Source organism: Bradyrhizobium sp. F1.13.3 (assembly GCF_040548265.1).
Taxonomy (GTDB): domain Bacteria; phylum Pseudomonadota; class Alphaproteobacteria; order Rhizobiales; family Xanthobacteraceae; genus Bradyrhizobium.
On the sequence record NZ_JBEPRI010000001.1, the window covers coordinates 625,569 to 681,206 of the forward strand.

Here is a 55,638-nt window from a genome sequence, read left to right on the forward strand (position 1 = left end):
TCGGGCGGGGAACCGGAACAATGATCCGGCCCCGCGGTTGAAGGCGCACAACAATCACTGGAGACATAAGCACATGAAAACCCGTCTTGCGATTTCGTTGGCTGCCGCGTCGCTGCTGGCGTCGAGTGCGGCCTTTGCTCAGTCGACGACCGAAGAAGGCGCCAGGAACGGCGCACGCGCGGGCGGCGACATTGGCGGCCCGGTCGGAGCGATGGTCGGTGGTACCGTCGGCGCCGCTGTCGGCGCCGGTCTGGAAATTCCGAATGCCATTCTGGGCGGTATCCCGCGTAGTGAATCCGTAGTCGTTGAGGATCGCGTCGTGGTCGGCGAGCCACTGCCGCCGACCGTGGTGCTGCGGCCCGTGCCGAACTACACCGAATACCGCTATGCGGTCGTAAACGACCGCCGCGTGATCGTGGAGCCGCGCACGCGCCGCGTCGTCAAGATCATCGACTGATCGATCGAGCGTGAGCTTTGAAGAGACGGGCCCTGCGGAGCATCACTCCGCGGGGCCTTGGCTCGTCAGGGCCGGATTCGCGCGAAACCGCGTCATGCCCCAATCGGCGATGGCCGCGAGCGCGAAGCCGATGCAGGTGGTGCCGGCATCGACCAGAAAGTCCTCCAGCCGCGCATGCCGTCCCGGTGCCCAGAATTGCATCAGTTCGAGCAGGCCGATCAGCACCACCGCGATGGCCGTGGTCGACAGGCGGCGGCGCGGATAGGCGAGGCCGAAGGCTAGTCCCACCAGGACGAAGGCAAGGGCATGTTCGCCGTCCTGGCCAAGGTCGGAATGGGGCCGCAGGCCGGGCGGGCCGAGGGTTGCAAAGGCGACGGCGGCGGCAAGCAGCCAGGCAGAGGAGCGAACCAAAATGGACATTCGCACCGCTTAGCATGGATTGCAGCAGCTTGCCGAGGCGCCGGGATCAGATCGCCGTGTAGTTAATGACGAAACGTTAAAGCGGCTCGCGCACGCCAAGGCCGTGCATGAAGCGTTCCCGGATCTGTACGGGATCGCGTCGGGTGGCGCCGACGCCGGGCTTGTCATCGATACGGACGGCGATCAGGCTGGGCTCCGACGCCGACATGGCTTCCTCGACCAGGCGCTCGAAATCCTCCTCGTCCGCGGCCCAGGCGCTGTTGGCCAGCCCGGAGCCGGTCGCGATGGCGACGATGTCAGCCACGTTCGCGGCCGGTGTCGGCTGCGCGCCGGTGATCTGGTAGATGCCGTTGTCCATCACGATCATGGTGAGGTTCTTCGGCTTCAACGCCGCGATCGTCGAGAGCGCGCCGAGCTGCATCAGCAGCGAGCCGTCGCCTTCGAGCGCAAAGACGCGCCGCTCCGGCTGCGCCAGCGCCACGCCCAGCGCGATCGGGAAGGCGAGCCCCATGCTGCCGAGCATGTAGAAATTCTGCGGACGGTGGCCGGCGGCCCAGAGGTCGAAATTGGTGTTGCCGATGCCGCCGATCACGGCTTCCTGGTGCTCGAGTTTCGCGATCAGGCGCGAGGTGACGTCGAAGCGGTTCATCACTTTGGTGTTGCGCGCGTCTGTATTCATTCGGGCCGGCCTCACTTGTTGAACACCTTGCCGCCGGTGAGCAGCGGGTTGAGGATCAGTGCCACCGGCGACTGCGTCGTCACGGCCTGCTTGATCGAACGGTCGGCAATGAATTCGAGCTCGTCGAGCCGGGTGATGGTGTGATGCTCCAGTGCCAACGAATCCAGCACCGGACGCATGGTGCGGCAGACCAGTGACTGGCCGTAGTTGAACTCGCCGAGGGTGCCGCGCTCGGACACGAACATGATGAGCGGAATCTGGTAGGGCACCGCGAGCGAGGCCAGCACGTTGGCGAGCGTCGCAAAGCCCGAGGTCTGCATCAACACCGCGCCTCGTCGTCCGCCCATCCAGGCGCCCGAGACGATGCCGACGGCCTCCTCCTCGCGGGCGGTGGCAAAGGTGGTGAAGAACGGATCGGCGTGCAGGTTCTTGATCAGCGGCGTCAGCACGCGGTCAGGCACGTAAGGGACGAGGCTGATCTCGTTCCGCTTCAGGGTTTGCAGGACGATGCCGTGCCAGCTCGTGTCACTGGAGGTCTGCGCCGCCTCGGACGAGGTTTGTTGCTTCGCAATCGGCATTGCGTTCTCCCTTCGGCCGCGCATGCTTCTTGGTCTTTGCCATGGCCTTAGGCTCGTGTCGGCCGTCGCGGCGGTCTGCCGAACTTGACGCAGGCAGCGGGATTGTCAACATGTCCGGGCTGCACCGTGATCTGCGCCAGACGGCCTGCCGCGGCCGCTTGCGCCGTGTCATAAGCGGCAATAACAAGAGAACGGAGGAACGCATGAAAGGAGCGCGCGCCGCGCTGGCCCTGCGGATCTCCAGGAGAGAGCCGGAAAGGTCCTTATGTCCGTCAACAGCAAGCGCGTCTTCTACGTCAAATATCTGGCCAATCCAATCTATATCGACATTCTGAAGGCGCGGCCCGACGTCCGGCTCGATCGCATCGAGAACGAGAGTCCTAGGGAATATTTCGCGCCGATCATCGAAGCGGCTCATGTCTACCAGATCGGCGCCGCCCGCGACGAATTGGCCCCGCACTTCCATGTCGGTGCTGCCTTCCTGAAGCGCGCGCCGAACCTGCTGCTCGTCTCCAGCAACGGCGCGGGATTCGATCCTGTCGACGTCGAGGCCTGCACCGATGCCGGCGTGCTGGTCGTCAACCAGTCCGGCGGTAACGCCCACTCGGTCGCCGAGCATGCGCTGGCGATGATGCTGACGCTGTCCAAGCGTATCATCCAGTCCGACCGCAAGCTGCGCAGGGAGGCCAACGTCAACCGCAACGAACTCGTCGGCAACGAGATCGAGCACAAGACCGTCGGCATCATCGGCCTCGGCAATGTCGGTCGCCGCATCGCCGCACTGTGCAAGGGCCTGTTCGGCATGAAGGTACTGGCCTACGATCCGTACCTGACGGCCGAGGTGATGGCCGAACGGGGTGGCGAGAAGGTCGAGCTCGACGAGCTCTTGCGCCGCGCCGACTTCGTCTCGATCTCCTGTCCGCTCGACAAGGGCAGCCGCAACATGATCAGCGTGCGCGAGTTTGGGTTGATGCAGCCGCATGCGTACTTTATCACCACGGCGCGCGGCTTCATCCACGATGAGGATGCGCTGCTCCGGGCCCTGCGCGACAAGCACATTGCGGGCGCCGGTCTCGACGTCTGGTCCAAGGAGCCGCCGCCGCCGGAGCATCCGCTGCTCCAACTCGACAACGTGCTGGCGAGCCCGCATACCGCGGGCGTCACGATCGAGGCGCGGCAGAACATGGGCCGCATCGCGGCCGAGCAGGTGCTGGATACGCTCGACGGCAAGCGCCCGCCGCGCATCATCAATCCGGAGGTCTGGCCACGCTATGCCGAGCGATTCAAGCATGCGTTTGGTGTGACGCCGGCGTAGTCGGCAGTCGCTTTGTCCTTCCGGGGTGCTACGCTCCTGCTGTCCATTTCCCGGTTAGCGCTACGCGCCACGGAATGATCGACGGGCGGGAACCGCGCCGCCTTTGATCCGCGTCAAAATCTCCCTCCCGCAATCCGGCTAAATGGGATTAGAGTGAGCGCCGCCGGGGCAGGCAGGAGGTCCCATGTCAACTTATGTGGTCAGGTTCATGAAGGACGTGCTCGGCCAGTACGGCCGGCAGATCGAGGTGTGCCAGGGCACGCTTGAGATCGACGCCTCCGACGAGGACGAAGCCAGAGAGCGGGCGAAGGCGAGGTTTTGCGAGGATCAGGCGCTGCACCACTGGTCGTTGCATGCCGACCGCATCCAGGTCAGACCGGCTGACTTTCCGTCGTGAGGCCTGGCGGCCGGGCCCCGTGAGGTGACGCTGGCGCCGAGCCGACCGCTGCACCGTCTCAGTCCAACAACTTGTCCAGTGTGATCGGGAAGCGGCGGATGCGTTTGCCGGTGGCGTGATAGACGGCGTTTGCGATCGCCGCCGGGACGCCGACGATGCCGATCTCGCCCAGTCCCTTGATGCCGAGCTTGTTGATACGATTGTCCGGCTCGTCGACGAAGATCACGTCGATATCGTGAACATCCGCATTCACCGGGATGTGGTACTCGGCGATGTTCGCGTTCATGATCCGGCCGAAGCGATGATCCATCACCGTCTCCTCGTGCAGGGCCATCCCGATCCCCCAGACCACGCTGCCCATGATTTGGCTGCGGCCGGTCTTGGTGTTGAGAATCCGCCCGGCCGCGACGGCGCTGACCACGCGCGTGACGCGAATGACGCCCAGCTCTTCGTCGACTTTGACCTCGGCAAAGACGGCTGAATGGGTATTGCGCGCGTGCTTCTTGTCCTCGTCGAACTGGTTGAGCTTTTCCTTCTCGATGCGTTCGACGCCGCCATGGCGCATCGCGTCGGCGATCGAGACCGCGCGTCTGGTGTCGCTGGCCCCGGCAATGCTGCCGTCGATCAGGACCGTATCGGCCAACTCGGCGCCGGCGAGCGGCGAGCCAGGGATTTTTCCGGCCAGACCTAACAGCTCCTTGCGCACCTCCTCGGCGGCTGCGAGCACCGCATGTGCGCTCGAGGCAGCCATCCAGGAGCCGCCCTCGACGGGCGCCTGGGGCAGACTGGAATCTGCGAGCCTGACGCTGATGTTCTCGATCGGCAGGCCGAGTGCGTCGGCTGCGACCTGAGCCACAATGGTGTAGGTGCCGGTGCCGATGTCGGATGCGGCGCATGACACCTCGGCATGTCCGTTCGACGTCAGCACGATACGGACGGCGACCGGCATCTGCAGTGCTTCCCACACGCCCGTCGCCATGCCCCAGCCGACCAGATCCTTGCCGTCGCGCATCGAGCGAGGCGCAGGATTGCGTCTGCTCCAGCCGAAGGCGTCCGCGCCGCGCGCGTAGCATTCGCGCAACTGCTTGCTGGTGTAGGGCAGGTTTTCGCTCTGGTCCCGGTCCGAGTAGCACTTCAACCGCAGTTCGACCGGGTCGAGCTTGAGCGCGACGGCGAGCTCGTCCATGGCGCATTCGAGCGCGCAGACGCCCGACGCCGCGCCCGGTGCGCGCATGTCGCACGGCGTGGAGACGTCAAGGTGGACGAGCTTATGGGAGAAGCGGCTGTTCGGGCTCTTGTAGAGCTGTTCGGCCCAGCCGGTATCGTTGCGTGCAAAATCCTCATAGCGCGAGGTGACGGCAATGGCCTCGTGCGTGATCGCGTCGAGCGTACCATCGGATTTTGCGCCCAGCCCGACGCGCTCGATGGTCATCGGCCGATAGCCGAGCCCGTACATCTGCTGCCGCGTCAGCACGACGCGCACGGACCGCTTCAGCGCGAGCGCGCCGAGCGTTGCCAACACCACCTGATATTGCGGCCGCAAGCCGGAGCCGAAGGCGCCGCCGACGTATGGCGAGGCCACCCGAATGTCATCCGGCTTCTTGTCGAACACGCCGCATAGAAACTTGTGGACGTTCTGGACGCCTTGGGTCTTGTCGTAGATCGTGAGCTTGCCATTGTCGTCCCAGACCGCCGTGGTCGCATAGAGCTCCATCGGGTTGTGATGCTCGGTCGGTATCACGTAGTCCGCCTCGTGGCGCACATCAGCTCCCGCAAGGGCGGCTGCGGCGTCGCCCCGCGGCTTGTGCGGCTTGTCCTTTTCGGCAGCGTTGCTGCGCTCGCCTTCGAGGTCGGTCGCAAAACTATGTTGCTCATATTCGACCCGCACCAGCGTCGCGGCGAATTTCGCGGTTTCCCAGTCCTCCGCCACGACCAGCGCGATCGGTTGGCCATTGAACCTGATCGTGTCATCATAAAGCGGACGGAAGGGCGACCCATCCGGTGCAACCTCGTCCTTCCACGCCTCGTCCTTGTCGACCAGCGGCGGACGGTTCGCATGCGTGAGCACGTCGAGCACGCCCTTGACCTGCTGTGCCGTATTGGTGTCGAGGCGGACAATGCGCCCGCATGAAATGGTGGCCTCGACAACGAAGCCATGGAGGAGCCTGTCGGCCGGGAATTCGCCGGCGTATTTGGCGGCCCCCGTGACCTTGGCCCGTCCGTCGACACGCGACGTTGGCGTTCCGACATAAGCGTTCATAGGGTCCTCACGCGATCTTCTTGTGAGCCTGGGATTGCGGCGTGGCATTTGCCGCCTGTGTCAGTGTGCGCACGATGGCGCGGCGTGCGAGCTCGACCTTGAAGCCGTTATGCGAGCGGGTCGTTGCTCCCTGAAGCAAGAGATCCGCGGCGTGTGAGAAGTGATCGGGCGTCGCGGCCTGGCCGCGCAACGCAGCTTCCGCCTCGAGGCTGCGCCAGGGCTTGTGAGCCACGCCGCCGAGCGCCACGCGTGCCCCGCCGATCGCGTTGCCCTCCAATTCGAGTGCGGCGGCAACCGAGACCAGAGCAAAAGCATAGGACATCCGGTCGCGAATTTTCAGGTAGCTGTAGTTTTGAGCAAAGCCGCGCGGCGGCAGCTCGATCGCCGTGATGATCTCACCGGTGCCGAGATTGGTATCGACATGAGGCTTGTCGCCGGGCAGCCGATGGAAATCGGTCAGCGCGATGGTGCGTTCGCCGGATGGGCCGGCGATGTGCACGAGCGCATCGAGCGCGGCAAGCGCCACGCTCATATCGGATGGATTGGTCGCGATGCAGGCGGCGCTCGTACCCAGGATCGCATGGTTGCGGTTGAGGCCGTCCATCGCCGAGCAGCCGCTGCCGGGATGTCGCTTGTTGCAGGGCGTGGCCGTGTCATAGAAATAGGCGCAGCGCGTTCGCTGCATCAGATTGCCGCCGACCGACGCCATGTTGCGCAGTTGCGCCGAGGCGCCGGCCAGAATGGCGCTGGCGAGCAGGGGATAGCGCTGCTCGATCAATGGATGGTAGGCGAGGTCCGAGTTCGGCACCAGGGCGCCGATGCGCAAGGACCCGTCGGGGGTCTCCTCGACCTTGCGGAGCGGCAGGCGGGAAATGTCGATCAGCCGGGTGGGGCGCTCGACATTCTCCTTCATCAGGTCGATCAGATTGGTGCCCCCGGCAATCAGTTTGGCGCCGGGATCGGCGGCGAGCAGGCGGATCGCGTCGGCGACATCAGTGGCTCGGGCGTACTGAAAGTTGTTCATGGCTGGCCCATTGCCTGCTGGATGGCGGCGACGATGTTCGGATAGGCGCCGCAGCGGCAGAGGTTTCCGCTCATCAGCTCCCGGATCTCGTCGGCATCGTGGACATGGCCTTCGACGAGCAGTCCGGCCGCCGAGCATATTTGTCCCGGCGTGCAATAGCCGCACTGGAAGGCGTCATGGTCGATGAAAGCCTGTTGGAGGGGATGCAGCGCGCCGTCTTTGGCAAGACCTTCGACGGTCGTGATCTCGGCGCCGTCCTTCATGACGGCGAGCGTGAGGCAGGAATTGACGCGCCGGCCATCCACCAGCACCGTGCAGGCGCCGCACTGACCATGGTCGCAGCCCTTCTTGGTGCCGCTCAGCGCAAGATGGTCCCGCAAGGCGTCGAGCAGCGTGGTCCATGGCACGAGATCGAGCGTGTGACTGACGCCGTTGACGACAAGATGGATCGGGATTCGTTCGGAAATCTGATGCGTGACATCGCCCATGTCCTGCTCCCTGCGACGGCGACCGTGCCGGACATCAGCCGTGTTGACGCGGGGGCACGCCTCCGCCGGCCAATAGCGCCCAACGGACCACCGACCGGTTGGTTCCTTTTGCTTCCTTGCCGATAGTTCGCCTGTCCGAGAGGTTGCGATCAGCGCTTTGCTTCGCCGAACACCACATTCGGCACGGCGCGGTCGACAACCTCGCGGAGCGCGAAGCTCGATTGTACCCGCGCAACGCGCGGCAGGCGCGACAGCTCCATGCGGTGGATGCGCTCGAAATCCTGGATGTCGCGGGCGAGCACGATCAGGATGTAGTCGTCGGTCCCCGACATCAGGAAGCAGCGCACGACGGACGGGCATTTCACCACCTCCGCCTCGAACGCCTTTAGCGCCTCGTCGCTTTGGCTTTCCAGCGCGATACGGACCAGCACCGTGGTAGTGAGGCCGAATTGTGCGAGGTCGAGCGTAGCCTGATAGCCCTGGATGTAGCCGTCGTCTTCCAGCGCCTTCTGCCGCCGCCCGAGCGCGGTGCTGGACAGGCCAACCTTGTTGGCGAGCTCGGTGTGGCTGGCCCGCGCATTGGTCGTGAGTTCCGCGAGGATGGCGAGATCTTTCCGGTCGAGGGCCAAAGTTTCGTTTCCAGCGTGAAAGGGCGTTTGCGCGCCGGAAGCCGGCGCAGGGAGGCCAAAGCTAGCGGATATTTGCACGAAACCAAACCGGGCACGCCGCTACAATCATGAGGTGAATCAAAAGGAGCCCAGGATGCGCGTCGGTGTGCCCAAGGAGATCAAAGTGCAGGAATATCGCGTCGGGCTCACCCCCGGTGCGGTCCGCGAATATGTCGCGGCGGGGCACGAGGTGACGGTCGAAGCCGGTGCGGGCGGCGGCATCGGCGCCTCCGACGAAGTCTACCGGCGGGCAGGGGCCATCATAGCCGAAAGCGCTCGCGACATCTTCGCGAAGTCCGACATGATCGTGAAGGTGAAGGAGCCCCAGAAAAGCGAGTGGGCCCAGCTCCGCGAAAACCAGATCCTGTTCACTTATCTCCATCTTGCGCCGGATCCCGAACAGGCCCGGGGTTTGCTTGCCTCCGGCTGCACTGCGATCGCCTATGAAACCGTCACCGACGCGGCCGGTCACCTCCCCCTGCTTGCGCCGATGAGCGAAGTCGCCGGCCGCCTTGCCATCGAGGCTGCCGGCGCCGCGCTCAAGCGCTCGGTTGGCGGCCGCGGGCTGCTGCTGGGCGGCGTTCCCGGCGTGCAGTCGGCGCGGGTCGTCGTGCTCGGCGGCGGCGTGGTGGGAACGCAAGCCGCCCGCATGGCCGCGGGCCTTGGCGCCGAAGTCACCGTGATCGACCGTTCGATTCCTCGATTGCGGGAGCTTGACGATCTCTTTGCCGGGCGCGTGCGCACCCGCTTCTCCACCATCGAGTCGGTCGAGGAGGAGGTGTTCGCTGCCGACGTCGTGATCGGCGCTGTGCTGGTGCCGGGCGCGAGTGCGCCCAAGCTCGTCACGCGCGCGATGTTGACATCGATGCGACCGGGCGCCGTGCTGGTCGACGTCGCGATCGATCAGGGCGGTTGCTTCGAGACCTCGCACCCGACCACGCATGCCGATCCGACCTATCTGGTTGACGGCATCGTGCATTATTGCGTGGCTAACATGCCCGGCGCGGTGCCGGTGACGTCGAGTCAGGCGCTGAACAACGCGACGCTGCCGTTCGGCTTGATGCTCGCGAACAAGGGTTTTGCCGCGGTGTTGGAAAATCCACATCTGCGCAACGGGCTGAATGTGTATCGCGGCCGCATCGCCAACAAGGCGGTGGCCGAAAGCCTCGGGCTGGAGTTTGCTCCGGTCGAGAGTGGGCTGGCGGCGTAGCGTTGCTGCTCATACCGGCTTGCGATGGCGGCTGCCGAGCGCGGCCTCGATCGTCTCGGGATGTTTGATGCGTTCGATCAGCATGTCAATGCGGTCGCCACCCCAGAACAGCTCGCCGTTGAACACCATGGTCGGGACGCCGAACACGCCGAGCGCTTCGGCCTCGTCGATGATGCGGTCGTGTTCGGCGCGGGCAGGGCCGTGGACGTAGGCTTCGAACTCACCGGCTGAGCCACCGCAGGACATGATGACGTCGGTGATTGCGGCGAGATCGTCGATCTCGAGCTCATGGCTCCAGAACCGACGAAACACCGTGTCGTGATACGGACGGAAGAAGCCGTGCTGTTGGGCGAACAGCATGCCGACGCTGGAATAGAACGCGTCGTAGATCCGCCGAGGCCCTTTCATGACGAGCCCTTGCGCATTGGCATAGCGCCGGGCGTCCATATAGGCGTAGCGGACCTTGCGCCAGAAATGCGGCGTGCGCTCTTCCACGGTCCCCATGAATTCGGCAACGCGCAGCGTATAGGGCAGCCATTCGAGCTCGACGCCGTGCGTCTCCTGCAGTTCGAACAGGCGCTTGTTGGCTACGAACGCGTAGGGGCTCTTGTAGTCAGTGTAGATACGCACGTGGGGCTTCGGCATGACAGCTCCCTCCCTAGCTCACGCCTTCGTCAGCTTGTAGTGCCGCAGATCCGGATCATGCGTCATGCGCCAGTAATCCACGAATCGCCAGGGCATCGCGGAAAACACGCGGCCGCTCGAATTGCGATAGTACGTGCTCATGCCGGGATGAGTCCAGATCATTGCCTCGTGCTCGGCATCGACCTTCTGGACGTAGTCGTCCAGTACTTCCTTGCGGAGATCGATCGCGGCGACGTCGTGCTCGATCATGGCGGCGAGGCAGGCGGAGATGTAGCGGCTTTGGCATTCCGACTGGAAGATGACGCTGCCCCCATGCGCGGGACCGGAATTGGGGCCGAGCATGCAGAAGAAATTGGGAAAACCGGGGACGGTAAGGCCGAGAAACGCGGTCGGATTGTCGTTGCCCCAGGCCTCGCGCAAATCCTTGCCGTCGCGGCCGCTGATGTTGAGGCGCGCGGCCATCTCCGTGACCTTGAAGCCGGTGGCGACCACGATCGTGTCGGCGGGGCGATGCTTGCCGTCCGCGGTGACGATGCCGCTCTGTTCAAAATGATCGATCGCGTCGGTGACGAGCTCGACGTTCGGGCGCGTCAGGGTTTTGAACCAGTTGTTGTCGAGCAAAATGCGCTTGCCATAGGGCGGATAGGTCGGGACGCATTTTTCGATCAGGTCCGGTCGGTCCTTCAATTCCGATCGAATGAAATCGGTCAGTTCCTGACGATGCCGGTCGTTGCCCTTGTTGACGGCGCGTTCCGGATGCGGCCAGGCCGGGTCCTTGCGCAGGAAGGGCAATAGCCCGTCGCCATAGCGCCAGAACATGTTGAAGCGATACCATTGCAGATAGAAGGGCAGATGTGCGAGCAGCCAGCGCGCGCCTTCGCTGATGGGGTCGGCATACCCTTTCACCGGCCGCGCCCATTGCGCGCTGCGCTGATAGATCGTGACCGAGGCGACACGGTCGGCAATCGCCGGCACGAGCTGCATCGATGTCGCGCCGGTGCCGATCACGGCGACATGCTTGCCGTCGAGTTTGATGTCATCGGACCACAGCGCGGAATGCAGGATCGTTCCCTCGAAGTCTTCCTCGCCCCTGAAGCTGGCGCGAGAGGGATCGTTGAGCTGGCCGATCGCCGAGACCAGCGCGGTGGATTCGAACGTTTCCTCGCCATTCTCGGTCCTGAGCGTCGAGATCCAGCGCCGCTTGCCTTCGTCCCAATGCGACGAGGTCAGCTCGGTGTTGACGCGCAGATGCTTGCGGAGGCCGTACTCGTCGGCGACCTTGACCAAATATCCATGCAACTCCTCGCGCTGGCAGAAGTAGCGGGTCCAGGCATTGCCCGAGCCGAACGAGTAGGAATAGGAGTGGTTCGGCGTGTCGACGCCGCAGCCGGGATAGCGGTTGATCCACCAAGTGCCGCCGAGCTCCTCATTCTTCTCGACGATGGTGTAGGGAATGCCGAGATGGCCGAGTGCGACGGCGAGCGCGATGGCACAGACGCCGGCACCCACGATCAGCACATGCTGCTCGGCGAGTTGTTGGTCTGAAGGGCGCTTGGTCCAGCGCGTTTCGCGCGGCACGAAACCCATCTCCTCGCGCATCAGGGGCGCATATTCCGGCGAGACATTCTCGCCGAGACAGGCGCGCATCATCTTTAGCAATAGCTCCTCGCCGGGATCGGTGATCACGGGCTTAGGCGTGCCGCCGGCAAAGAGCTTGACGACCGCGGCGCGGATCTCATCCTGGATCTCCCGGGGCACGCCGGCTTCGGGATCGGGAATGAGGCGGATGTCGCGCTTTGGCAGATAAGGCGGTTCCAGCCATCGTTCGTCGCCGGTCATGTGCACCAGCACCATCAGCAGGCAGCGGATGTCCCCTTCTGCAATCGCCGAGGTGAGGTCGATCGCCTTGTGCGGAGATTCGATGTTCATAGCGTGTCCTGATCTCCGGATGCAGTGAAGAGGCCGCGCGTCATCAGCTTGCGATAGGCGGAGATGACGTGGTCGGGAACAGCGGTGACACCATCGGCGGAATAGGAGTAGCGGCGGCTGAGATAGCCGCGCGAGCCCATCAGCATGTGGACGATCGCCTCGAACTCCTCGTCGCTGTAATTCTCGATCGCGCCTGAACGTCGCGCGCGACGCAAAATGCGGACATAGGCGACCGAGATGTTGTCGAGATGCTTCTGGTAGCCGTGGGGTGCGAAGAATTCGGCCTCGTTGAGGATCCGCAGAAATTCCGGGACCTCGCGGATGAAGTCGAAGAAGGCGGAGAAGCGCGCGATCTCCTGCCGTGCTGCATCCGCCGTGCCGGTGCGGGCGCGGATGAACTCGACCATGTCGAGGCCGATCTTCGGCAGCAGCTGATCGAGCAGCTCCTGACGGTTCTCGAAATGATTGTAGAAGGTACCTTGCGCGACGCCAGCCTCCTCGGTGATGCGCGCAACGGAGGCCTCGGCATAGCCGTGCTTGCCGACGATTTTCGTGGCGGCCTCGAAGATCTTCTGCTTGGTCCAGGCGTTGCGCTCGACGCGGTTGAGCTTTGTGACTTTCTCGGTGGCGGGGCCTCGCGTCATGCCACGGTCTCCAGTTCAGCGCGCAGCACGCGCTTGAGAATTTTTCCGGACGGATTGCGCGGCAGGCTGGCGCGGATGATGAGCTGTTTCGGTACCTTGAAGCTCGCCAGCCGTAACTGGCAATGCTCGATGAGGGCCGCGAGCTCGAGGCTCGCGCCTTCGGCCAGCACGACGATCGCGATCGGCCGCTCACCCCAGCGCGGATCGCGCAGGCCGATCACCGCGACCTCGCGCACCTCGGGCAAATCGTAGATGACACGCTCGACCTCGGAGGATGCGATGTTCTCGCCGCCGGAGATGATCATGTCCTTCTTGCGGTCGGTCAAATACAGGAAGCCGTCGTCGTCGAGATAGCCGACGTCGCCGCTGCGAAACCACTCGCCGAAGAAGGCTGACGCAGTCTTCTCCGGATCCTTCCAATAGCCGCGCATGATCTTCGGTCCGCGCAGGCAGATCTCGCCATTGACGTTTGGCGGCAGCTTGTTGCCGTCCTCATCGCGGATCTCGATCTCGACGTGAGCAATGGCGCGCCCGGTGGACCCGATCTTCTCGATTTCGCGGCCGGCGTCCATGAAGGTGTCGCCGCCGACGGTCTCGGTTAGGCCGTAGGCGTCGATGTAGCGCGCATTTCGAAAATAATCGGAGAAGGCGCTGATACGCAGTTCAGGCGTCTTCTCGCCGCCGCCGATCGCCCATTTCAGGCTCGACACGTCGTAGCGGTTACGCATCGTGCAGGTGAGCATCGCCGTGGTCATGACAGGCGCGAACCATGCGGCATTGAGCTTGTCTTCCGCGATTGCCGCAAGCGCGCTCTCCGGTTCGAAAGAGCGCCCGATATGGATGAAGCCGCCATGCCAGAGCACGGCGATGCCGGGCAAATCGAGCGCGCCGACGTGATAGAGCGGGCCGACGACGAGAAGGCGCGTCTCCGCGCTCAAGCCCAGTGCGATCGTCTGGTCCGCCGACTTCCAGTAGAAATTATCGTAACTGAGCATCACCCCCTTAGGGCGGTCGGTAGTGCCCGAGGTGTACATCAGACGCATCAGGTCGGACGGCTGGCGGACGTTCATCGGCGCGGCCGCAGAGTCGCCGGCGAGGCACGTCACGCTCTGCTGTGCTGCCTCGTCGAATATGACAACTCGCGCTCCAGCGGCATCCACAGCCAATTCTTCATCGGCAATCAACAGGCGAGCACCGGCATCGCCAGTGATGTAGCCGACCTCATCGCGCGAGAGGCGGAAGTTGATCGGTAAAAACACCGCGCCGAGATGGCTTGTGGCAAAGACGAGTTCCAGGAAGGCTGCACTGTTCTTCATCAGCACGGCTACGACGTCGCCGGCGCCGATGCCTTGTGCCGCGAGCCAGCCGGCCACCTTCCGCACGCGCGCGTCGAAGACCGCATAGGAGATCTCCTCGCCGCGATATTTCAGCGCAGGCCGGTCGGGCGTGCGCCGGGCATGAAAGGCAACGAAGCTCGACAGGTTGATCATTTGCGGGGTTTGGGCCGATGGCCGGCGCCGTTTCCTGTATAATGAATTCTGACTCATAATTCATGTTCGGCTTGACGTCACCCCCTGCCTCTGAAATCCTTGGGAACACGGAGACGAGAGATCTCCGGCTGGGATCAGGACACGCCGACCCGACAGAGGGAGGGAAAAATGACGAGAACCCGCACGCCGGGCATCAGCCGCCGTTCAACATTGGCGCTGATGGGCGCCGGTGCGATGAGTGTTGCCGCGCCGTGGGTGGCGCGCGCGCAAGCCAAGACCATCAAGATCGGCATGCCGACGATCTTGTCGGGCCGGGTCGCGCAGCTCGGCACGTCGTCCCGCAACGCGGTGATGCTCGAGGTCGACAAGGTCAACGCAGCCGGCGGGCTCGCTGGGCGGCAGATCGAAATGGTGATCCGCGACTCCAAGGGCCAGCCGCAGGAAGCTGCCCGCGTCGCGCGCGAACTCGTCAACACTGACGGCTGCGAGTGGCTGATCGACGGCGAGGCTTCGTCCGGATCGTTCGCGGTGCACGAGGTGGCGCGCGATCTCGGCGTGCTCTGTGTCCACACCTGCTCGGAAGCGTCGTCGCTGACGGCCGATCCGAAGCAGCACGTTCCAAACGCGTTCCGCTGCGTGCGCCAGGGCATTCACGATTCCATCGTCGGCGGCAGCTATGCGGCTGCGATCTCGAAAGCCAAGGGCCTGAAAAAATGGGCGACCTGCTCGCCCGATTATGCCTATGGCCGCGACACCACCGGCGAGTTCACGCTGTATCTGAAGCGCTTCGCGCCGGATGTCGAGATCATCAGCGAGTCCTGGCCCAAACTGTTTCAGCCCGACTATACCGAAGTGGTGACCAAGATTTTGCAGGCCAAGCCGCAGGCGCTGTACTCCTGCTTATGGGGCGGCGATCTGACCTCCTATATCGACCAGGCTAACATCTACGCGATGTTCGGCCAGATGGAGGTGTTTGCCGTCAATATGGCCGACTACACCGCGCTCACCGTGGTGAAGAACCTACCCAAGGGCATCCATTCCGGCAATCGCTACATCAAGTCGTTCCCGACCACGCCGGAAAATGCGGCCTGGGGCGATGCCTACAAGGCCAAGTACAACGAATATCCGACCAACTGGTCGTGGCAGAACGCGACCGCGGTGATGTTCCTCGCCGAAGCCGCGAAGAAGGCCAATTCAACCGATGGCAAGAAGATCGCCGAGGTCTTGAAGGGCCTCACCATCAAGTGCCCGTTCGGCGCCGACGGCACCGTGACCATGCGCGGCGACGACCACACCCTTGTTGGCTACGCCATCGGCTGGGGCACCACGATCCCGCAGGAGCCCTATGTCCCCGAGGTCAAGGCCGGCGACTGGAAGACCATCTTCGAGCTCGAGGCCGAGTGGAAGAAGAGCAAGGGCTACACCTGATCGCCCGCGCGACGGAGGCGAGCGATCGCCTCCGTCTTCGTTTAGCTCTCCGCGCCGGGATCGGCGCACGACAATGAAAGTGCCCCCGTGGATCTCGACGCGCTTGCCGGCTGCCTCTCCAGCTCCGCTTGCCTGGTGACGCAAACCACCAGCGGCCTCATCATCGGCATGCTGCTGTTCCTGGTCGCGGTTGGGCTGACACTAATTTTTGGCGTGCTCAAGATCGTCAATTTCAGCCACGGCGCCTTCTACATGTTCGGCGCTTATTTCGCGATGACGGCCTATCAGCTCACGGGCAGCTTTGCACTCGCGATGCTTGCCGGTGCAGCTGGTACCGCGGTCCTTGGGTTGATCTTCGAGCGCGTCTTCATGAGCCGCGTCTATGGTGCCGATGTGCTGATGCAGCTGCTCGTCTGCTACGCCTTCGTGCTGATCTTCGATGATGTGGTGCGGCTGATCTGGGGGCCGGAATTCAGGTCGATGGGCATGCCCGCGGCGTTCCAGGTGATGCCGTTGTTCATCGCGGGTGGCGTCGTGCCGCCTTATTATCTGCTGCTGATCGGCGTGGCGCTGGTCGCGGCGATCGTGCTCGGTATTGGGCTCTCACGCAGCCGCATCGGCAAGGTGATCCGTGCCGCCGCGCACAATCCCGGCATGGTATCCGCGCTCGGAATCAACACCGGTCTGATCTACGGCGGCGTGTTCGCGCTCGGCGGGATGCTGGCCGGCCTCGCCGGCGCGCTCGCCGCACCAGTGCGTTCGCTGACCCCGGGCATGGGATTCTCGGTGCTGATCGAATCCTTCATCGTCACCGTGATCGGCGGCATGGGCTCGATTGTGGGCGCGCTGGTTGGCGCGTTGCTGCTCGGCCTGATCCGTTCGTTCGGCTCGCTCGGCTTTCCCCTGTTCACGGAAGGCCTGATGTATCTGTTCATGGTGATCGTGCTGGTCTCAAAGCCCACCGGCCTGTTCGGCAAGGAGGCGGCATGACCGAGCTGGAGGCCGGGCGCGCCGACAGGCTGGCGCCGGTGCGCAGCGTCGCCGCGCTTCAACGCTATCGCGATGCCCTCATCGCGCTGATCGCCTTCGCCGTGCTGGCCAGTTTGCCGCTGTTGACTGACAGCAAGGCGCTGCTCGATTTCGTCATTCGCTGCTCCGCCTATGGCCTGTTCGCGACCTCGCTCAACCTGCTGGTCGGCTACACCGGGCTGACCTCGTTCGGCCACGGCATGTTCTTCGGCCTCGGGGCCTACAGTTTCGGCCTGATCATGCAGAAGCTCGGCGTGCCCATTCCGGTCGCGTTCGTCGCGACGCTGGCGATCACTGCGTTCGTCGCAGCTGTTATCGGCGCCATCTGCGTGCGGCTGAAGGAGATCTACTTCGCCTTCGTCACGCTGGCGTTCCAGATGCTGATCCACTCGACCATCCTGTCCTGGGCCTCCTTCACCGGCGGCGACCAGGGCCTGCGCGGCGGCATTCCGCGGCCCACATTTCTCGGCGTCAATCTCGCCAATCATGTCCATCTCTACATCGCGAGCTGCGCGCTTCTCATCCTCGGCCTGCTGGCAATGCGCCAGATCGCGCAATCGCCCTTCGGCTACACGCTGCGCATGATCCGGGACAACGCTGCGCGCGCGAGCTTCCTCGGCATCGACGTCTGGCGCGCAAAGCTCACCGTGTTCGTGCTGGCGGCGCTGTTTGCCTCGATGGGCGGCATGGTGATGGCGCTGTTCGTCTCCGGCGCCTATCCCGAATTCGCCTATTGGACCATCTCGGGCGAGGGCATTTTCATCAACATGCTCGGCGGCGTCTCGACCTTCCTCGGGCCGATGGTCGGGACCGTACTGCTGCTGCTGCTCAACGACACAGTCACGCGATTCACCGAATACCACGGCATCGTGCTCGGCGTCGTCATCCTGTTCTTCGCGCTGGGCCTGCGCAAAGGCCTGCTGGATTTCGTCGCCGAATGGTACACGCACCGGCGCGATGCGGGCGAGGGGCGCTAGCCATGCTTGAAATCCGCAACCTCGCAAAATCCTTTGGCGGTGTGAAAGCGACCAACGACGTCTCTCTCGACTTCCCCGACGGCTCGCTCACGGCCGTGATCGGCCCGAACGGCGCGGGCAAGAGCACGTTCTTCAACTTGATCACCGGGGCGCTGAAGCCGGATTCCGGAGAGGTGCTGCTCGATGGCGTTGATCTCGCCGGCCGCTCGCCGCCGGAGATCGTCCGCCATGGCATCGGCCGGGCGTTTCAGGTCGCCAGCATCTTTAAATCGCTGACGGTGCAGGAGACCATGCTCGCCGCGGTCAGCGCCGACCAGCGCACCTCCGCGGTGCTGCACAAGCGCTTTCCGTTGCCCGAGACGCGCGATCGCGCCGAGCACGTGATGGAGCTGCTGGGTCTCGCCGGCAAACGCAATCGCACCGCCGCGACCTTGTCGCATGGCGACCAGAAGCTGCTCGACATCGCGCTGGCGCTGGTGCTCGAACCGAAAGTGCTGCTGCTGGACGAGCCGACCGCCGGCATGGGCCCGGAAGAGCGCTGGCGCATGATTGACAAGGTGCGTGAGCTCTGGGAGACGCAAAAGATCACCGTGGTCTTCATCGAGCACGACATGGACATCGTGTTCAAGATCGCACCGAAAATCGTGGTGCTCTGCTACGGCCGCATTCTCGCGAACGGTACGCCCGACGAGATCCGCAATGACAGTGCCGTGATCGAGGCCTATCTCGGCACCGACCATGCGGGAGCCGCCGCATGAGCGCTGTGATCGAAGTCGCCGATCTCGATGTCTACTACGGCACGAGCCAGATCCTGTTCGGCGTCACGCTCGCGGTGCGGCAGGGCGAGACCATGGCACTGCTCGGCCGCAACGGCGCAGGCAAGTCGACGACCATGAAGGCGATCATGGGCTTGGCGCCACCGCGACGGGGTCAAATCAGCCTGCGCGGCGCGGTGATCTCCGGCCGCAAGCCGCACCATATCGCGCGCGCCGGCCTCGGCTTCGTGCCGGAGGACCGCCAGATCTTTCCGGAGCATACGGTTGAGGACAACCTCGTCATCGGCCGGAAGCGCGGACCGGAGGGCCAGGACGAATGGCCCATCAAGCGCATCTACGAAGTCTTCCCGCTGCTGGAGCCGCTACGCCACCGCATCGCCGGGCGCCTGTCAGGCGGCGAGCAGCAGATGCTCGCGATCGCGCGTACGCTGATGGGCAATCCTGCGCTGCTGCTGCTGGACGAGCCGAGCGAGGGTCTCGCGCCGATCATCGTGCAGCGGATCGGCGAGTTGTTGCGGCAGCTCCGTCAGCTCGGATCGACCGTGCTGATCGCCGAGCAGAACATGCATTTCTGCCTGGGGCTGGCGAGCCATGCCACTGTCATCGACAAGGGCCAGATCGTCTATGCCGCCGCGATCGACGAGCTGAAGGCCAACGAGACGATCCGGCGACGTTATCTGGCCCTCTAGGCGGAGCCGCCAGTGTCCAAATAGGCCAAAAGAAGAAAACTGTTGCCCCAGGTCTAATGGACGGAAGGAGTTTCCCCGTCGAGGGGCAAATACGCCAATCGCTTCCATTGCCGTTTCGGGCTGAAACGACGACATTCCATTCACAATTTGATGGATTGACTGCTATGGAACGCACCAGGTTTGAGCCTTTCGGCGAGCAATTGGTGTCCGCAACGGACACGCAGCCGCGCTCGCGCGGGTCGAAGCTGCTGCTGCGGGTCGGCACCGGCCTGTTCTGGTCGCTGGTCGCCGGTATCGTGCTGGCGCGCGCGGCCTTCTTCGAGCCCGGCGTCTATGACGGCTTTAGCCGCGTCGCGTCACTGGCCAAGAGCTTGATCTTCTAAGGCGCGCCTGATCTTCTAAAGGGCGTCTGACCTTCCGAGCCGGATTATTCCGGGCTGAGGATAGAACTTCCCTCGGCCCTGATATGTCGAAAACTTATTTCCCAATCGGCTGGCGCTGCGTATAAATCCTTCTCCTCTGGGAGAGATTTGTGTCGCAGAATCAAGCATCCAGCCCCGCCGACGCTAAGCCGACCACGGCCACCAGCCGCATCGTCGCGCTGATTCCCGGCATCCTCCTCTGCATCGCCGTGGCCGGCGTTTCGGCCCTGCTCGAACGGGCGGAATTGGGCGTCTTCGAACATCCCTATGTCGAGGCGCTGGTGATGGCTATCTTGCTTGGCATGGCCGTGCGCAGCTTCTGGAAACCCGCGCCGCGCTGGCAGTCCGGCATCGCCTTCAGCGCCAAGCAGCTGCTCGAAGTCGCCGTCATGCTGCTGGGGGCCTCGATCAGCTTTGCCGCGATCGCGGCGTCCGGCGTCGCGCTGTTGGCCTCGATCGCAGCGGTCGTCGTGATCGCGCTCAGCGTCTCCTTCGGCATCAGCCGCCTGCTTGGTCTTTCGACGCGGCTTTCGATCCTGATCGCCTGCGGCAACTCGATCTGCGGTAATTCGGCGATTGCGGCGGTGGCGCCGATCATCGGCGCCAACAATGACGAGATCGCATCCTCGATCTCCTTCACCGCGATCCTCGGCGTGATGATGGTGCTCGGCCTGCCGCTGCTGATTCCGTTGCTGCAGCTATCGGCTACGCAGTACGGCATCCTCGCAGGCCTCACCGTCTATGCCGTGCCTCAGGTGCTGGCCGCGACGGTGCCGGCTGGGCTCGTCTCGACGCAGATCGGCACGCTGGTCAAGCTGATGCGCGTGCTGATGCTCGGGCCGGTGGTCGTCGGCCTCTCGCTGACGGCCTCGCGCTGGCACAGCGAAGCCAAGAAGACCAATGTCGGCTTCTTTCGCCTGGTCCCGTGGTTTATCCTCGGCTTCCTTGCGCTGGCGACTCTGCGCTCGCTCGAGATCGTGCCGTCCACGGTGGTTGCCCCGATCACGCGGATCACGGGTTTTCTCACAGTGGTGTCGATGGCCGCGCTTGGCCTCGGCGTCGATGTGAAGGTGCTTGCCAATGTCGGCGGACGGGTGACGGCGGCCGTGACGCTGTCGCTGCTGCTGCTGCTCGGCATCAGCATCGCACTGGTGCACTGGTTCAAGTGATCGAAGCTAGGTGCCGTAGGGTGGGCAAAGGCGAGAAGCGCCGTGCCCACCATCTCGTCGCGCGTACAAAAGTGGTGGGCACGCTTCGCTTTGCCCACCCTACGAGACCGTCATCCCGTAAGCGGGAGCGATGAAATCAAATCACATCCGCGAGCGAATGCCCGTGCAGCTCGATGTTCAGCCCCTGCATACCCATGTCGTTGAGCTCGCCGCCCATCGCCTTGATGCTTTCCTCGCGGATCAGCGACATCAGTCCCCGGCGCAACCCCAGGAACTCCGACGACATCATCATCGACTGCTGCCGCGGCCGCTCCAGCGGGATCGGAATCTCCGCCTTGATCGAGCCGGGGCGTGCGGTCATGCAGTAGACGCGGTCGGAGAGGAAGATCGCCTCGTCGATGTCGTGGGTGACGAACAGCACCGAGATCTTCAGCCGCTGCCACATGTTGGTGAGGATCTGCTGCATGATGACCCGGGTCTGCGCATCGAGCGCGCCGAAGGGCTCGTCCAGCAACAACACTTTGGGTCCCGTCGCGAGCGCACGCACGATGCCCACGCGCTGCTTCATGCCACCTGAGAGTTTCTCGGGATAATGCTTTTCGAAGGCTTCGAGGCCCGCGAGTCCCAGCAGCGTGCGCGCGGCGCGCTCGCGCTGCGAGCGCGGCATGCCGCGCATCTTCAGGCCGAACTCGACGTTCTCTCGCACCGTCTTCCAGGGAAACAGCGAATATTGCTGGAACACCATGCCGCGCTCGGCGCTGGGGCCGTTCACCTTCTCGCCGTCGACGGTGACGATGCCCGTCGTCGGCTTGAGGAAGCCGGCGACCGCGTTGAGCAGCGTCGACTTTCCGCACCCGGAGGGACCGACGATCGAGACGAACTCGCCAGGCTTCACATGTATCTGCGTATCGGTGACGGCTTCGACCGGCCCCTCGATGCTGTCGTAGCTGAGGGAGAAGTTTTTGACCTCGATATGGCCCTGCGGTGCCTTGACAACGACCTCGCTCATTTCAGCCTCCACGGCATCACCAATTGTCCGGCCCCCCGGATCAGCATGCTGGATCCGAGGCCGAGCACGCCGATCGCGATCATGCCGAGCGCGATGTCGGCATACTGAACCAGCGAATAGGCCTCCCAGGTGAAATAGCCAATGCCGTACTGCCCCGAGATCATCTCGGCGGCGATCAGCGACACCCAGGCCACGCCCATGCCGACGGTGAGGCCGGTGAAGATGTGCGGGAGCGAGGCCGGAAAATACACATCGCGGAAAATCGAGCGCTCCCGCGCGCCGAGACATTGCGCGGCGCGCACCAGCACGGGATCGACCAGCGACATGCCGTGCAGCGTGTTGACCAGGATCGGGAAGAACGAGCCGAGGAACGTGATGTAGACGATGCTCTGCTCGTTGGTCGGCCACAGCATGATGGCCATTGGCACCCAGGCGATCGCCGGGATCGGCCGCAGCACCTCCGCCACGGGGAAGATGATCTCGTGGACGAGCTTGAAGCGGCCCATGATCAGGCCGAGCGGCACGGCGACGATCGCCGCGAGCGAGAAGCCGAAGAAGATGCGCCGGCAGCTCAGGAGGACGTGCAGCAGGAATTTCGGATCGTGGATCGCCTTGGTGAAGCTCGCATAGACCGCGAGCGGCGAGGGCACGTTGGTGAAGCGCACGAAGAACACGACGCGATAGGTCGTTAGCAGGTGCCAGACCAGCAGGAAGGCGAGCAGCGAGATAATGCCGATCGCGGTCGCACGCAGTCCGCCCCGGTTGAGCCGGTACCAGCGCAGTGCCAGCGTGCCGAAGGAGGGCGGTGATGCGGGTGAAGTGGAGGCGGGCATGGCGCTGGCCTCCGCGATTGCGCTTGCCGGCATGCTGTCCTCGGAATGTCTGAGGAGGGCGGGACTGCTCACGTCTTGCCCCCGCCGACCGCCGCCTTCACCGCGTCGTCGAAGCCGAGCACCTTGCCGCTGATCTTGGCGGCATAGGCTTCAGCGTCCTTCTTCAACAGGAACGGCGCAACCTCGCCATTGCCGACCGCGAAGAAGGCCTGGTCGGCGAACAGCTTGATGCCGCGCGTGGTATCGAACACGTAGGTGACGTTGATCTTCTTGCCCTTGGCCTTGTAGTCGGCATAGGCGCCGAGCGTGCAACTCGCCGACGAGAAGGGCATGATGCCTGCCTGGTCGACCCAGACCTCGCCGGCCTTGCGCGGATCTGCGATCGGCTTCTTGCAGAATGAATCTTCGCCGGAGATCTCGTAGTTGCTGGCGCTAGCGAGCCGCGCGTCATAGTCGAGCTTCATCTCGGCATAGGCCTTGCGGATGTAGCTGTCGTCGACCCATTTCGTGGGATCGAACTCCTTCATCCGGCCGAGGTTCTGCAGCACCTTGACGTCGGCCGTGGCGGCGTCGATCAATGCCGGCTTGATCGAGGGATCGGTGGTCATGTTGCCGCTGGGGCCAAGGAAGATGTAGACGACCTCCTTGTTGATGCCGGTCCATTCCTGGATCTTCTCGGCGGCGAGCTTGGGATCGTCGCGCAGCCACTGATTGGCGGCGATCAGCGCCTTGAAGTAGGCGACGACGACTTCGGGGTATTTCTCGGCGAAATCGGTGCGCACGACGATGCCGTGGAAAGTCGGGAGATTGGTCTCGACACCGTCAAAGATCTTTCGTGCAAAGCCGCGAAACGGCAGCAGCTCGGCGAACGGGACGAAGTCGGCATGCGCGTCGATCTTCTTCTCCTGGAGATTGGTCGACCCGACCTCCGGGCTCTGGCTGACCAGCTGGAAGAAATCCGACGCGTAGCCGCGGTCCTGCATCGCCTTCAGCACCATGCCGTGCGCGGCAGAGCCGAACGGCACGCTCACGAGCTTGCCCTTGAGATCGGCGAGATCGTAGTAGGGCGAATCCTTGTGCACGACGATGCCGTTGCCGGAGCCCGACAGGCTGTAGGCGGCGATGCCGATCAGCCGGCTCTTGCTCTCCGGATTGCTGTCGAAAGTGAAGCCGTTCACGATCAGCGGATAGTCGCCCATCATGCCGATCTGCAGCTTGTTCGCCATCATCGCATTGGTGACGGGCGGACCGGATGTGAAGTTCTGCCACTCCAGCTCGAACTTGATGTTGGCGTATTTGCCCTCCTTCGGCAGATATTTTTCGAGGAGATGGAGCTGGCGGATGACGACGCCGGCGGTCACCGTGTTGGTCGTGGTGTCCTGCGTTCCGATGCCGAGCGTAACGGTTTCCGCCGCGGCCGGCTGGGCGAGGAGAAGCGCCAGCGACGTCACCGACATCGCGATCGAGAGCGTGGGAAGATGGCGGACCATTCTCATCCTCATTCGGTTGGATGTGCTGTGGTTGCCATGATTGGGTGAGGGCGTGGGCAGGGCAAATCCGGAATGAGCGCCACAGTCGATTAGTTGCCGGGAAAAGTTGATTGCATAGTCCTTGGGCAGTCCTGCAATATAAAGCCGCTTGCGTGGGCACCAGCCCTAGTCAGACGCTTGCCCTCGCATTTCTTCCAGCACGTCGGGCCGGCAGACCACGATCTGGGAGCGCTTGGTCAGCACGATTCCCTTCTCCTGCATGCGCTTCAGGCTGATCGTGACCCATTGCCTGGTGGCGCCGACCATGTGGGCAATATCGGCATGGGTGAAGGCGGCCGCGATCACCCGGCCGTCGGCGTCATCGACGCCATAGAGGTCGACGAGATGCAGCAACAGATGCGCAAGGCGCTGCGTGATCGAGCGCGTCCCCAACATCTGGGCCAGCGCCGAATAGCACTTGCCCTTAAAGGTCAGGCCTTCGATCAGGCCGATCGCGAGGTTCGGAATCTCGACGGCAAGGGATCGCAGTTCCTTTCCGGGCAGATGCACCACGCTGCAATTGCTGGATGCAACGCCGGACCATTGATGCACGGTGCCTTCGAACACTTCCGGCCCGCCGACGAAATTGCCGACATGCCAATAGGCCAGCGTGATCTCGCGGCCGAGCGGGGAGGTGTAGAACACCCGGATACGGCCGCTCTCGATCAGCCAGATACCGTCATGCTTGCCGCCCTGGCTGAACAGCGTCTGGCCACGGTTGAGCACTTTTCGGCGGCCCTGCTTCAGCACCAGCTCCCGCTCGCGCTGGCTGAGCTTGTCCATCAACGCCGGCGGTCCGCCGATCCATTGCTGGTTCTCGGTCAGCAGCAGCGAGGAACCGCCAGCAGGCCGGACCGTTGCGGGGCCGGTCCCGCGAACCACATTGGCCGCCTGCAACATCATCTGCCTCCGGAACGTTCAAACCGTTCTAAAGAGGAGCAATGTCCGTGCCAATCACTCACCTGTTGTCGCCCTGCGAAGACCGGGCGATCCAGTATTCCAGGGAAAGCAATGGGATACGGAGGGGCCGCGGCGTACTGGATTTCCCGCCTGCGCGGGGAATGACAGCGGAACGCGGGAAGGAATCCTGTCCCTAGCGCCCGGCCAGGCTCAGCAAATACGGCTTCGGGTAAATCCCCCGGTTGTGCCCATCCGAAAACGAGATGTTCAGCCCGTAACCGAGATCGCCGATCTCGGTGATCGCGATGCCTGGAAACCGCTCGGGGAAGCGGCCGTCGAAGCGGGCACGGGTGCAGTGGGCGCATTTGCAGGAGAGGCGAAGCGTTTCCGCCGGCAAGTCCAGCGTGTCATCCTGAGCGGTGCGGACGCGGAGCGTCGCGAGGTCGGCGCTTGCTTCGTAATCTGCCACGGTCGGGGCCACCAAGGTCATGACGTGTCTCCGACCCTTCTCTACGTTGCCGCAGCGCTGCCGCGATAGCAACTAATTGCCAGGCGCAGGTGCGAGGCGCTGATCTTTGCTGCCTGCTCCTCGATCATCGCCCACGAAATGTGAAACTAATCGACCGGGAATTTCAGTTCGGCGTTGCCGGATTCCTGTCTCTCCGAAACCTTGTGCGCAATCGAGATCAGGAGAGACGATGAGCGCATTTCAAAAGGAAACAGTCCTGTCGGTCAGGCACTGGACCGATAGCCTGTTCAGCTTCACCGCGACGCGCGATCCGGGCTTCCGCTTCCAGAACGGCCAGTTCGCGATGATCGGGCTGGAAGTCGAGGGCAAGCCGTTGCTGCGGGCCTACAGCATGGCGAGCGCCAATCACGAGGAGGCGCTCGAGTTCTTCTCGATCAAGGTGCAGGACGGTCCGCTGACCTCACGCCTTCAGAAAATCAGGGAGGGGGACGTCATCCTGGTCGGCCGCAAGGCCACGGGCACGCTGATCACGGGCAATCTCATTCCCGGTAAACGCCTGTTGCTGCTCTCGACCGGAACGGGGCTCGCGCCGTTCGCCAGCCTGATCAAGGACCCCGACGTCTACGAGAATTACGAGACCATCGTGCTCGCCCACGGTTGCCGCCAGGTCTCCGAGCTCTCCTATGGCGAGCACCTCGTCGAAGGCCTGCGCGATCACGAGTTCTTCGGGCCGCCGATCCGCGACAAGCTCGTCTACTACCCGACCGTTACCCGCGAGCCGTTCAGGAATCGCGGCCGCATCTCCGACCTGATCGCGTCGAACCAGCTGTTCGACGATATCGGGCAGTCGGGACTCGATATCGAGACCGACCGCATCATGCTGTGCGGCAGCCCTGCGATGCTGGAGGAACTTCCCGCGATGCTTTCCGCGCGTGGCTTTGTCGAGGGCAATCACAGCCGCCCCGGCCATTTCGTGATCGAAAAAGCCTTTGTCGAGCGCTGAGGCGCAAATCGCACCTCGGCGACAACTAATTGCTATCGCCGGGACGCCTGCTGAACAAATCTGATGCAAAGGCGCCGGACCTGCCGGCGAACCAGGAGCAAGCGATGTCACTAGATCAGATCGTCGACGGACTTTCGGAGGTTTCCTGCGACGTGCTCGTCATCGGCGGCGGCACGGCCGGCCCGATGGCGGCGTTGAAGGCGAAGCTGAAGAATCCGAAGGCCAATGTCGTCCTGCTCGAGAAGGCCAACGTCAAGCGCTCCGGAGCGATCTCGATGGGCATGGACGGCTTGAACAACGCCGTCATTCCCGGCTACGCGACGCCGGAGCAGTACACCAAGGAAATCACCATCGCCAATGACGGCATCGTCGATCAGAAGGCGGTCTACAAATACGCGCAGAACTGCTACTCGATCATCGAGGAGCTCGACAGTTTCGGCATCCGCTTCCTGAAGAACGAGAACGGCGACTACGCCGTCAAGAAGGTGCATCACATCGGCACCTACGTGCTGCCGATGCCGAACGGCGAGACCGTGAAGAAGGCCCTGTATCGCCAGCTCCGCCGCGCCCGCATCCTGATCTCCAACCGCTACATGGCGACGCGGCTGCTCAAATCCGCCGACGGCCGCGTTGCCGGCGCGATCAGCGTTAATACCCGTACCGCCGAGATGCTGGTGATCAAGGCCAAGGCCGTCATCCTGTGCATGGGCGCCGCCGGCCGTCTCGGCCTGCCGACCTCCGGCTACATGTTCGGCACCTACGAGAATGCGGCCAATTCCGGTGACGGCTATTCCATGGCCTATCACGCCGGAGCGGCTCTGGCGAACCTCGAATGTTACCAGATCAATCCGCTGATCAAGGACTATAATGGGCCGGCCTGCGCCTATGTCGCCGGTCCCTTCGGCGCCTTCACCGCCAACAACGAGGGATCGCGCTTCATCGAATGCGATTACTGGTCCGGCCAGATGATGCTGGAGTTTTACAATGAGCTGTTGTCCGGCAAGGGCCCGGTGTTCCTCCAGCTCAAGCATCTCCATCCCGACACGATTTCCGAGATCGAATCGACGCTGCACAAGGTCGAGCGTCCCACACGCGGCCTGTTCCAGCAGGGGCGCGGCGTCGACTATCGCAGCGAGTCGATCGAGATGCATATTTCCGAGATCGGCTTCTGCTCCGGTCACAGTGCGTCAGGCGTGTTCGTCGACGACAATGCGCGCACCACCGTGCCGGGCCTCTATGCCGCCGGCGACATGGCGAGCGTGCCGCACAATTACATGCTCGGCGCCTTCACCAACGGTTCGGTCGCCGGCATCGACGCGATGGAGTTCGCGGACAATCACGACTTCGCGGAATTCGATGCGGCCGATGTCGCCAGCGAACGTGACCGCGTGATGGCGCCGACCAAACGCGAGGACGGCATTCCGCCGAACCAGATCGAGTACAAAACCCGGCGTCTCGTTAATGACTATCTCCAGCCGCCGAAAGTCACGCGCAAATACGAGCTCGGCATGCGTCGGCTCGCCGAAGCGAGGGAAGACATGCAGGAGCGGATGATCGCGCGCAATGCGCACGAACTGCTCCGCGCGCTCGAAGTACAGTCGATCATGGACTGCGCGGACATGGCGGTGCATGCCTCGCTCTACCGCGAGGAAAGCCGCTGGGGCCTCTATCACTGGCGGACGGATTTCCCGGAGAAGGACAACGAGAATTGGTTCTGCCACACGCTGCTCAGCAAGCAGGACGGCAAGATGACCAGCGAGAAGCGTGCCGTGGAGCCCTATATCGTGCCGATCGCCGACGACGAGAAGGATCTCTACGACAAGCAGCGCATCCGCGCGACAGCCTGACCCGCCGCACAAATAACAGGAGACATACGATGCCTCTCGCTTCCTATCAGACATCGGTTCCGGTGGTCGTCGACGACGCCAAATGCATCGCGGACAAGGGCTGCACCGTATGCGTCGACGTCTGCCCGCTCGACGTACTGCGTATCAGCGATATGACCAACAAGGCCTACATGGCCTATGACGAATGCTGGTACTGCATGCCCTGCGAGGCGGATTGCCCGACCGGCGCCGTCACCGTCAACATTCCCTATCTGCTGAGGTAGCCATGTCGAGCCCGTTCGAATCCTACGACGATCTCGAAGATGCCGACGAGCGGCTCCAGGCCGCCGATCCAGGGGAGCGCCGCGTCGCGATCATCGCGCTCGGCCATTCCGGCGATCCCGCAGCGGTCGGCCATCTCGCCAAAATGGTCGCCGATCCCGATGCCGGCGTGCGCCAGCAGGTCGCGATGGCGCTCGGCGAGTTTGACGGGCCGGACGCCGCCAGCGCGCTGGTGAAGCTGCTCGTCGATCCCGAGAGAATCGTTGCGTCCGCCGCGGCCGACAGCATGGCGGAGTTCAAGGATCCGGCTTGCGCCGAAATCATCCTGCCGCTGGTCAAGCATGCCCACGCCTTCGTCCGCATGGGCGCGTTGCGTGCGCTTAAGGAACTGCGTTGCAAGGACACCTTGAAACCCGCACTGGAAGCGCTCCAGGATTCCGATGCCGCCGTGCGGGTGCAGGCGATCGGCGTGATCGGGTTCCTCAAGCTGGAGGAATCAATTCCGGCGCTGACCGCGCTGATCAACGATCCGGACGCGCATGTGCGCCGTGCCGCCGTCAGCGCGCTCGCCTTCTCGCAGATGAAGCCCGCGGCCGAGATGATCACGCGCGCGTTGAAGGATTCGGACTGGATGGTGCGGGAGATGGCCGCGGAAACGCTGGGCCTCAACGTCAACGGCTCGATCGCCGCCGACCAGCTCATCGCTTCGCTCAGTGACGAGTTCTGGCAGGTGCGGCTGAAGGCAATCCGCAGCCTTGGCCGGATGAAGATCGAGCGCGCGGTGCGCCCGATCGGCAATTGCGTCAACCATGAGCAGGCGAATTTGCGGAAGGAAGCCGCTGCTGCGCTCGGCGAGATCGCCCACCATGACGGCGAAGCGTTCCTTGCCGTCATCGCCGACGATCCCGATCCCGAGGTGCGCAAGAACGCGCGCTGGGCGCTTCAGCAGATCGCAGCCCGAAAAGCGCGGGCGGGGGCATAGAAGCGCAGCCGCCTGCCGCGCTGGACTTCCCGTCCCAGACGTTTATTGGTCTTCGCCAATGTGATAGGCCTGGCGAGCGAGGTCGATCCGAAAAGAGCGAGGATGCGCCCATGACGACATTGACGGTTAAGGACCTTCTCCCCGAGGACGGCACGCGCGGAACGCTCGTTGGCCGCGTCTGGCTGCCGCAGGCGAATGGCCCGGCCGTGGTCGCCGTGCGCGGCGATGGTGTGTTCGACGTCACCGCAAAATTCCCGACCGTCAGCACGCTCTGCGAGGAAGACAATCCGGCGAAGGCGCTTGCCGCGACCGAGGGCGAGCGCATCGGCGATCTCGAAGCCATCGTCGCCAACACGCCGCCCGATCAGCGCGATGCGAAAAAGCCGTGGCTGCTCGCGCCGGTCGATCTCCAGACGCTGAAGGCCGCCGGGGTGACCTTCGCCATCTCGATGCTGGAGCGCGTGATCGAGGAGCGGGCGAAAGGCAATCCGGCCTCGGCCGAAGCGATCCGGAAAGAGGTGACGCGGCTGATCGGCGACGATCTGTCGAAGCTCAAGCCCGGTTCGGACCAGGCGATGCACCTGAAGCAGGTGCTGATCGACCAGAACGCCTGGAGCCAGTATCTGGAGGTCGGCATTGGCCCCGATGCCGAGGTCTTCACCAAGGCGCCGACCTTGTCGTCGGTCGGCACCGGCATGGATGCGGGGCTGCATCCGAAGTCGACCTGGAACAACCCCGAGCCGGAGCTGGTGCTGTTCGTCTCGAGCCGCGGCAAGATCGTCGGCGGCGCGCTCGGCAACGACGTCAATCTGCGCGACTTCGAGGGCCGTTCGGCACTGCTGTTGTCGAAGGCCAAGGACAACAACGCCTCGTGCTCGATCGGTCCGCTGCTGCGTTTGTTCGACGACAGCTTTACCCTCGACGACGCCCGCAAGCTCGACATCAGCCTGAACGTGAGGGGGCAGGACGGTTTCGTCCTCGACGGCCATTCCTCGATCAGCATGATCAGCCGCGATCCGACCGATCTGGTCGAGCAGACCATCGGCAAGGTGCATCAATATCCCGACGGCTTCGTGCTGTTCCTTGGCACGATGTTCGCGCCGGTCAAGGATCGCGACGCGCCGGGGCAGGGGTTCACCCACAAGCGCGACGACATCGTCACCATTGCGGCGCCCCAGCTCGGTAAACTCGTCAACCGCATGCGGACCAGCGACGAGTGCGAGCCCTGGACGTTCGGCATCGGTGCGCTGATGAAGAATCTGGCGCAGCGGAAGCTGATCTAGCGGCCAGCATGTTGCCCCGCCGACAGCGGGCGATTGCACATCGAAATCAGGAGAAGGTCGTCATGCCCGGGCTTGTCCCGGGCATCGACGTTCTTGGTCCTGCATGGCAAAGCCGTGGATGGCCGGGACAAGCCCGGCCATGACGATGTGGCGCTGGCGAAGCCACATCATTTCGTTCATCTTCCCGTTGCATCTGCGGAACAAAATCGCGCTTGGCGTGTCATACGATTACCGCCCTGCCAACTGCGATGTCCCAAGCGAATAGTCAGATAATATGACTAGTCGGAACCAAACTTCCGTGAAATAGTCCCTCCCGCCGCTCAAAGGTCGGCCTGCGGGTGCGATGCTACCAACTGGCGCCCCGGATAACATTTTGGGAGATACGCCTGATGATCCTCAAAGCCCTCTTTGCGGCCAGCGCCACGGCCGCGTTGCTGCTCGCGCTGCCGGCGAACGCCGCCGAGCTCACCATCGGCTTCTCGCAGATCGGATCGGAATCCGGCTGGCGCGCGGCCGAGACCTCGGTCTCCAAGCAGGAGGCCACCAAGCGCAAGGTCAATCTCAAGATCGCCGACGCGCAGCAGAAGCAGGAGAACCAGATCAAGGCGATCCGCTCCTTCATTGCGCAGAATGTCGATGCGATCTTCCTCGCGCCCGTCGTCTCGACCGGCTGGGACTCGGTGCTGAAGGAAGCCAAGGAGGCCAAGATCCCGGTCGTGCTGCTCGACCGCGACATCGATCCCTCCGGCAAGGAGCTCTATCTCACCGCCGTGACCTCCGACAGCGTCCACGAAGGCGAGGTCGCCGGCGACTGGCTGGCGAAGACCGTCGGAGCCAAGGCCTGCAACATCGTCGAATTGCAGGGCACGGTCGGCGCGAGCGTCGCCGCCAACCGCAAGAAGGGTTTTGACACTGCCATCGCCAAGCATGCGAACCTGAAGGTGGTGCGCAGCCAGACCGGCGACTTCACCCGCGCCAAGGGCAAGGAAGTGATGGAAAGCTTCATCAAGGCCGAAGGCGGCGGCAAGTCGATCTGCGCGGTCTATGCGCACAATGACGACATGATGGTCGGCGCGATCCAGGCGATGAAGGAAGCCGGCCTTAAGCCCGGCAAGGAGATCCTCACCGTCTCGATCGATGCGGTCCCCGACATCTTCAAGGCGATGGTGGCCGGCGAAGCCAATGCCACCGTCGAGCTGACGCCGAACATGGCGGGTCCCGCGCTCGATGCCATCGCGGCCTTCAAGGACAAGGGCACCGTTCCGCCGAAATGGATCCAGACGGAATCCAAGCTCTACACCGCCACCGATGATCCGCAGACGATCTACGACAGCAAGAAGGGCCTCGGTTACTGAGGCGAGGACGTCGCCGGGCGGCCGGGTTTCGGCAGTCCGGCGATCCCCTTCGAAACCGCTACAAACGAACAGGCTCCGTGTCCGCATCGTCAGCGGGCGCCGCTGGGAGTGAATTTGTCATGGAGAACAGCCCGGATTCCGCTGCTTCCCTGCTGGAGGTGCGCGGGATCAGCAAGAGCTTTGGTGCTGTGCGTGCGTTGCAGGAGGTCGACTTCACGCTTCGCGCCGGCGAGATCCATGCGCTGCTCGGTGAGAACGGCGCCGGCAAGTCCACGCTGATCAAGGTGATCACCGGCGTGTTCCAGCGCGATGCCGGCATCGTCAGGATCGGCGGCGAAGAGGTCGCGCCGCGCTCGGCCAAGGCGGCGCTTCAGGCCGGCATCGCCACGGTCTACCAGGAGGTCAATCTGCTGCCGAATCTCTCGGTGGCCCAGAACCTGTTCCTTGACCGGCAACCGATGCGCCTCGGCGTCGTGCGGGAGGGCGAGATGCGCCGCCGCGCCAAAGCGCTGCTCGCGGATTTCGGCCTCGACATCGACGTATCAGCGCCGCTTGGCAATTATTCGGTGGCGATCCAGCACGTCACCGCCATTGCGCGCGCCGTCGATCTCTCGGCGCGCGTGCTGATCCTGGACGAGCCGACCGCGAGCCTCGATCGCCATGAGGTCGAGATCCTCTTCGGTATCATGCGCCAGCTCGCCAAGCGCGGCATTGGCATCGTCTTCGTCAGCCATTTCCTCGACCAGGTCTACGAGATATCCGATCGCATCACCGTTTTGCGAAATGGTCGCCTGGTCGGCGAGCGCGAGACCGCGTCGCTGTCGCGGCTCGAGCTGATCCGGATGATGCTCGGCCGCGAGTTGGCCGAGACCACCAGCGCGCGGGCATCGGCAGGTGCACAGATGGCGCGTGAAGTCTGTGCGAGCTTCGAGGGTTACGGCAAGGCCGGCTATGTCGCGCCGTTCAATCTCGAGCTGCGCCATGGCGAGGTCGTCGGTCTCGCCGGCTTGCTCGGCTCGGGCCGGACCGAGACGGCGCGGCTGGTGTTCGGCGCCCAGCGCGCCGATCGCGGACAGGCGAGGGTGGAAGGCGCGCCTGTCCGGCTTCAGTCGCCGCGCGACGGCGTGCGCCACGGCTTTGGCTATTGCCCGGAGGAGCGCAAGACCGACGGCATCGTCGCCGAGCTCACCGTGCGCGAAAACATCGTGCTGGCGCTCCAGGCCAAGCGCGGTCTGCATCGGCCGCTGTCGCGACGCGAGCAGGACGAGATCGCAAGCCGTTACGTCAAGATGCTCGACATTCGCCCGCCCGATCCGGAGCGTCCTGTCGGCCTGCTGTCCGGCGGCAATCAGCAGAAGGTGCTGCTGGCACGGTGGCTTGCGACCTCGCCGCGGCTCCTCGTGCTGGACGAGCCGACCCGTGGCATCGACGTCGGCGCGCACGCCGAGATCATCCGCCTGATACGCGAGCTCTGCGACGACGGACTTGCGCTGCTCGTGATCTCCTCCGAACTCGACGAGATCGTGACGTATTCCGATCGTGTGGTGGTGCTGCGTGATCGCGCTCATGTCGAGGAGCTCGCCGGCGAGGCCATCGACGTCGGCAGCATTCTCGCCGCCATCGCCGCCGATAGCGCCAGTGTCGCGCATGAGGGCCGTGCATGACCGCGCTGTTGCCGCGCCGCGGCCTTGCCCAGATCCTCGCGTTGATCGTCATCCTGGCGGTCGATCGCGTGGTGTCGCCGCAATTCTTCGATCTGCGCCTCCAGGACGGCCGGCTGTTCGGCAGCCTGATCGACGTGCTCAACCGCGGCACGCCGGTGGCGCTGCTCTCGCTCGGCATGGTGCTGGTGATCGCGACGCGTGGCATCGATCTGTCGGTCGGTGCGGTCATGGCGATCTCAGGCGCGATCGCGGCGAGCCTCGCCGACAGCCACAGTCTGGCCGTGGTGCTGGCGGCTGCGCTCGGCGCGGGCCTGATCTGCGGATTATGGAATGGATTTCTGGTCGCGGTGCTCGGCATGCAGCCGATCGTGGCGACCCTGATCCTGATGGTGGCGGGGCGCGGCATCGCCCAGCTCATTACCGAAGGCCGCATCGTGACCTTCTCCTCGCCCGATCTGGTCTGGTTCGGCAATGGCTCTATTCTCGGCCTGCCGGTGCCGGTCGCGATTGCGCTGGGCATGTTGATCCTCACCGGCGCGGTGGTGCGCGGCTCGGCACTCGGATTGCTGATCGAGGCAACCGGCGGCAATGCGCGGGCGAGCGAACTTGCCGGCGTCGGTACGCGCGCGATGATCTTGGCGGTCTATGTCTGGTGCGGCGTTTGCGCTGCGCTCGCCGGCGTGATCGCGGCGGCCGACATCATGGGCGCGGATGCCAACAATGCCGGCCTCTGGCTCGAGCTCGACGCCATCCTCGCGGTGGTGATCGGCGGCACCTCGCTGTTCGGCGGCCGCTTCAGCCTCGTGCTGGCCGTACTCGGCGCGCTGATTATCCAGACCATGAACACCGGCATTCTGCTGTCGGGCTATCCGCCGGAGTTCAATTTGCTGGTCAAGGCGGTGGTGGTGCTCGCCGTGCTGCTGCTGCAATCGCCGAAGCTGTCCGGCTTTGCCAACGTGGTGACGCGGCTGCGGAGGACCAAGGCATGAAAGGTCTGCCGCCCGTCCTCATCACGGCGATCGTGCTCGTCGCGGGGTTCGCGCTCTGCGCGATGCAGTTTCCCAACATCGCGTCCACCCGCGTGGTCGGCAATCTCCTCACCGACAACGCCTTCCTCGGCATCGTCGCGACCGGCATGACCTTCGTCATCATTTCCGGCGGCATCGATCTCTCGGTCGGCTCGGTGATCGGCTTCACCACGGTGTTCGTCGCGCTGGCGATCGAGCGCTGGGGAATGCCGCCCCCGGTCGCCTTCGTCGCCATTCTCGCGCTCTCGGCAGCCTTCGGCACGGCGATGGGCGCGGTGATCCATGTCTTCGATCTGCCGCCTTTCATCGTGACGCTCGCCGGCATGTTCCTGGCCCGGGGTGCAAGCTTCCTGCTCTCGACGGAATCGGTGCCGATCACGGCACCGGTCTATTCCACCGTATCGGACTTCGCACTGCGATTGCCCGGCGGTGGACGGCTGACGGCGGTCGCGATCATCATGCTTGCGATCGTGATCGGCGGTGCATTGCTGCTGCAGCTCACCCGGTTCGGCGCCAATGTCTATGCGCTCGGCGGCAGCCGGGCGACCGCGAGCCTGATGGGCGTAGCCGTCGGCAGGATGACGGTGAAAATCTACATGCTGTCGAGCCTGCTCGCTGGCATCGCCGGCATCGTCTTCTCCTTCTACACCAGCGCCGGCTACTCGCTCTCCGCCGTCGGCGTCGAGCTCGACACCATCGCGGCCGTCGTGATCGGCGGCACGCTGCTCACGGGCGGGCAGGGCTCGGTGATCGGCACCTTCCTCGGCGTGCTGATCCAGGGCATGATTCAGACCTACATCAATTTCGACGGGACGCTGTCGAGCTGGTGGACCAAGATCGCGACCGGCGTGCTGCTGTTCGCCTTCATCGCCTTGCAACAGGGGTTGGTCGCGCTCGCGCGCCGGCCCGTGGCAAAGCGCGCGGGAGCAGTCTCATGACCACCTCGCGCATCCTCGTCATCCCGACGCGCCGGGCGCACTCCAATCACGCGGAGGTGGCCCGATCGATCGGCGTCGACATCATCGCCGGCCGTTACGCGGAGGGGACGCGGCTGCCCGGCGATGCCGAGATGATCGCGATGTTCGGCGTGTCGCGGCCGGTGCTGCGCGAGAGCGTGAAGACACTGGTGGCCAAGGGCTTGCTCACCACCAAGGCGCGGGTCGGCACCGTGGTGCGCGAGCGCGCTGCCTGGAACATGTTCGACGCCGACGTGCTGGCCTGGCACCTGGACGCCGGTATCGACAAGCGCTTCCTCAACGACCTCGCCGAGATCCGCCTTGCGGTCGAACCGCGCGCGGCGATGCTGGCGGCCGCGCAGCGGTCGGAGCAGGACGTCGCCGAGTTGCACCGCTGCATGGAGCGGATGCGACTTGAAGCTTCCGACTCCGTCGGCTTTGCCGATGCCGACCTAGCGCTTCATGTCGGTGTAGCGCGGGCGTCCGGCAATCTGTTCATGCGCTCGATCGGCCACGTCATCGAGGCTGCGTTGCGTGCCTCATTCCTGCTCAGCGCACCGGTCGAACCGGAGGACCGCGATACCGTGCTGCTCTGGCATCAGAAGATCGTCGATGCCATCGCGGCCGGCGATGCCGCGACCGCGTCGGAGGCAATGGTCTACGTCATTCACAACGGCATGCGCCGCCACGAGGGGACAGTGATCGAGACTGTACCGGCCGAAGCGCTACCGTCCGCGGAAGCTGGAGAAAGATCGTGACTGAACTTCGCATCGCCATCGTCGGCTTCGGCAAGATCGCACGGGACCAGCATGTGGGCGCCATCGCAGCGGTTCCCGGCGCGACGCTGGCGGCCGTCGCCAGCCGCAATGCCTCGCTGCCGGATCCGCCGCATTTCGCGACCATCGAAGAGCTGCTGGAAAAAGGTCCGCCGATCGACGCGGTGTCGCTCTGCACGCCGCCTCAAGTGCGCCGCGCCCAGGCCGTCGCAGCGCTTAGGGCCGGCAAGCATGTGATGCTGGAGAAGCCGCCCGGCGCCGGCGTTGCCGAGCTCGATCCGTTGATCGCGATGGCGGGTGAGGCCAAGCGAACGTTGTTCGCGACCTGGCATTCGCGCCATGCGCCGGCAGTCGAGCCGGCGCGCGAGTGGCTTGCGGCGCGGCGGATCACCTCCGTCCACATCAATTGGAAAGAGGACGTGCGCGTCTGGCATCCCGGGCAGGCGTGGATCTGGGAGCCCGGCGGGCTCGGGGTGTTCGATCCCGGTATCAATGCGCTGTCGATTTTGACCAGGATCCTGCCGAAGCCCGTGTTCGTCACCGCGGCCGAGCTCGCCTTCCCCGCCAATTGCCAGGCGCCGATCGCCGCGAAGCTGACGCTGACCGACCTTGGCGGCCTGCCTGTGACCGCCGAGTTCGATTTCCGCCAGACCGGGCCGCAGAGCTGGGATATCCTCGTCGAAACCGACCAGGGCCGGATGACGCTATCCCGCGGCGGCCGGATCATGGCGATCGACGGCAAGACCGTTGCCGAGGCGCCCGATGAGGAATATCGGGAGCTCTACCGGCGCTTCGTCACGCTCGCCGCGACAGGCGCGAGCGACGTCGATCTGGCGCCGCTTCGTCTCGTTGCGGACGCCTTCCTGCTCGGCAGGCGCACGATCGTCGAACCGTTTGTGGATTGATCATGGCTGGAACGAAAACAGAAAAAGACATCTTCGGAACGCTGCCGGACGGCCGCAAGGTGGAGCGCATAGTGCTGCGCGGAGAGGGCGGGTTCGAGGCGCGCATCATCACCCATGGCGCGGTGATCCAGGCGCTGATCGCGCCGGATGCCAAGGGGAGCTACGACGACATCGTGCTCGGCCATGACACATTCGCCGGCTATCTCGCCGAGCGAAAGTTCTTCGGTGCCACCGTCGGCCGCTACGCCAATCGCATCGCCAACGGACAATTTTCGCTCGATGGCGAGACAGTGCAGCTTCCCGTCAACAACGGTCCGAATGCGCTGCATGGCGGCCTCGACGGATTCGACCGCAAGCTCTGGGACATTGCGGAGATCGACGATGGCGCCGAGCCCGCGGTTACGCTGACCTACACGAGCCCGCATGGCGAGGAGAACTATCCCGGCCGGCTCGATGTGCGCCTGACTTATCGCGTTACCGGCCCGGCCGAGCTATCCCTGACCATGGAGGCACGGACCGACCGGCCGACCATCGTCAACCTGACCAACCACAGCTTCTTCAATCTGGAAGGCGCGACATCAGGGACCCCCATTCTCGATCACAAGCTGACGGTCGCCGCCGGACATTTCCTCGCGATCGATCCCACGGCCATTCCGTTGCCCGAGCCGCCGCGCAGCGTTGCCGGCACGCCGTTCGACTTCCGCGAGCCGCGGGCGATCGGCGAGCGCATCCGAGAGAGCGACCGGCAATTGCGCAACGGCAGGGGCTACGATCACACCTATTGTCTCGCGCGTGACGGCAAGCTTGCGCTCGCGGCGCGGCTGGAGGCGCCGCGCTCGGGGCGCATCATGGAGCTGTTCACCGATCAGCCCGGTCTGCAGGTCTATTCGGGTAATTATCTCGACGGCACGATTTCGGGCAAGGGCGGCAAGCTCTACCGGCAGTCGGACGCCATGTGCCTGGAGCCGCATATCTGGCCGGATGCACCGAACCGGCCGGATTTCCCGAGCCCGCGCCTAGCGCCCGGCGAGGTCTACCGCCATCACACGGTCTATCGCTTTGCGGTGAGGAGGTGATGATGGAACAGGTGCCGACCTCGGTTCTTTCGGACGATTCTTGCCATCTCGGCGAGGGGCCGACTTATGACGTGAGCACGGATACCGCCTGGTGGTTCGATATCCGCGAGGGGCGACTGTTCGAGGCGCAGCTCGGCAGCGGCAGCATCCGCGTTCATGCGCTCGGCCGGATGGCGAGCGCACTTGGGCGGATCGACGCCGAGCGGCAGTTGATCGTCGCGGAAGACGGCCTCTATATCCGCAAAATCGCCGACGGCGCGATGACGCTGTTCTGTCCGCTCGAAGCCGACAATTACGCGACCCGCTCCAACGATGCCCGCGTGCATCCCTCCGGCACGTTCTGGATCGGCACCATGGGCCGGAAGGCCGAAGCAGGGGCAGGCGCGATCTACGCGTTCCATCGCGGCGAGATATCGATGCTGTTTCCGCGCATCAGCATTCCCAATTCGATCTGTTTCTCGCCCGATGGCGGCACCGGCTACTTCGCCGACACCGCGCGCGCGGTGCTCTACGCGGTGCCGCTCAATCCCACGACCGGCCTGCCGCGCGGCGAGCCGGAAGTGCTGCTGCGCCACACCGGTAGCGGCGGCCTCGATGGTTCGGTGTGCGACGCCGACGGAAACATCTGGAACGCCTGCTGGGGCGCGAGCCGTATCGACGTCTACTCTCCGCAAGGCGAGCGCCTGCGCTCGATGAGCGTGCCGGCAAAGCAGGCGAGCTGCCCCGCTTTTGTCGGCCCCGATCTGTCGCGTCTTCTCGTCACCTCGGCCTGGCAGGACATGGATGCGGCGGCACGTGCCGCCGATCCGCAAGCAGGCCACACCTTCCTGTTGGAGGCCTCCGCGCGCGGTCGCGCGGAGCCTGACGTCAAGCTCGCATAGGAGGCTCGAAGCCACACACCCCCAAATTTCTCGACGACACGAAAAAACAGTCTGACATCCAAGGGAGCGAAACATGTTGAAACTGAAGACGACATTCCTCGCGCTGGCGCTGGCCGGCGCTGCGACGATGGCCGCGGGCGTCACCGCCTCAGCCCAGGATAAAGCAACAGTCGGCATCGCCATGCCGACCAAATCGTCGGCGCGCTGGATCGACGACGGCAACAACATGGTTAAGGTGCTGAAGGAGCGCGGCTACAATACCGACCTGCAATATGCCGAGGACGACATTCCGAACCAGCTCTCGCAGGTCGAGAACATGGTGACCAAGGGCGCGAAAGCGCTGGTGATCGCCGCGATCGACGGCACCACGCTCTCCGACGTGCTCAAGCAGGCGAAAGCAAAGGGCATCACCGTGATCGCCTATGACCGCCTGATCCGCGGCACGCCCAACGTGGACTATTACGCGACCTTCGACAATTTCCAGGTCGGCGTGCTCCAGGCCGAGTCGATCGTGCAGGGCCTCGGCCTCAAGGATGGCAAGGGTCCGTTCAACATCGAGCTGTTCGGCGGCTCGCCCGACGACAACAATGCCTACTTCTTCTACAACGGCGCGATGAGCGTGCTGAAGCCGTACATCGACAGCGGCAAGCTCGTCGTCGTCTCCGGCCAGATGGGCATGGACAAGGTCGCGACCTTGCGCTGGGACGGCGCCACCGCGCAGGCCCGCATGGACAATCTGCTCAGCGCCTACTACGGCAACAAGAAGGTCAACGCAGTGCTGTCGCCCTATGACGGCCTGTCGATCGGCATCATCTCCTCGCTGAAAGGCGTCGGTTATGGCAGCGCCGGCCAGCCGATGCCTGTCATCTCGGGCCAGGATGCCGAGGTGCCCTCGATCAAGGCGATGCTGCGCGGCGATCAGTATTCGACCATCTTCAAGGACACCCGCGATCTCGCCAAGGTGACCGCCGACATGGTCGACGCTGCGCTTGCCGGCAAGCAGGTCACCGTCAACGACACCAAGACCTACGAGAACGGCGCCAAGACCGTGCCGTCCTATCTGCTCAAGCCGGTCGTGGTCTACAAGGACAATTGGGAGAAGGTCCTGGTCGAGAGCGGCTACTACAAGAAGTCGCAGTTCCAGTAAGAGGTCTACTCCCTCTCCCAACCTGCGGAGAGGGAGTTCTTTAGGGTTAGGGCGAAGCGCATGTTTATGAACTCGTCATGCCCGGGCTTGTCCCGGGCATCCACGTCCCTCTTCGCAAGCGGCTGCACGTGGATGGCCGGGACAAGCCCGGCCATGACGATTGTGGAGGCACCCGGGAGAATGATCCGATGACCGCAATGCTGGAGATGCGCAACGTCAGCAAGAGCTTTTCCGGCGTGCAGGCGCTGCGCGACGTCAACTTCTCGGTTGAAGCCGGGCAGATCCACGCCCTCGTCGGCGAGAACGGTGCCGGCAAGTCCACGTTGATGAAGGTGCTCAGCGGCGTCTATCCCGCCGGTAGCTATGAGGGCACCATCATCTTCGATGGCGAGGAGCGCCGCTTCCGCGATATCAACGATTCCGAGGCGCTCGGTATCATCATCATCCATCAGGAGCTGGCGCTGATCCCGCTGATGTCGATTGCCGAGAACATCTTCCTGTCGCATCCGCCGTCCAGGCTCGGCGTGATCGATCGCGACGAGGTTTATCGGCGCACGCGGGAACTCCTGGCGCAGGTCGGCCTCAAGGAATCGCCGGATACGCTGATCACCGATCTCGGCGTCGGCAAGCAACAGCTGGTCGAGATCGCCAAGGCGCTGTCCAAGCGGGTGCGGATGCTGATCCTGGACGAGCCGACCGCCAGCCTCAACGAGGCCGACAGTGCCGCGCTGCTCGAGCGCCTCATGGCCTTCCGCGCGCAGGGCATCGGCTCGATCCTGATCTCGCACAAGCTCAACGAGGTCGCCAAGGTCGCCGACCACATCACCGTGCTGCGCGACGGCCGCACCGTGGACAGCATTGATTGCCACGCCGAGCCGATCCAGGAAGACCGCATCATCCGCAGCATGGTCAACCGCGATCTCGCCCATCGCTTTCCGGAGCGCAGCGCAAAGATCGGCGAGCCCGTCCTCACCGTCGAGAACTGGTCGGTCTACCATCCCATCCATCCCGAGCGGCAGGTGATCAAGAACGTTGATTTCAGCGTGAAACGCGGCGAGGTCGTCGGCATTGCCGGATTGATGGGCGCTGGCCGCACCGAATTCGCCATGAGCCTGTTCGGCCGTTCCTGGGGCACCACGATCAGCGGCCGCATCCGGCTCGAGGGCCATGAGGTCGTGCTGCCGAACGTCGCGGCCGCGATCGACGCCGGCCTTGCCTATGTCACCGAGGACCGCAAGCAGCTCGGACTTATCCTCGCCGACGACGTCCGCAAGAACATCACGCTCGCAAGCCTCGACCAGGTCGCGCCGAACCGCGTCATCGACGACATCGCCGAGCTGAAGGTCGCCAGCGACTACCGCAACCGGATGCGCATCCGCTGCTCCGACGTCTATCAGGAGACCGGCCAGCTCTCCGGCGGCAACCAGCAAAAGGTCGTGCTGTCGAAATGGCTGATGACCGACCCCAAGGTCTTGATCCTGGACGAGCCGACCCGGGGCATCGACGTCGGTGCCAAATACGAGATCTACTGTATCATCAACGAGCTTGCGGAAGCCGGCCGCGGCGTGGTGGTGATCTCCTCGGAGATGCCCGAGCTGCTCGGCATCTGCGACCGCATCTGTGTCATGAACGACGGCGCCTTCGTCGGCGAGTTCCCCGGCACCGAAGCGACGCAGGAAAAGATCATGCGCGCCATCATGCGCAACGACAGAAATTATGGAAGCCGCGCCCTGGCGGGTGCCGAGATGGGAGGATCGCAGCCATGACCGACAAGACGGTTTCGCTGCCCGAGGAGCGCCGGAACGGCAGCTTCATCAAGAACAATCTACGCAACTACGGCATGCTAATGTCGCTGATCGCGATCATGCTGTTCTTCCAGGTCATGACCGGTGGCACACTGCTGCAGCCGCTCAACCTGACCAATCTGGTGCTCCAGAACAGCTATATCGTCATCATGGCGCTTGGCATGCTGCTTGTCATCGTCACCGGCCATATCGACCTCTCGGTCGGCTCGGTCGCGGGCTTCGTCGGCGCGGTGGCCGCCGTGCTGATGGTGACATACAAGGTCGACTACACGCTCGCCTTCATCGCCTGTCTGCTGCTGGGCGCGGCGATCGGCGCCGCGCAGGGCTATTGGGTGGCCTATTTCAAGATTCCGTCCTTCATCGTGACGCTGGCCGGCATGCTGGTGTTCAAGGGCCTCGCACTCGCGGTATTGCAGGGCCAGTCGCTCGGGCCGTTCCCGGTGACCTTCCAGAAACTGTCCTCCGGCTTCATTCCCGAGCTCTTGCCGGAGGCCGGCACCCTGCATCCGACATCCATGCTGATCGGTGCGGTGCTCGCGCTTGGCCTCGTATACGCCAGCGCCAGGGGAAGGTCGCGCGAGCAGTTGCACGGCATCGAGGTCGAACCCTACGCGTTCTTCCTCGGCAAGTGCATCCTGCTCGCCTGCGCCGTGCTCTATTTCACCTATCTGATCGCCTCGCATCGCGGCCTGCCGAACGTGCTGGTGATCATGGGTGCGTTGATCGCACTCTACGGCTTCGTCACCCGCCGCACCGTGATCGGCCGGCAAATCTATGCGGTCGGCGGCAACGCCAAAGCCGCAAGCCTGTCGGGCATCAAGACGGAACGGTTGACCTTCCTCACCTTCGTGAATATGGGCGTGCTCGCTGCGCTCGCCGGCCTCGTCTTCGCTGCGCGCCTCAACACCGCAACGCCGAAGGCGGGTCTCGGCTTCGAGCTCGACGTCATCGCCGCCTGCTTCATCGGCGGCGCCTCAGCCTATGGCGGTGTCGGCCGCGTCGGCGGCGCCGTGGTCGGCGCCATGATCATGGGTGTGATGAACAACGGCATGTCCATCCTCGGCATCGGCATCGACTATCAGCAGGTCATCAAGGGCCTGGTCCTGCTCGGGGCGGTGTGCATCGACGTGTATAATCAGCGGAGATGAGGCTGCGTAGCGAAGCGCAATCCGGGGCCACTTACCCGCATTCCGCTCCGCTCCATGCGGCTACGGCAGCCGTTACTGCGTCGTGAAGAGCACCGCCGCTATCGCGACGGAGAGGCTCACCGCCGAGACGGTTGCCACGGTCGATAGCACGCCCATTCGCCGGAGTGCGACGGCGAAGACAATGATGATGGGCGTCGCGGTCATCAGCCCGATTTGTGCATCGCTCATGTCAGCGCTCGCAGCTCCATGGAACCTTGGAGTGCTCGTACCGCGACCCGGCCGATCGGACGTTGCGACGGCGCAAACAAATAGATCGGCATTCCCCAAGTTTGTCCGGCAACAAACTCGGATCGGCGCGGCTGAGCTAAGTCTGGCCGGTGTCCTGATCCGGAAGAGCAGATGTCGGCAGCCGATTGCGAACCACAGGGAAACGGCTGGGGAATTCTGGACGATCTTCCCGGCGATCCCATGATCTGGGTGCTGATCTTCAGCGAGCTCGCCGCCTTCGGTCTGTTTCTCGGTACGTTTACGGTCGCCCGCGCGATCCACCCGGCCGTGTTTGCGGCGGGGCAGGCGGCGCTCGATCCGGGTCTGGCAGGACTGAACACTATCGTGCTGGTGACGAGCGGTTGGGCCGCGGCCCGGGCGACGAAGGCCGCGCGGGCCAGCGAGAGGCGGGCGGCACGATACTGGCTCCTCACAGCCATGGCGCTTGGCGGCCTGTTCGTGGCGATCAAGCTCGGCGAATATGCCGAAGAGATCGGACGCGGCATTGGACTTGAGACCAGCCCGTTCTTTACACTCTACTTCCTCTTGACCGGCTTCCATCTCCTGCATGTCTGCCTTGGTATCATCATCCTAGCCGTGGTCTGCCGCCGCGCCGAGGCGTTCGGTGTCGAGACGGGAACGGCCTTCTGGCACATGGTCGATCTGGTCTGGATCGTCATGTTCCCGATTCTTTATCTGGTGCGGTGACGATGCCGGATCGCCTGGACTTCACCTGGCTCGCGCTGATCGGCCTCGCACTCGCGACCGTCCTGGTGCCGCCGCTGGTGCCGCGGCCGCTGCTCGGCAACGCCCTGCTGCTGGCCCTCGCCGCCGTCAAGGGGCGCCGGATAGCGCTCGATTTCCGCGATCTTCGCGCAGTGCCCGCGCTCTGGCGCGGCCTCGTCAGCGCCTGGATCCTCGTCGTGGTGCTGTTTGCCTGGCTCACATCCGCAGTCATCGCCCTGATCTGACTCGTTCCTTGCGCCCTGACAAAGAACGGGCCGGGCCAATCGGCAATAAATCGCATCACCGATTTACGCGACAGGACTCAATTGAAAGGATTGGCAATGGCTGAACGCCTGACCAAGTCGGCCGCTCGAAATATCTTCTACGGCGGCTCGGCCTTTTTCTTCGCCATCTTCATCGGGCTGACGGCGCACAGCCACTACTACATGGCCACAACCTCGACGGACGCGGCGACGCTGACGTCGTCGGTCGCCCGCGGCAAGCATGTCTGGGAGAAGAACTCCTGCATCAACTGCCACACGTTGCTCGGCGAAGGCGCCTATTTCGCGCCCGAAGTCGGCAACGTCTGGGATCGATGGGGCGGCAAGGAGGATCCGGCCGGCGCGCGAGAGACACTGAAGGCCTGGATGCAGTCGCAGCCCTCGGGCGCGGAGGGCCGGCGGCAGATGCCGCAGTTCAACCTCACCGACCAAGAGCTCAATGATCTCGCCGATTTCCTGCAATGGGTGAGCACGATCAAGCGCCAGGATTGGCCGCCAAACAAGGCCGGCTGAGCCCGCCGCTTTCCTCTTTCCAGACAGAGAGAATCCGAGATGAAATATCAAACCCAGAAAGTCGCGATGCTATATTTCTACGGCGCGCTGACCGTGTTCCTGGCTCAGGTCCTGTTCGGTCTCCTCGCCGGGACAATCTACGTTCTGCCCAACACGCTGTCGGTGCTGCTGCCGTTCAATATCGTCAGGATGATCCACACCAATGCGCTGATCGTGTGGTCGTTGATCGGCTTCATGGGCGCGACCTACTTCCTGCTGCCTGAGGAAACCGAGACCGAGCTGTACAGCCCGCTGCTCGCAAAGATCCAGTTCTGGATGTTCTTCGGCGCAGCTGGCGTAGCGGTGGTCGGCTATCTCTTCCACTACCACGAGGGTCGCGAGTTCCTCGAGCAGCCCTTCATCATCAAGGTCGGCATCGTCGTCGTCTGCCTGATGTTCCTGTTCAACGTGACCATGACCGCGCTCAAAGGGCGCAAGACCACGGTCACCAACATCCTGCTGTTTGGCCTGTGGGGCGTTGCGATCTTCTTCCTGTTCGCTTTCTACAATCCGGCAAACCTCGCCGTCGACAAGATGTACTGGTGGTACGTCGTCCATCTCTGGGTCGAGGGCGTCTGGGAGCTGATTATGGCCTCCGTGCTCGCCTATCTCATGATCAAGCTCAATGGGATCGATCGCGAGGTGGTCGAGAAGTGGCTCTACGTCATCATCGGCCTTGCGCTATTCTCGGGAATTCTCGGCACCGGCCATCATTTCTACTGGATCGGCGCGCCCGGCTACTGGCAGTGGATCGGCTCGCTGTTCTCGACGCTCGAGGTCGCGCCGTTCTTCACGATGGTGATCTTCACGGTGCAGATGACCTGGAAGGCCGGCCGCAAGCATCCGAACCGCGCCGCGCTGCTGTGGTCGGTCGGCTGTTCGGTGATGGCGTTCCTGGGCGCCGGCGTCTGGGGTTTCCTGCACACGCTTTCCTCGGTGAACTACTACACCCACGGCACCCAGGTCACCGCTGCGCACGGCCATCTCGCCTTCTTCGGCGCCTATGTGATGCTCAATCTTGCCGTGATGGCTTACGCCATCCCGCAGATCAAGGGACGCGCGCCCTATAACCAGTGGCTCAGTATGACGAGCTTCTGGATCATGTGCACGGCCATGATGACCATGACGTTCGCGCTAACCTTTGCCGGCGTGGTCCAGGTCCATCTCCAGCGCGTGCTCGGCCAGAGCTACATGGACGTGCAGGACCAGCTCGCCTTCTTCTACTGGGTGCGGCTCGGCTCCGGCGTGTTCGTCGCCATCTCGGCGCTGATGTTCGTCTGGGCGGTGCTGGTGCCCGGCCGCGAAAAGCAGGCGACCATTCCCGCCGCGCTGCAGCCGGCCGAGTAAGCGTGACGGCGGCCGCGTTTCATCGCGGCCGCCGCTTCAGACATTTTCGGAGAGAGATCATGAAAGTAGCTCTTCACGCCTTGGCCGCGCCGGCACCCGCGCTACCAGCCTATGTCGCAAGCGGCAACGAATGCGCGCTGTTCGAGCATGCCTGTCGGCACCGGCTTCCGGTCCTGCTGAAAGGACCGACCGGTTGCGGCAAGACGCGTTTCGTCGCGCATATGGCGGCACGGCTGGGCTTGCCGCTCCACACCGTCGCCTGCCACGACGATCTCACCGCCGCCGATCTCACGGGGCGCCATCTGCTGAGAGGCGGCGACACCGTGTGGACCGACGGTCCGTTGACGCGCGCGGTCCGCGAGGGCGGCATCTGCTATCTCGACGAGGTGGTGGAAGCCCGCAAGGACGTCACCGTCGTGCTGCATCCGCTCACTGACGACCGCCGTATCCTGCCGCTGGAGCGAACCGGCGAGGAGCTCGTTGCTCCCGCGAGCTTCATGCTCGTTGTCTCCTACAATCCCGGTTACCAGACCCTGCTCAAGGCGCTGAAGCCGTCGACGCGGCAGCGCTTCGTCGCCATCGAGTTCGGCTTCCTGCCGGCCGAGCAGGAGATTGCGGTGGTGTCGGCCGAGAGTGGGCTGCCGCCGGATCGCGTACGGCCGCTGGTCGCGCTTGCCGGACGTCTGCGGGCGCTGAAGGGGCATGATCTGGAGGAGGGCGTCTCGACCCGGCTCGTGGTGTATTGCGCGACCTTGATTGCGGCGGGAGTCTCGATCGCCGATGCGGTGCTCGCCGGCATGATCGAGCCGCTGACCGACGATTCCGAGGTCAAGGCGGCGCTGCTGGACGTCGCGCGCGCCGTGATTGCCTGAGCCAGATCCCATGCTTGACTTCCTCGAACTGGAGGAGACGGTCGGCCGCGCCTGGCACCGGATGGTCGGCGGCACCGCGAGCTATCCGGTTCACGATGATCACGCGGTCGCGCTTGCGGAGGTGAGAGGCCGGCTCGCGGTGATGTTCCGTGCGCTTGGCGGTGAGACGGGCGTTCAGATCGCGAGCGCAGGCGCACGCAGGGCGGGCCATCGGCTCGGCTGGCGGCAACGCATCGGCCTTGGAGACGAACGTCTCGAACAGCCGGGCCGCGGCGCTACGACCATCTTCCTCCCCGACCGCATTGCGATATTTTCCGACCGCGATCTCAACGCATGCCTCTATCGCTGGCTTGCGGCGTGGTTCGCGGTCGCGCCGATCGAGGCGATCACGGAGCATGATCCGCTGCGGCGGGACCTTCTGGTCTTGCGCCGGGCGAGCGAGACGGCGGTCTTCGTGCTCACGCAGTTTCCCGGGCTCGCTGCTGATTACGCGCGGCTCGCCGCCGCAACTGCCGAAGCCCGGCCGCGACGTCCGTTGCCGCGTCTTGAGCAGGAGATCGAGCGGATCGTGCTGGCCTTGCTCGGGACCGGAAAGGCGCCCGCAGGTCAGCTGTGGCCGGCGATGATGGGGACAGGTCCGCTGCCGGACAAGGCGCCGCCGGGCTATCGCTCGGTCCTGCCGTGTCCGCTCTGGGGCGATTGCTGGACGCGCGAACTCTCGCCGGTGCATGCGGGCGACGACGCGTGCGCACCGGGCGCGGGGGCCGCCGCCGAGGACAGTCGCAAGCGCTTTGCCGTGCGCGAGCGCGAGGACAACGCCAACCGCCGCGATCCCTTCGTGCTCAACCGCTTCGAAAAGATTCTCGCAATGGCCGAGATGGTCAATGTCGACCGTCCGGCTGACGACAGCGAGGACGAGGATGCGCAGAAGGCCGCCGACGATCTCGAGGAGATGACGCTGAGCCGGCGCAGCGGCAAGCCGGCGAGCCGGCTCAAATTCGATCTCGACCTGCCGCCGGAAGCCCTCGATGCGTCGCCGCTGAACGCAGACCTCACCTATCCCGAATGGGACTACCGCAGCAGCTCCTACCTGCCCGATCACTGCCGCGTGCTCGCGGGCGCCGCATCCGAGACCGGCGAGACCTGGTCGCCCGACGAGTCCATGCGCCGGCATATCCGTCAGGTGCGGCGGCGCTTCGAGATCTTGCGGCCGCGCCACGAATTGATGCGCGCCCAGGCCGACGGGCACGACCTCGACCTCGACGCGCTCGTGCGCGCCCGCTGCGATCTTCGCGCCGGCAGCGGCGGCGGTCTCGATCGCATCCATGTCGCGATGCGCCCGCAGGGGCACGATCTCGCCGTCACGTTGCTTGTCGACGTCTCGCTCTCGACGGACGCCTGGGTCGACGGCCATCGCGTGCTCGACGTCGAGAAGGAGGCGCTGCTGGTACTCGCGCATGGCCTGTCGGCCTGCGGCGACCATCACAGCATCCTGACCTTCACCTCGCGCCGGCGGTCCTGGGTGCGGCTCGAAACCGTCAAGGCCTTCGGCGAGCCGATGAGCGGGGCAGTGGAGCGTCGTATCGGAGCGCTGAGGCCCGGCTATTACACGCGGATCGGCGCGGCGGTGCGCCACGCCTCGGCCGCACTCGCCCGTCAGCCGCAGCGCAAGAAGCTGCTTCTCGTCCTCACCGACGGCAAGCCGAACGATGTCGATCATTACGAAGGCCGCTTTGCGGTCGAGGACACCCGCAAATCGGTGCAGGAGGCGCGCCGGCTCGGCATTGCCGCCTTCGGCGTGACGGTGGACGCAACCGCGCAATCCTATTTCCCGACGCTGTTCGGGCGTGGCGGCTACGCCATCGTCGGCAATATCCGCCGACTGCCTGCGGCGCTGCCGGCGATTTACCGGCAGGTGGCGCATTGAATCAGGAAAAGGTGCGGCGTCCCGTTCTCGGGTGAGCTATTGCCCATGGGGTGGGTATATGATCGAATGGCGGGATGGACCAGGGCCGGCTGAAACCCGATCTGATCATCTTCGACTGCGACGGCGTGCTGGTGGACAGTGAGCTGTTGAGCTGTCGGTGCCTGTCCGACGCGCTGGCCGAATGTGGCATCTCGCTGAGCCCGGAGCAGGCGCTCGAACTCTTTCTCGGACGCAGCACCAAAGCGGTCGAGCAGCATTATCGGGATCTCGGACAGGTCGTGCCGGACGGCTTTCTGCCGCGCTTGAAGTCGCATGTGTTGAGCACGTTCGCAGGCACGCTTCAGCCAATTTCCGGCGTCGCCGATGTGATCTCCGAATTACGCGTGCCGTTTTGCGTGGCTTCGTCCAGCGACATCGACCGTGTCGCGCTCTCCCTTGACGTCACCGGCCTCGCGCCACATTTCGGGGACCGGATCTACACCGCGCAGATGGTCAGGCACGGCAAGCCGGCGCCGGATCTCTTTCTCCATGCGGCCGAGCAGATGGGCGCGCAACCCGCGCGCACGCTGGTGATCGAGGACAGTGCGAGCGGCGTGCAGGCGGGCAAGGCGGCCGGCATGACGGTCTGGGGATTTGCCGGCGGCAGCCATTATCGCGGACGCGACGGGCAAGCTATACTGTCGGGTGCAGGGGCCGACCGGGTCTTCGCGCGCATGATCGATTTCTGGAAGGACGCCTGACGCCTGCCATGGCCGCCGAAAACGAAAAGTCCAGGCTCGATGACGCCGCGCGTGCTGGCTGGCTCTATTTCATTGCCGGTCACACCCAGGATGAGATAGCGAAGATGCTCCAGGTCTCGCGCGCCTCGGCGCAGCGGCTGGTGTCGCTGTGTCTCGCGGAACGGCTCATCACCTTCCGGCTCGAACATCCCATCGCCGCATGCATGGAATTGGCGGCGCGTCTGAAGGAGCGTTTCGACCTTGCCCATTGCGAGGTGGTGCCGGCAGATTCCGCCGCGCCGCAGGCCACAGCGGGCATAGCCGAACGCTGCGCCAATCTGCTCGATTCCACGCTGCGTTCGGAGACCCCCGTCATTGTCGCGCTGGGGACGGGACGCGCCGTGCGCGCCGCGGTCGAGCGCGTCACGCCGATCGACCGGCCCAACCACCAGATCGTGTCGCTGGTCGGCAATATCTCCGCCGACGGTTCCGCGAGCTTCTACGACACCGTCGGCCGGCTCGCCGACCGCACCGGCGCGCGGCACTATCCGATGCCGCTGCCGTTCCTGATGTCGTCCGAGGACGAGCGCAACAAGATGGTCCGGATCGAGCCGATCGCGAAGGTGAAGGCGGTCGCGGCCAAGGCGGATTTACGTCTCGTCGGCATCGGCCAGATGGACCAGAAGGCGCAGGTCCATGTCGACGGCTTCGTCACCCGCGACGAATTGTTCGAGATGATGCGGCAAGGGGCGATCGGCGAGATCACCGGATGGGCCTATGATTCCAAGGGCCGGCTGCTGAAGGCCGGAACCAACAGGCGCCTGACCAGCATCCCGCCGGAGGTCCCGGCGAAGACCACCACGATCGGCGCCGCGGTCGGTGCGGCCAAGGTGCCGGCGATCGCGGCCGCGTTGAATGGACGGTTGATCAACGGGCTGATTACGGACGAGGCGACCGCGAGGGCGATTCTGGAGCGGTAGGGCGGCGATCTCGCCCCTCGCACTGCTGTCATCATCCACGAAGGCGGATGATCCAGTACGCCGCGGCGCCGCTTGAGGCAAACCAACAGACGGCACGGAGTACTGGATGCCCCGCCTGCGCGGGGGCATGACGGGGAGGGCGACGCACCAGCTCCCTGCATCGCAGCACTCATAAGTTGCCGAAACGCCCGCGCGCCTGCTTGACAACGGCCCGCCCTCGGTCGAACATACGCCCAACGCGTGGGCATATGCTCAAAAGCGCGATCCTAGGGAGGTCACCGTGAAACACGTCCTCGGCGCCGTCTGCGGCGCGTCTTGCCTGTTGCTGGCCGTCCCCGCGATGGCCGAAACGACCCTGACGATCGCCACCGTGAACAACGGCGACATGATCCGCATGCAGGGGCTGACGGCCGAATTCACAAAGAAGAACCCCGATATATCGGTCAAATGGGTGACGCTTGAGGAGAATGTGCTGCGCCAGCGCGTCACCACCGACATCGCCACCAAGGGCGGCCAGTTTGACGTCCTCACCATCGGCACCTACGAGGTGCCGATCTGGGCCAAGAAGGGCTGGCTGGTGCCGCTCGCCAATCTCGGCGCCGACTACGACGTCGCCGACCTCCTGCCCAAGATCAAGGATGCGGTCTCCGTCGACGGCAAGCTCTACGCCGCGCCGTTCTACGGCGAGAGCTCCATGGTGATGTACCGCACCGACCTGTTCGACAAGGCCGGCCTCAAGATGCCGGAAAAGCCGACCTGGGATTTCGTCGTCGACGCCGCCAAGAAGCTCACCGACAAGAGCGCCGGCGTCTACGGCATCTGCCTGCGCGGCAAGGCCGGCTGGGGCGAGAACATGGCGTTCCTCTCGGCCATGGCCAACTCCTATGGCGCACGCTGGTTCGACGAGAAGTGGCAGCCGCAGTTCAACACGCCGGAATGGAAGGCGACGCTCACGACGTATGTCGACCTGATGAAGCAGGCCGGACCTCCCGGTGCGAGCTCGAACGGCTTCAACGAAAACCTCGCACTGTTCAATGCCGGCAAGTGCGCGATGTGGATCGATGCTACCGTCGCGGCGTCCTTCGTCACCAATCCGAAGGACTCCAAGGTCGCCGACAAGGTCGGCTTCGCGCTGGCGCCCAACACCGGGCTCGGCAAAAACGCCAACTGGCTGTGGGCCTGGAATCTCGCGATCCCCGCCGGCTCCAAGAAGACGGAGGCGGCCGAGAAGTTCATCGCATGGGCAACGAGCAAGGACTACACCAAGACCGTCGCCGCGAAGGAGGGTTGGGCCAACGTGCCGCCGGGCACCCGAACCTCGCTCTACCAGAACCCTGAATATCTGAAGGTCGCCCCGTTTGCGAAGCTGACGCTGGCCTCGATCGATGCCGCCGATCCGAACAAGCCGACGGTGAAGCCGGTGCCCTACGTCGGCGTGCAATATGCGGCGATCCCCGAATTCCAGGGCATCGGCACGCAGGTGGGCCAGCAGTTCTCGGCCGCGCTTGCGGGATCGATGACGGTCGATGCCGCGCTCACCGCGGCGCAATCTTCAACCGAGCGCGAGATGAAGCGCGCGGGTTACATCAAGTGAACGCGAGCTCCCCCTCCTGAGTTCGGACTTGCGGCCATCCACCGCTCCAGATGGATGGCCGCCTTCTTCCCGCAAGCGGACAAGTCAAGAATGGCAACCCGGCAGACGCAGCTTCTCGCACGGACGCTCCTGACGCCGGCCGTCGGACTGCTGTTCATCTGGATGATCGTCCCGCTCGCGCTGACGCTCTATTTCTCGACGCTGCATTACAGTCTGCTGGATCCCGGCTCGGAAGCGTTCGTTGGGCTGGAAAATTTCCGCTACTTCCTCACCGATCCTGCGTTCCTCGCGTCGCTCCAGAATACGCTGGTGCTGGTCGGCTCGGTGCTGGCGCTGACCGTCCTGCTCGGAATTCCGCTGGCGCTGTTGCTCGACCAGCCCGTGATCGGCCTCAACATCGTGCGGCTGATGGTGATCGCGCCGTTCTTCGTCATGCCGACAGTGAGCGCGCTGGTCTGGAAGAACCTGTTGATGCATCCGGTGTCCGGGCTGTTTGCCTGGATCGCGTCGGTGTTCGGGTTGACGCCGATCGACTGGTTCACCGACGCGCCGCTGCTCGCCGTGATCCTGATCGTGTCCTGGCAATGGCTGCCGTTTGCGACGTTGATTTTGCTCACTGCGATGCAGTCGCTCGATGAGGAGCAGAAGGAAGCCGCCGAAATGGACGGCGCCAGCGCGGTCTCGACCTTCATCTACATTACGCTCCCGCACCTCGCGCGCCCCATCACGGTGGTGATCCTGATCGAGACGATCTTTCTGCTCACCGTCTTCGCCGAAATCTACGTTACCACGGGCGGCGGCCCGGGACTGTCGACCACCAACATCGCCTTCCTGATCTATTCGCAGGCACTGATCCAATACGACGTCGGCACCGCCTCGGCGGGCGGCCTCGTCGCCGTCGTGATCGCCAACATTGTTGCGTTTTTCCTCGTCCGTATCGTCGGCCGCAACCTGGAGGCATGAGACATGGCGCGTATGGCGACGAGGCAGCGGGTGGTGGTCTCGACCATCGGGGCATGGATCTTCGGCTTCCTGATCTTCTTCCCGATCCTCTGGATGGTATTGGCGAGCTTCAAGACCGAACTCGAGGCCTTCGCGATTCCTCCGTCCTTCCTGTTCTTCCACTGGACCACCGAGAACTACGCAACGGTGCAGGAGCGTAGCGACTATTTCCACCACGCGCTGAACTCGATCATCATCGCCGGCGGTTCGACGCTCATCGCGCTGCTGATCGCGATCCCCGCCGCCTGGTCGATGGCGTTCTCGCCGACCAAACGCACCAAGGACATCCTGCTCTGGATGCTCTCGACCAAGATGATGCCACCGGTCGGCGTGCTGGTGCCGATCTACCTGATCTACAAGTCCTTCGGCCTGCTCGATTCCCGCATCGGGCTCGTCTTCATCCTTTGCCTGGGAAACTTGCCGATCGTGATCTGGATGCTCTTCACCTATTTCAAGGAGATCCCGCGGGACATCCTCGAAGCCGCGCGCATGGACGGCGCCACCATTGGTCGCGAGCTGGTCTATGTGCTGACGCCGATGGCGATCCCGGGGCTCGCATCGACCATGCTGCTGAACCTGATCCTGGCCTGGAACGAGGCGTTCTGGACGCTCAATCTGTCGACCTCGAACGCTGCGCCGCTCACCACCTTCATCGCGTCCTATTCGAGCCCGGAAGGGCTGTTCTGGGCAAAGTTGTCGGCGGCTTCCACGTTGGCGATCGCGCCCATTCTCGTCCTTGGTTGGTTCAGCCAGAAGCAGCTCGTGCGCGGGCTCACCTTTGGCGCGGTAAAGTAGGAAGGGCTGCCGGATCATGGGACAGATCACACTTCAGGACGTGCAGAAATCCTTCGGCCCCGTGCACATCATCAAGGGCGCGGACCTGGAGATTTCCGACGGGTCGTTCGTGGTGTTCGTGGGGCCATCGGGCTGCGGCAAGACCACGCTCTTGCGGCTGATCGCGGGGCTCGAGGACGTCTCCGGGGGCAAGATCCTGATCGACGGCAAGAACGTGGTCGACACGCCGCCGGCCAAGCGCGGGCTCTCGATGGTGTTCCAGTCCTACGCGCTCTATCCGCATATGAGCGTGCGCGGCAACATCGGCTTCGGCCTGAAGATGGCGGGGCTGGCCAAGGACGAGATCAACCGCAAGGTCGAGGCCGCCGCCGCAACGCTGAACCTCACGCCCTATCTCGATCGCAAGCCGCGCGAGCTCTCCGGCGGCCAGCGCCAGCGCGTCGCGATCGGCCGTGCCATCGTCCGCGAGCCCAAGGCATTTTTGTTCGACGAGCCGCTCTCCAACCTCGATGCGGCGCTGCGTGTGCAGATGCGGATCGAAGTGACGCGGCTCCAGAAGCAGCTCGGCACCACCGCGATCTATGTCACCCACGACCAGGTCGAGGCCATGACCATGGCCGACAAGATCGTCGTGCTCAACGGCGGCAAGATCGAGCAATACGGCTCGCCGCTGGATCTCTACGAGAAGCCGGCCAACCTGTTCGTCGCCGGCTTCATCGGTTCGCCCAAGATGAACTTCGTGACCGGTGAGCACGCCTTGCAGAAGGGCGCGGCCACGATCGGCGTACGGCCGGAGCATCTCAAGATCGAACGCGACGGCTCCGGCGGTTGGCAGGGAACGATCGCAGTGGCCGAGCATCTCGGCAGCGACACCTTCCTCTATGTCGATGCCGGTCCGCTCGGCATGCTGACGGCGCGCTACATCGGTGAATTGAGCCTGCACGCCGGCGACCATGTGTCGCTGGTGCCGGAGCCCGCGCGCATCCATCGCTTCGACGCAAGCGGCAACGCCATCAGGGCCTGAC

56 protein-coding genes are annotated in these 55,638 nt (G+C 64.1%); 39 read left to right on the forward strand and 17 right to left on the reverse strand.

Going from position 1 to position 55,638, the window contains the following annotated elements; translation table 11 throughout:
- The first annotated feature begins 73 nt into the window (after positions 1-73).
- Positions 74-457 (forward strand): DUF1236 domain-containing protein, encoded by a 384-nt coding sequence (locus ABIB66_RS02855; RefSeq protein ID WP_275167690.1) that lies wholly within the window; start codon positions 74-76, stop codon positions 455-457.
- Positions 458-499: 42 nt separating this feature from the next.
- Here the strand turns inward: ABIB66_RS02855 and ABIB66_RS02860 are convergent, their stop codons facing one another.
- The 3 genes from ABIB66_RS02860 to ABIB66_RS02870 form a co-directional block, all read right to left on the reverse strand.
- Entirely contained in the window at positions 500-877 is a 378-nt protein-coding gene (locus ABIB66_RS02860; RefSeq protein ID WP_354206699.1) for a VanZ family protein, read from the reverse strand.
- A gap of 76 nt (positions 878-953) precedes the next feature.
- Positions 954-1,556: a thiamine pyrophosphate-dependent enzyme gene (locus tag ABIB66_RS02865; RefSeq protein ID WP_354206698.1), complete on the reverse strand. Its 603-nt coding sequence runs from the start codon at positions 1,554-1,556 to the stop codon at positions 954-956.
- An 11-nt stretch (positions 1,557-1,567) separates the two neighbouring features.
- Complete coding sequence (locus tag ABIB66_RS02870) at positions 1,568-2,134, reverse strand: decarboxylase (RefSeq protein WP_354254096.1); 567 nt, start codon at positions 2,132-2,134, stop codon at positions 1,568-1,570.
- A gap of 265 nt (positions 2,135-2,399) precedes the next feature.
- Here ABIB66_RS02870 and ABIB66_RS02875 point away from each other — a divergent pair, with 265 nt between their 5' ends.
- On the forward strand, positions 2,400-3,449 hold the full coding sequence (locus tag ABIB66_RS02875) for a hydroxyacid dehydrogenase (RefSeq protein ID WP_354206694.1): 1,050 nt from the start codon (positions 2,400-2,402) through the stop codon (positions 3,447-3,449).
- Positions 3,450-3,633: 184 nt separating this feature from the next.
- Positions 3,634-3,846, forward strand: coding sequence for a hypothetical protein (locus tag ABIB66_RS02880; RefSeq protein ID WP_007608382.1), 213 nt, complete (start codon positions 3,634-3,636; stop codon positions 3,844-3,846).
- Positions 3,847-3,904: 58 nt separating this feature from the next.
- Here ABIB66_RS02880 and ABIB66_RS02885 read toward each other — a convergent pair whose 3' ends face one another.
- The 4 genes from ABIB66_RS02885 to ABIB66_RS02900 all read right to left on the reverse strand — a co-directional run bounded on the left by ABIB66_RS02885 (position 3,905) and on the right by ABIB66_RS02900 (position 8,247).
- Positions 3,905-6,106: a xanthine dehydrogenase family protein molybdopterin-binding subunit gene (locus ABIB66_RS02885; RefSeq protein ID WP_354254098.1), complete on the reverse strand. Its 2,202-nt coding sequence runs from the start codon at positions 6,104-6,106 to the stop codon at positions 3,905-3,907.
- Positions 6,107-6,113: 7 nt separating this feature from the next.
- A complete protein-coding gene (locus tag ABIB66_RS02890; RefSeq protein WP_275167684.1) occupies positions 6,114-7,130 on the reverse strand; it encodes an FAD binding domain-containing protein in 1,017 nt (338 codons plus the stop codon).
- Positions 7,127-7,618, reverse strand: coding sequence for a (2Fe-2S)-binding protein (locus ABIB66_RS02895; protein WP_354206689.1), 492 nt, complete (start codon positions 7,616-7,618; stop codon positions 7,127-7,129). The genes ABIB66_RS02890 and ABIB66_RS02895 overlap by 4 nt, the downstream gene beginning before the upstream one ends.
- A 149-nt stretch (positions 7,619-7,767) precedes the next feature.
- Positions 7,768-8,247, reverse strand: coding sequence for an Lrp/AsnC family transcriptional regulator (locus ABIB66_RS02900; protein WP_354206687.1), 480 nt, complete (start codon positions 8,245-8,247; stop codon positions 7,768-7,770).
- Between the two features lie 133 nt (positions 8,248-8,380).
- Between ABIB66_RS02900 and ald the strand changes: the two genes are divergently transcribed.
- Positions 8,381-9,496, forward strand: a complete 1,116-nt coding sequence (gene ald / locus ABIB66_RS02905; RefSeq protein ID WP_354206685.1) for an alanine dehydrogenase — start codon at positions 8,381-8,383, stop codon at positions 9,494-9,496.
- Positions 9,497-9,505: 9 nt separating this feature from the next.
- Here the strand turns inward: ald and ABIB66_RS02910 are convergent, their stop codons facing one another.
- Genes ABIB66_RS02910 through ABIB66_RS02925 form a run of 4 tightly spaced genes read right to left on the reverse strand, consistent with a single transcriptional unit; the run spans position 9,506 to position 14,204 of the window.
- Positions 9,506-10,141 (reverse strand): 2-hydroxychromene-2-carboxylate isomerase, encoded by a 636-nt coding sequence (locus ABIB66_RS02910; protein WP_354206683.1) that lies wholly within the window; start codon positions 10,139-10,141, stop codon positions 9,506-9,508.
- 18 nt (positions 10,142-10,159) lie between these two features.
- Positions 10,160-12,070, reverse strand: coding sequence for a flavin-containing monooxygenase (locus ABIB66_RS02915; protein WP_354206681.1), 1,911 nt, complete (start codon positions 12,068-12,070; stop codon positions 10,160-10,162).
- Complete coding sequence (locus ABIB66_RS02920; protein ID WP_354254100.1) at positions 12,067-12,714, reverse strand: TetR/AcrR family transcriptional regulator; 648 nt, start codon at positions 12,712-12,714, stop codon at positions 12,067-12,069. The genes ABIB66_RS02915 and ABIB66_RS02920 overlap by 4 nt, the downstream gene beginning before the upstream one ends.
- Positions 12,711-14,204, reverse strand: a complete 1,494-nt coding sequence (locus ABIB66_RS02925; protein WP_354254102.1) for an AMP-binding protein — start codon at positions 14,202-14,204, stop codon at positions 12,711-12,713. The genes ABIB66_RS02920 and ABIB66_RS02925 overlap by 4 nt, the downstream gene beginning before the upstream one ends.
- Positions 14,205-14,372: 168 nt before the next feature.
- On the opposite strand from ABIB66_RS02925, the gene ABIB66_RS02930 reads away from it, so the two are divergent.
- The 7 genes from ABIB66_RS02930 to ABIB66_RS02960 all read left to right on the forward strand — a co-directional run bounded on the left by ABIB66_RS02930 (position 14,373) and on the right by ABIB66_RS02960 (position 20,694).
- Positions 14,373-15,632: an ABC transporter substrate-binding protein gene (locus ABIB66_RS02930; protein ID WP_275167676.1), complete on the forward strand. Its 1,260-nt coding sequence runs from the start codon at positions 14,373-14,375 to the stop codon at positions 15,630-15,632.
- Between the two features lie 87 nt (positions 15,633-15,719).
- Positions 15,720-16,622: a branched-chain amino acid ABC transporter permease gene (locus ABIB66_RS02935; protein WP_275167675.1), complete on the forward strand. Its 903-nt coding sequence runs from the start codon at positions 15,720-15,722 to the stop codon at positions 16,620-16,622.
- Entirely contained in the window at positions 16,619-17,638 is a 1,020-nt protein-coding gene (locus ABIB66_RS02940) for a branched-chain amino acid ABC transporter permease (protein ID WP_354206676.1), read from the forward strand. The genes ABIB66_RS02935 and ABIB66_RS02940 overlap by 4 nt, the downstream gene beginning before the upstream one ends.
- Before the next feature lie 2 nt (positions 17,639-17,640).
- Entirely contained in the window at positions 17,641-18,396 is a 756-nt protein-coding gene (locus tag ABIB66_RS02945; RefSeq protein WP_354206674.1) for an ABC transporter ATP-binding protein, read from the forward strand.
- Positions 18,393-19,103: an ABC transporter ATP-binding protein gene (locus ABIB66_RS02950; RefSeq protein ID WP_354206672.1), complete on the forward strand. Its 711-nt coding sequence runs from the start codon at positions 18,393-18,395 to the stop codon at positions 19,101-19,103. The genes ABIB66_RS02945 and ABIB66_RS02950 overlap by 4 nt, the downstream gene beginning before the upstream one ends.
- A 203-nt stretch (positions 19,104-19,306) precedes the next feature.
- Positions 19,307-19,486 (forward strand): hypothetical protein, encoded by a 180-nt coding sequence (locus tag ABIB66_RS02955; RefSeq protein WP_231171117.1) that lies wholly within the window; start codon positions 19,307-19,309, stop codon positions 19,484-19,486.
- A 149-nt stretch (positions 19,487-19,635) separates the two neighbouring features.
- Positions 19,636-20,694, forward strand: coding sequence for a YeiH family protein (locus tag ABIB66_RS02960; protein WP_275167670.1), 1,059 nt, complete (start codon positions 19,636-19,638; stop codon positions 20,692-20,694).
- Between the two features lie 136 nt (positions 20,695-20,830).
- Here the strand turns inward: ABIB66_RS02960 and ABIB66_RS02965 are convergent, their stop codons facing one another.
- From ABIB66_RS02965 to ABIB66_RS02985, 5 genes are all read right to left on the reverse strand, one after another.
- Positions 20,831-21,703, reverse strand: coding sequence for an ABC transporter ATP-binding protein (locus tag ABIB66_RS02965; RefSeq protein WP_275167669.1), 873 nt, complete (start codon positions 21,701-21,703; stop codon positions 20,831-20,833).
- Positions 21,700-22,608 (reverse strand): ABC transporter permease, encoded by a 909-nt coding sequence (locus ABIB66_RS02970; RefSeq protein WP_473301099.1) that lies wholly within the window; start codon positions 22,606-22,608, stop codon positions 21,700-21,702. The genes ABIB66_RS02965 and ABIB66_RS02970 overlap by 4 nt, the downstream gene beginning before the upstream one ends.
- On the reverse strand, positions 22,605-24,026 hold the full coding sequence (locus ABIB66_RS02975; protein ID WP_354206667.1) for an ABC transporter substrate-binding protein: 1,422 nt from the start codon (positions 24,024-24,026) through the stop codon (positions 22,605-22,607). The genes ABIB66_RS02970 and ABIB66_RS02975 overlap by 4 nt, the downstream gene beginning before the upstream one ends.
- A gap of 165 nt (positions 24,027-24,191) precedes the next feature.
- Positions 24,192-24,968 carry a Crp/Fnr family transcriptional regulator gene (locus ABIB66_RS02980; RefSeq protein ID WP_354206665.1) on the reverse strand — a complete coding sequence of 259 codons (777 nt, stop codon included), beginning with the start codon at positions 24,966-24,968 and terminating at the stop codon, positions 24,192-24,194.
- 190 nt (positions 24,969-25,158) lie between these two features.
- The gene (locus ABIB66_RS02985; RefSeq protein WP_247288899.1) at positions 25,159-25,455 is read right to left on the reverse strand and encodes a gamma-butyrobetaine hydroxylase-like domain-containing protein; all 297 of its coding nucleotides are present in this window, start codon (positions 25,453-25,455) and stop codon (positions 25,159-25,161) included.
- A 208-nt stretch (positions 25,456-25,663) separates the two neighbouring features.
- On the opposite strand from ABIB66_RS02985, the gene ABIB66_RS02990 reads away from it, so the two are divergent.
- The 16 genes from ABIB66_RS02990 (at position 25,664) to mmsB (ending at position 43,551) form a co-directional block, all read left to right on the forward strand.
- A complete protein-coding gene (locus tag ABIB66_RS02990; protein WP_354206662.1) occupies positions 25,664-26,437 on the forward strand; it encodes a ferredoxin--NADP reductase in 774 nt (257 codons plus the stop codon).
- A 104-nt stretch (positions 26,438-26,541) separates the two neighbouring features.
- Entirely contained in the window at positions 26,542-28,284 is a 1,743-nt protein-coding gene (locus ABIB66_RS02995; RefSeq protein ID WP_354206660.1) for a fumarate reductase/succinate dehydrogenase flavoprotein subunit, read from the forward strand.
- Between the two features lie 29 nt (positions 28,285-28,313).
- Positions 28,314-28,547 carry a 4Fe-4S dicluster domain-containing protein gene (locus tag ABIB66_RS03000; protein WP_007593252.1) on the forward strand — a complete coding sequence of 78 codons (234 nt, stop codon included), beginning with the start codon at positions 28,314-28,316 and terminating at the stop codon, positions 28,545-28,547.
- A 2-nt stretch (positions 28,548-28,549) separates the two neighbouring features.
- Entirely contained in the window at positions 28,550-29,527 is a 978-nt protein-coding gene (locus ABIB66_RS03005; protein ID WP_354206658.1) for a HEAT repeat domain-containing protein, read from the forward strand.
- 110 nt (positions 29,528-29,637) lie between these two features.
- On the forward strand, positions 29,638-30,810 hold the full coding sequence (locus tag ABIB66_RS03010) for a fumarylacetoacetate hydrolase family protein (RefSeq protein ID WP_354206656.1): 1,173 nt from the start codon (positions 29,638-29,640) through the stop codon (positions 30,808-30,810).
- Positions 30,811-31,199: 389 nt separating this feature from the next.
- Entirely contained in the window at positions 31,200-32,165 is a 966-nt protein-coding gene (gene ytfQ, locus ABIB66_RS03015; protein WP_354206654.1) for a galactofuranose ABC transporter, galactofuranose-binding protein YtfQ, read from the forward strand.
- A 119-nt stretch (positions 32,166-32,284) separates the two neighbouring features.
- Positions 32,285-33,829, forward strand: a complete 1,545-nt coding sequence (locus ABIB66_RS03020) for a sugar ABC transporter ATP-binding protein (protein ID WP_354206652.1) — start codon at positions 32,285-32,287, stop codon at positions 33,827-33,829.
- On the forward strand, positions 33,826-34,818 hold the full coding sequence (locus ABIB66_RS03025) for an ABC transporter permease (RefSeq protein ID WP_354206650.1): 993 nt from the start codon (positions 33,826-33,828) through the stop codon (positions 34,816-34,818). Before ABIB66_RS03020 ends, ABIB66_RS03025 begins: the two co-directional genes overlap by 4 nt.
- Positions 34,815-35,795: a galactofuranose ABC transporter, permease protein YjfF gene (gene yjfF, locus ABIB66_RS03030; RefSeq protein WP_354206648.1), complete on the forward strand. Its 981-nt coding sequence runs from the start codon at positions 34,815-34,817 to the stop codon at positions 35,793-35,795. The genes ABIB66_RS03025 and yjfF overlap by 4 nt, the downstream gene beginning before the upstream one ends.
- On the forward strand, positions 35,792-36,571 hold the full coding sequence (locus tag ABIB66_RS03035; protein ID WP_354206646.1) for a FadR/GntR family transcriptional regulator: 780 nt from the start codon (positions 35,792-35,794) through the stop codon (positions 36,569-36,571). Before yjfF ends, ABIB66_RS03035 begins: the two co-directional genes overlap by 4 nt.
- Positions 36,568-37,494, forward strand: a complete 927-nt coding sequence (locus ABIB66_RS03040; protein ID WP_354206644.1) for a Gfo/Idh/MocA family protein — start codon at positions 36,568-36,570, stop codon at positions 37,492-37,494. The genes ABIB66_RS03035 and ABIB66_RS03040 overlap by 4 nt, the downstream gene beginning before the upstream one ends.
- Positions 37,495-37,496: 2 nt before the next feature.
- Positions 37,497-38,570, forward strand: a complete 1,074-nt coding sequence (locus ABIB66_RS03045) for an aldose epimerase family protein (RefSeq protein WP_354206642.1) — start codon at positions 37,497-37,499, stop codon at positions 38,568-38,570.
- A gap of 2 nt (positions 38,571-38,572) precedes the next feature.
- Entirely contained in the window at positions 38,573-39,451 is an 879-nt protein-coding gene (locus ABIB66_RS03050; protein ID WP_354206640.1) for an SMP-30/gluconolactonase/LRE family protein, read from the forward strand.
- Between the two features lie 73 nt (positions 39,452-39,524).
- Positions 39,525-40,598: a multiple monosaccharide ABC transporter substrate-binding protein gene (gene chvE, locus ABIB66_RS03055; RefSeq protein WP_275167653.1), complete on the forward strand. Its 1,074-nt coding sequence runs from the start codon at positions 39,525-39,527 to the stop codon at positions 40,596-40,598.
- 188 nt (positions 40,599-40,786) lie between these two features.
- Positions 40,787-42,364 carry a multiple monosaccharide ABC transporter ATP-binding protein gene (gene mmsA, locus ABIB66_RS03060; protein ID WP_275167652.1) on the forward strand — a complete coding sequence of 526 codons (1,578 nt, stop codon included), beginning with the start codon at positions 40,787-40,789 and terminating at the stop codon, positions 42,362-42,364.
- Positions 42,361-43,551 carry a multiple monosaccharide ABC transporter permease gene (gene mmsB, locus ABIB66_RS03065; protein ID WP_354206636.1) on the forward strand — a complete coding sequence of 397 codons (1,191 nt, stop codon included), beginning with the start codon at positions 42,361-42,363 and terminating at the stop codon, positions 43,549-43,551. Before mmsA ends, mmsB begins: the two co-directional genes overlap by 4 nt.
- A gap of 72 nt (positions 43,552-43,623) precedes the next feature.
- On the opposite strand, the gene ABIB66_RS03070 is transcribed toward mmsB, so the two are convergent.
- A complete protein-coding gene (locus ABIB66_RS03070; protein ID WP_275167650.1) occupies positions 43,624-43,779 on the reverse strand; it encodes a hypothetical protein in 156 nt (51 codons plus the stop codon).
- Positions 43,780-43,950: 171 nt separating this feature from the next.
- On the opposite strand from ABIB66_RS03070, the gene ABIB66_RS03075 reads away from it, so the two are divergent.
- The 12 genes from ABIB66_RS03075 to ABIB66_RS03130 all read left to right on the forward strand — a co-directional run bounded on the left by ABIB66_RS03075 (position 43,951) and on the right by ABIB66_RS03130 (position 55,637).
- Positions 43,951-44,526, forward strand: coding sequence for a cytochrome c oxidase subunit 3 family protein (locus ABIB66_RS03075; protein WP_354206633.1), 576 nt, complete (start codon positions 43,951-43,953; stop codon positions 44,524-44,526).
- Between the two features lie 2 nt (positions 44,527-44,528).
- The gene (locus ABIB66_RS03080) at positions 44,529-44,789 is read left to right on the forward strand and encodes a cytochrome C oxidase subunit IV family protein (RefSeq protein WP_354254106.1); all 261 of its coding nucleotides are present in this window, start codon (positions 44,529-44,531) and stop codon (positions 44,787-44,789) included.
- A gap of 96 nt (positions 44,790-44,885) precedes the next feature.
- Positions 44,886-45,338: a c-type cytochrome gene (locus ABIB66_RS03085; protein ID WP_354206629.1), complete on the forward strand. Its 453-nt coding sequence runs from the start codon at positions 44,886-44,888 to the stop codon at positions 45,336-45,338.
- 39 nt (positions 45,339-45,377) lie between these two features.
- The gene (locus ABIB66_RS03090; protein WP_354206627.1) at positions 45,378-46,724 is read left to right on the forward strand and encodes a cbb3-type cytochrome c oxidase subunit I; all 1,347 of its coding nucleotides are present in this window, start codon (positions 45,378-45,380) and stop codon (positions 46,722-46,724) included.
- A 59-nt stretch (positions 46,725-46,783) separates the two neighbouring features.
- A complete protein-coding gene (locus tag ABIB66_RS03095; RefSeq protein WP_354206625.1) occupies positions 46,784-47,596 on the forward strand; it encodes a CbbQ/NirQ/NorQ/GpvN family protein in 813 nt (270 codons plus the stop codon).
- 10 nt (positions 47,597-47,606) lie between these two features.
- A complete protein-coding gene (locus ABIB66_RS03100; protein WP_354254108.1) occupies positions 47,607-49,523 on the forward strand; it encodes a nitric oxide reductase activation protein NorD in 1,917 nt (638 codons plus the stop codon).
- A 74-nt stretch (positions 49,524-49,597) separates the two neighbouring features.
- Positions 49,598-50,263: an HAD family hydrolase gene (locus ABIB66_RS03105; protein ID WP_354206621.1), complete on the forward strand. Its 666-nt coding sequence runs from the start codon at positions 49,598-49,600 to the stop codon at positions 50,261-50,263.
- Positions 50,264-50,271: 8 nt separating this feature from the next.
- Entirely contained in the window at positions 50,272-51,222 is a 951-nt protein-coding gene (locus ABIB66_RS03110; protein WP_007608456.1) for a sugar-binding transcriptional regulator, read from the forward strand.
- A 280-nt stretch (positions 51,223-51,502) separates the two neighbouring features.
- The gene (locus ABIB66_RS03115; protein WP_275167642.1) at positions 51,503-52,816 is read left to right on the forward strand and encodes an ABC transporter substrate-binding protein; all 1,314 of its coding nucleotides are present in this window, start codon (positions 51,503-51,505) and stop codon (positions 52,814-52,816) included.
- Positions 52,817-52,906: 90 nt separating this feature from the next.
- Positions 52,907-53,779 carry a carbohydrate ABC transporter permease gene (locus ABIB66_RS03120; protein ID WP_354056006.1) on the forward strand — a complete coding sequence of 291 codons (873 nt, stop codon included), beginning with the start codon at positions 52,907-52,909 and terminating at the stop codon, positions 53,777-53,779.
- Positions 53,780-53,782: 3 nt separating this feature from the next.
- Positions 53,783-54,613: a carbohydrate ABC transporter permease gene (locus ABIB66_RS03125; protein WP_354206618.1), complete on the forward strand. Its 831-nt coding sequence runs from the start codon at positions 53,783-53,785 to the stop codon at positions 54,611-54,613.
- A gap of 16 nt (positions 54,614-54,629) precedes the next feature.
- Entirely contained in the window at positions 54,630-55,637 is a 1,008-nt protein-coding gene (locus ABIB66_RS03130) for an ABC transporter ATP-binding protein (RefSeq protein ID WP_354206616.1), read from the forward strand.
- The last annotated feature ends 1 nt before the right edge of the window (position 55,638 follow it).

What these genes read in the sequence shown, in the direction of transcription:
- ABIB66_RS02855 (WP_275167690.1), top strand. Translation starts at nt 74, where the DNA reads ATGAAAACCCGTCTTGCGATTTCGTTGGCTGCCGCGTCGCTGCTGGCG.
- ABIB66_RS02860 (WP_354206699.1), bottom strand. Translation starts at nt 877, where the DNA reads ATGTCCATTTTGGTTCGCTCCTCTGCCTGGCTGCTTGCCGCCGCCGTC.
- ABIB66_RS02865 (WP_354206698.1), bottom strand. Translation starts at nt 1,556, where the DNA reads ATGAATACAGACGCGCGCAACACCAAAGTGATGAACCGCTTCGACGTC.
- ABIB66_RS02870 (WP_354254096.1), bottom strand. Translation starts at nt 2,134, where the DNA reads ATGCCGATTGCGAAGCAACAAACCTCGTCCGAGGCGGCGCAGACCTCC.
- ABIB66_RS02875 (WP_354206694.1), top strand. Translation starts at nt 2,400, where the DNA reads ATGTCCGTCAACAGCAAGCGCGTCTTCTACGTCAAATATCTGGCCAAT.
- ABIB66_RS02880 (WP_007608382.1), top strand. Translation starts at nt 3,634, where the DNA reads ATGTCAACTTATGTGGTCAGGTTCATGAAGGACGTGCTCGGCCAGTAC.
- ABIB66_RS02885 (WP_354254098.1), bottom strand. Translation starts at nt 6,106, where the DNA reads ATGAACGCTTATGTCGGAACGCCAACGTCGCGTGTCGACGGACGGGCC.
- ABIB66_RS02890 (WP_275167684.1), bottom strand. Translation starts at nt 7,130, where the DNA reads ATGAACAACTTTCAGTACGCCCGAGCCACTGATGTCGCCGACGCGATC.
- ABIB66_RS02895 (WP_354206689.1), bottom strand. Translation starts at nt 7,618, where the DNA reads ATGGGCGATGTCACGCATCAGATTTCCGAACGAATCCCGATCCATCTT.
- ald (WP_354206685.1), top strand. Translation starts at nt 8,381, where the DNA reads ATGCGCGTCGGTGTGCCCAAGGAGATCAAAGTGCAGGAATATCGCGTC.
- ABIB66_RS02910 (WP_354206683.1), bottom strand. Translation starts at nt 10,141, where the DNA reads ATGCCGAAGCCCCACGTGCGTATCTACACTGACTACAAGAGCCCCTAC.
- ABIB66_RS02915 (WP_354206681.1), bottom strand. Translation starts at nt 12,070, where the DNA reads ATGAACATCGAATCTCCGCACAAGGCGATCGACCTCACCTCGGCGATT.
- ABIB66_RS02920 (WP_354254100.1), bottom strand. Translation starts at nt 12,714, where the DNA reads ATGACGCGAGGCCCCGCCACCGAGAAAGTCACAAAGCTCAACCGCGTC.
- ABIB66_RS02925 (WP_354254102.1), bottom strand. Translation starts at nt 14,204, where the DNA reads ATGATCAACCTGTCGAGCTTCGTTGCCTTTCATGCCCGGCGCACGCCC.
- ABIB66_RS02930 (WP_275167676.1), top strand. Translation starts at nt 14,373, where the DNA reads ATGACGAGAACCCGCACGCCGGGCATCAGCCGCCGTTCAACATTGGCG.
- ABIB66_RS02940 (WP_354206676.1), top strand. Translation starts at nt 16,619, where the DNA reads ATGACCGAGCTGGAGGCCGGGCGCGCCGACAGGCTGGCGCCGGTGCGC.
- ABIB66_RS02945 (WP_354206674.1), top strand. Translation starts at nt 17,641, where the DNA reads ATGCTTGAAATCCGCAACCTCGCAAAATCCTTTGGCGGTGTGAAAGCG.
- ABIB66_RS02950 (WP_354206672.1), top strand. Translation starts at nt 18,393, where the DNA reads ATGAGCGCTGTGATCGAAGTCGCCGATCTCGATGTCTACTACGGCACG.
- ABIB66_RS02965 (WP_275167669.1), bottom strand. Translation starts at nt 21,703, where the DNA reads ATGAGCGAGGTCGTTGTCAAGGCACCGCAGGGCCATATCGAGGTCAAA.
- ABIB66_RS02975 (WP_354206667.1), bottom strand. Translation starts at nt 24,026, where the DNA reads ATGGTCCGCCATCTTCCCACGCTCTCGATCGCGATGTCGGTGACGTCG.
- ABIB66_RS02980 (WP_354206665.1), bottom strand. Translation starts at nt 24,968, where the DNA reads ATGATGTTGCAGGCGGCCAATGTGGTTCGCGGGACCGGCCCCGCAACG.
- ABIB66_RS02985 (WP_247288899.1), bottom strand. Translation starts at nt 25,455, where the DNA reads ATGACCTTGGTGGCCCCGACCGTGGCAGATTACGAAGCAAGCGCCGAC.
- ABIB66_RS02990 (WP_354206662.1), top strand. Translation starts at nt 25,664, where the DNA reads ATGAGCGCATTTCAAAAGGAAACAGTCCTGTCGGTCAGGCACTGGACC.
- ABIB66_RS02995 (WP_354206660.1), top strand. Translation starts at nt 26,542, where the DNA reads ATGTCACTAGATCAGATCGTCGACGGACTTTCGGAGGTTTCCTGCGAC.
- ABIB66_RS03000 (WP_007593252.1), top strand. Translation starts at nt 28,314, where the DNA reads ATGCCTCTCGCTTCCTATCAGACATCGGTTCCGGTGGTCGTCGACGAC.
- ABIB66_RS03005 (WP_354206658.1), top strand. Translation starts at nt 28,550, where the DNA reads ATGTCGAGCCCGTTCGAATCCTACGACGATCTCGAAGATGCCGACGAG.
- ABIB66_RS03010 (WP_354206656.1), top strand. Translation starts at nt 29,638, where the DNA reads ATGACGACATTGACGGTTAAGGACCTTCTCCCCGAGGACGGCACGCGC.
- ytfQ (WP_354206654.1), top strand. Translation starts at nt 31,200, where the DNA reads ATGATCCTCAAAGCCCTCTTTGCGGCCAGCGCCACGGCCGCGTTGCTG.
- ABIB66_RS03020 (WP_354206652.1), top strand. Translation starts at nt 32,285, where the DNA reads ATGGAGAACAGCCCGGATTCCGCTGCTTCCCTGCTGGAGGTGCGCGGG.
- ABIB66_RS03025 (WP_354206650.1), top strand. Translation starts at nt 33,826, where the DNA reads ATGACCGCGCTGTTGCCGCGCCGCGGCCTTGCCCAGATCCTCGCGTTG.
- yjfF (WP_354206648.1), top strand. Translation starts at nt 34,815, where the DNA reads ATGAAAGGTCTGCCGCCCGTCCTCATCACGGCGATCGTGCTCGTCGCG.
- ABIB66_RS03035 (WP_354206646.1), top strand. Translation starts at nt 35,792, where the DNA reads ATGACCACCTCGCGCATCCTCGTCATCCCGACGCGCCGGGCGCACTCC.
- ABIB66_RS03045 (WP_354206642.1), top strand. Translation starts at nt 37,497, where the DNA reads ATGGCTGGAACGAAAACAGAAAAAGACATCTTCGGAACGCTGCCGGAC.
- ABIB66_RS03050 (WP_354206640.1), top strand. Translation starts at nt 38,573, where the DNA reads ATGGAACAGGTGCCGACCTCGGTTCTTTCGGACGATTCTTGCCATCTC.
- chvE (WP_275167653.1), top strand. Translation starts at nt 39,525, where the DNA reads ATGTTGAAACTGAAGACGACATTCCTCGCGCTGGCGCTGGCCGGCGCT.
- mmsA (WP_275167652.1), top strand. Translation starts at nt 40,787, where the DNA reads ATGACCGCAATGCTGGAGATGCGCAACGTCAGCAAGAGCTTTTCCGGC.
- mmsB (WP_354206636.1), top strand. Translation starts at nt 42,361, where the DNA reads ATGACCGACAAGACGGTTTCGCTGCCCGAGGAGCGCCGGAACGGCAGC.
- ABIB66_RS03070 (WP_275167650.1), bottom strand. Translation starts at nt 43,779, where the DNA reads ATGAGCGATGCACAAATCGGGCTGATGACCGCGACGCCCATCATCATT.
- ABIB66_RS03075 (WP_354206633.1), top strand. Translation starts at nt 43,951, where the DNA reads ATGTCGGCAGCCGATTGCGAACCACAGGGAAACGGCTGGGGAATTCTG.
- ABIB66_RS03080 (WP_354254106.1), top strand. Translation starts at nt 44,529, where the DNA reads ATGCCGGATCGCCTGGACTTCACCTGGCTCGCGCTGATCGGCCTCGCA.
- ABIB66_RS03085 (WP_354206629.1), top strand. Translation starts at nt 44,886, where the DNA reads ATGGCTGAACGCCTGACCAAGTCGGCCGCTCGAAATATCTTCTACGGC.
- ABIB66_RS03090 (WP_354206627.1), top strand. Translation starts at nt 45,378, where the DNA reads ATGAAATATCAAACCCAGAAAGTCGCGATGCTATATTTCTACGGCGCG.
- ABIB66_RS03095 (WP_354206625.1), top strand. Translation starts at nt 46,784, where the DNA reads ATGAAAGTAGCTCTTCACGCCTTGGCCGCGCCGGCACCCGCGCTACCA.
- ABIB66_RS03100 (WP_354254108.1), top strand. Translation starts at nt 47,607, where the DNA reads ATGCTTGACTTCCTCGAACTGGAGGAGACGGTCGGCCGCGCCTGGCAC.
- ABIB66_RS03105 (WP_354206621.1), top strand. Translation starts at nt 49,598, where the DNA reads ATGGACCAGGGCCGGCTGAAACCCGATCTGATCATCTTCGACTGCGAC.
- ABIB66_RS03110 (WP_007608456.1), top strand. Translation starts at nt 50,272, where the DNA reads ATGGCCGCCGAAAACGAAAAGTCCAGGCTCGATGACGCCGCGCGTGCT.
- ABIB66_RS03120 (WP_354056006.1), top strand. Translation starts at nt 52,907, where the DNA reads ATGGCAACCCGGCAGACGCAGCTTCTCGCACGGACGCTCCTGACGCCG.
- ABIB66_RS03125 (WP_354206618.1), top strand. Translation starts at nt 53,783, where the DNA reads ATGGCGCGTATGGCGACGAGGCAGCGGGTGGTGGTCTCGACCATCGGG.
- ABIB66_RS03130 (WP_354206616.1), top strand. Translation starts at nt 54,630, where the DNA reads ATGGGACAGATCACACTTCAGGACGTGCAGAAATCCTTCGGCCCCGTG.